This is a genomic window from Pseudomonas sp. NFPP04, from assembly GCF_900113815.1.
Taxonomy (GTDB): domain Bacteria; phylum Pseudomonadota; class Gammaproteobacteria; order Pseudomonadales; family Pseudomonadaceae; genus Aquipseudomonas; species Aquipseudomonas extremorientalis.
The window spans coordinates 1-57,160 of record NZ_FOQS01000009.1; the positions used below are offsets into that span (position 1 = coordinate 1).

The following is a 57,160-nucleotide window of genomic DNA, read 5'->3' on the forward strand; positions in this document are numbered from 1 at the left end:
CTGGATTACAGCCTTAAACGTTGGGCTGCGTTGAGCCGTTATCTGAACGACGGCACGGTGCCCATAGACAATAACCACCTCGAAAATCAGATACGGCCATGGGCGCTAGGGCGAAAGAACTGGTTGTTTGCTGGCTCACTACGCAGTGGCCAACGCGCTGCTGCGCTAATGAGTTTGATCCAGTCGGCCAAGCTCAACGGCCACGATGCATATGCTTATCTGAAGGACGTTCTTACTCGCCTGCCGACGCAGCGGGCGAGTGAGATTGGGGATTTGTTGCCGCATCGATGGCAACCGACTTAGCTGCGCAAGACGGGATGCGTGGACGCTTACTTTCTTGCGGCCAAAGGTCAAGCGAGAAGGCTTAACTGATCGGCATTAGGCTTAAGGCCCCCTTGTTGTTATCAATCAGGGCCGGCACTAGCAGCATTAGAGCTAATAAAAGAAATGTAAGCGTCTGCCGAAGTCACCTTGCATGACTCAGGCAGATACCCACTGATGCGGCAGCAGTTGGTCAATCTCACTCGCCCGCTGTGTCGGTAGCCGCGTCAGCACATCTTTGAGATAAGCATACGGATCATGCCCATTCATACGCGCCGATTGGATCAGAGTCATGATCGCCGCCGCCCGCTTACCGCTGCGCAACGAGCCGGCGAACAACCAGTTGGAGCGCCCAAGAGCCCATGGCCTGATCTGGTTTTCGACGGCATTGTTATCTATAGGCACAGCACCGTCTTCCAAGTAGCGCGTCAGCGCTACCCAGCGTTTAAGGCTGTAATCCAAGGCTTTGGCTGTTGCTGATCCGTTGGGCACAAGATCGCGATGAGTCAGCATCCACTCGTGCAGTGCTTTCGCCAACGGCGCTGCTTTTTCTTGCCGTATTCGGCGGCGATCCTCGTCACTCATCTCACGTGCCTGGCGCTCAACTTCGTACAGGCCGCCAATCGAGTGCAGTGCCTGTTCGGCCAGTTGGCTTTTATTCGCCGCGTGCAGATCGAAAAACTTGCGGCGCGCATGAGCCATGCAGCCAATTTCGGTCATGCCCTTCTCGAACCGGCTTTGTAGCCAGCAAAGTCATCGCACACCAGCTTGCCATTCCAGGAACCCAGAAAGTTACGCGCATGCTCACCGGCGCGACTCGGGCTGAAGTCATAGACGACTGCCTTAAGTGCCGAAAACGGTGTAGTGCAGTAAGCCCAAACGTAGGCTCGATGGGTTTTCTTTTCACCGGGCGCAAGCATCTGCACCGGCGTCTCGTCGGCGTGGACAACTCGTTGCGCTAGAACCGCTTCTCGCAAAGCATCAACCAGTGCTTGAAGCTGTACACCGGTCTGTCCGACCCATTGGGCCAGTGTTGAGCGCGGGATCGCTAAACCGGCGCGTCCAAAGATTTTCTCCTGCCGATACAGCGGCAAGTGATCAGCGAACTTCGCCACCATCACATGAGCCAGCAAACCTGCGGTCGGAATCCCCTTGTCGATCACTTGAGCTGGAACTGGCGCCTGGATCAGTGTTTCGCACTGACGGCAGGCCCATTTTCCACGCACATGCTGTTCGACGATGAACACGCCCGGTGTGTAATCCAACTTCTCGCTCACATCTTCGCCGATGCGCTGAAGCTGGCGGCCGCAAGAGCACTGCGTGTTTTCCTGTTCGTGATGAATCACGGTACGTGGAAACTGCGCTGGCAGCGGTGCACGCTTGGGTTTTTGACGTGTTTGCTCTGGCGCCGGGGCCGGCAAGAGTGCGCTCAATTCGGCGTCGATAGCCTCAAGATCAGTATTGAGCAAGTCGTCGAGCAAGTGGCCTTGCTCCGGGCTGATCTGCTCACTGCGCTTGGCAAACCGGTGTCGCTTGAGGACGGCGATTTCATGAGTCAGCTGTTCGATGAGGGTCTGATCGTGATGGATCTTCCTACCCATGGTGTCGACCTTCGACATCAACTGCGCTGCTAACGCACGCAGTTGGTCGGGGGTCATTTGGTCGAGGTCGGGTAAGGAAGTCATGCCCTGGATTTTACCAAAGCAGATCGCTGGCGACAGCTCGCCAAGACGCGAATTACATTTTAAAGCAGCGTGATGGTGCCTCCAGCGCCGACACGCTGCCAAGGTAGGCCAAGCACCAGGGCCTGAAGTTGTTCGGCGTCCAGTTCCATTTCGCAACCTTGTCGAATACCTGGCCAGTGAAACTTACCCTGGTTCAACCGTCGTGCGGCCAGCCAGACACCAATTCCATCATGCACCAGGACTTTCATGCGGGTAGCACGGCGATTGGCGAACAGATAAGCGCAGTGCGGCTTCGCCGCACCGAACACCGCAATCACCCTGGCCAGAGCGGTCTCGGTGCCAGCACGCATATCCATGGGCTCGGTGGCGAGCCAGATGCTGTCGATGCGGATCATAGGGCAAGTCCACGGACAAACTGAGCGCAGCCCTCAGGGTCGGAAGCAGGCCATTTCACGGTGATGGTTTGCTCGCCAAATGGCAGTTCAATAACCGCCGACGCTTGAGCCTTTGGCTTGGGATTTACCGGTGCGACGTTCACGGGAACAAACGCAGGCAGCACGACTGCCTGCTGATCACGAAAAAGCGGTAACCAACGGCGCACGACATTAGCGTTGATGCCGTGACTCATCGCGATGGCCGCCACGGAAACACCGGGCTGTTGGCATTCGTGAACCACTTGGGCTTTAAAGGATTTTGAGTAGGACTTACGTTCACGCATGGCGATCCTGATATTAAGGGTAATTGCGTCCGCTTAAATTACGCGGACACAATCGACCTTAATGCTGGGGTTCGGTAGGTGTGTTTGCCGGCCCCTTACAAAGAAATAGCGCACGTTCTTATTGTTTTTGGCGTTTTGCGAAGGTGTGCGGCGAAACATCAGCGACGATGCTTGAGTCGATAACACTCAAAACTGTCAATGTTGACAGGTGTGCGAAGGATGCTGGAGGTGCCTAATAGAAATGGCCTTGCACCTGTTAGCAAGACGGACAAGTTATCTAAACTTCCGGAGTCAACCGAGATGGCAAGTTTAAAGAAACCCAAGAGTACAAAGGCACCCAACGCAGCTAAAAACTCCAAAACGGCTGTTCGCTCGGTTTTGACAGAGCCCCGATCCACGCGCCGAGCCCCGCGAGCAGGGACACTTGCGCCAATAACGGTGCTGAATGCGGAGGATGATGTACCCGGTGGCCAGTCCAATCTGATGAATATCGAGAAGCTTTACCTGGAAGGATTGAAGTTCGAGATCCCCAAATGGACCATAGGGGGTGGCGCTCCGGGAGCGCGTCACCAACTGGAGGTCAGGCTCAATAATGTGCTCATCATGCCACGTGAAGACCTCGGCACGAACCTGAACGATCCCAGCCTGCAGTGGCCTCGTCCTTACACGCTCACTCAAGCCCAAGTGGGTGATCACGGTGTCAAAAGTCTGACCTATGAGGTGTTTTTTAATCCGGCGACTAACAGTTCGAGGGAGCCGGTGAACGTTACAATTGACCGATACGACACACACGCCAGGATCCGGCCTTCGAAAGCGACGCTTCCGCCCTGGGTAGTCGATGGCAAAGTGACGGTTGAGTTGCTCGCGGTGCCGGGTAACACATTCATTGCAACCTGCAGCGGTCGGCTTGATCCTCAAGTGGGCGATAGCGTGCGTGTCTACTGGCATTACACGGATTCGACGCCGATTGCCACTCTCACCAATTTGCCCGTCAATCATTTACCGGTAGACGTTACCGTGCCCCTCGCGGACATAATGACCAAGTCCTCAGGCGTCTATCAGATGGCGTATACCTACCTCGACCGCGCCGGCAATGAAACGACCTTTCCCCCGTACCTCACGGATGTAACGCTTTCCCTTGAGCCCAACCCTTCAAACCTGCAAGACCCTGTCGTGCCCGAAGCGCCGCTGGATCGGGAAGATGCTCAGCTCAATCGCGCCTATGTTCAAATCACGGGCTACGACAACTATGAAATTGGCGATCAACTCGTTGTCAGCTTTAACGGGCAGCTGCTCTATTTAACCGTGAACAACCTAAATTTCCCTAAAGACGTTCCAATAACATGGGCCGCTTTGTCGTCTGGAGGCGTGACTGCCCCCTATGTTGCCGCGGTTTTTTACTATGTCGTTCGAAACGGTACTCCCTCTCCGAACTCCACCACGATCGACGTTTCAGTGGACCTTACAGCACCGGGCCTGATACCCGATCCGGGCGGTCCTGGGCCGGTCAACCCTAACCTTGGCCTGCTCACACTCACCTCGGCAGGCGGCCTGACCAACAAAATTGGCCCGGGTGATACGGGTGATGCCACGGTCACTTTTGATGTGTATACCGGCGCAACGGCGGGTGATCGCATTCAGATCTACCTGAAGGGCATCCCCCTGTTGACACCGCCTTATACCGTCACGTTGCCGGATGAGACGGCTACACAGTTCAGTATTACGGTTCCCGCCTCAGGCATTGCCTTGGTCGGTAATGGAGAGCACGACGCCCATTACAGCCTCAATAACGGAACCAACAATAACGTCACCGACTCATTGCCAACCGAGATCGATGTGCAAGCATTCGTGATTGAAGATCTGGCACTGCTTGAATACCCAGATTCGATAGATTCCGGTATCGGCGACGACACCCGCTTCATGAATTGCGCACATGGCGTTGCGTCAGGTATCAAAACCAAAATCATCAGCCCGGGCAAGTTGAAGAAAGATGACAAAGTAAGCGTGGTGTGGGTGATCTATGGGCCTAATGACTACTACTCGAACGTCAAAGTAAACGAATACGAGTTCCCTCCCGTGACGGTCACCATCGATCACTTTGCCGGGCACCCTGGCGAAGAGTTTACGGTGCCTTTCGCCACCTATATCTCCCCAGTCACCGAGGGGCGTGTCGAGGCTTACTACAAAGTGGTCGGAGCGGGTGGCACTCCGGGAGAGTCCGATCCTTCCATTTTGTACATCACCCGTAAGCTCCTGGGCGGTGGTACTTGTGGCTGACGAGCTGTTCTGAATGTACTGAGTCGTTCCCAATAACCCTTGAGGTCAATGCCTCAGGGGTTATTGGTTTTGCCCTGACGGTTCGCGTCAACGCTTTGCCCATCCTTCATTAAGGAAAGTCCTACAAGGCCCTAGATTCGGCCTACATGAAGTTCCTCCTCGGGTACGTAACCTCGGCGCCTCTGAAAGCCTGAGTCGATGAGTCCTGTAATCGATTGGCTTGTTCAGTCATCCGACTAGAGGTTCTACCCTATGAATACCCATGTACTTTTCAAGCGTTCGCGCTTGTCTGCCGCAATCAAAATCCTGGCGATCGCGCCTTTTTCACTGGTGGCAACTCACGTGTCCGCCGTGGACCTTGGAGCAGGTCAGAAGCTTGTCATTGATGCAGGCAGCGACTTTGATCGCTACACCTTGAAAGACGGTGCACAACTGATTTCCAACGGGGCGGCGATTCTCAGCGTCGCTTCGCAGAATTCGACCTTTGAGATGAATGGCGGCGAGGTCGTAGCGGGTTCCGAACACGGAGTCCAATTGTACGGCAGCCAGGCAACCATTCGTGATGCTCACATTTCCAGCGCCAGCGGTATTGGGATGATCGTGGGCGAGCACGCTGCCGCAGGCAGTCACGCCCAAGTGTCCAACAGCCGGATAGAAGGTGCCACCTATGGCGTCAACCTGGGGCGGGAAAGTACGCTGCAGATGACGAGTACCGATGTTCTTGGTGGCGAATTCGGTATTTTGGCCATCGACGGCAACCTGGCCGCCCAGGGCGGCAGTATCACTGGCGGCACCAATGGTCTCTATGTGTACCGCACTGCCGATGGCACGACACCCGCCAGCTTTCACCTTGAAGGTACCCGGGTAGTTGGGGAAACCGGTGCCGCCATCGTGGTGGATTCACCGGGGGTTGGTACTACGCCTATCACCATCGCCAATGGCACCACGCTGGAGGGTGGCAACGGCAACATGTTGGAGGTGATCAACGGTGGCGCAGCTGACGTACTGGTCAACAACAGCAACCTGGCCGGCAATATCCAGGTAGGCAGCGGCAGTGCTCTGGACCTGAATCTGGATTTCGCCGCCATGAAAGGCGACATCATCAACAACGGTGGCACCGCCAATGTGGGCCTGAACAACGGTGCGGTCCTGACCGGTCGCCTGGAAAACGTCGACAAGCTGTCGGTCAACAGCGACGCCACCTGGGTGTTGGTGGATGGCCAGGATGAACTCAAGGAACTGTCGATGAATGGCGGTAACGTCAAGTTCGGCGATTCGGGTGCGTTTTACCAACTGAACGTGACGAACCTGAATGGCACCGGCGGTACCTTCATCATGAAGGCGGATTTCTCGACGTTGACCGGCGATTTTCTCAATGTCACCGGTACTTCCTCCGGCGCGCACCAGTTGTTGATCGCCAGCACCGGTGCTGACCCGTTGTCCGATGATCGTTTGCATGTCGTGCGCACTGCCGATGGCGGTGCGAGCTTCAGCCTGGTCGGTGGTCGGGTGGACGTCGGTACCTATTCCTACGGACTGGTCAGTGACAACCGCGACCACGATTGGTACCTGGACCCGGACAATAAAGTCATCAGCCCGAGCACCCACTCCGTACTGGCCCTGGCCAACGCGGCGCCGAGCGTGCTCTACGGTGAAATGACCAACCTGCGTACCCGCATGGGTGAGTTGCGTCACAGCGATGGTAAGTCGAGCGGCATGTGGAGCCGAACGTACGGCAACAAGTTTGAAGTGAACAACCGCGATAAAGGTGTGCAGTACAACCAGGCACAGCGTGGTTTCACCCTGGGTGCCGACGTACCGTTGTCCGGTGGCGATGGCCAATGGCTGGCAGGCTTCCTGGCCGGTCACAGCACCTCAGACCTGGACCTGAACCGTGGCAGCAAAGCCACCGTCAACAGCTACTACGCCGGTGGATACGCCACGTGGCTGGACGCTGAGAGCGGCTTCTACTTCGACGGCGTGCTCAAGTTCAACCGCTTGCACAACGAGTCCAACGTGGCGATGAGCGACGGCAGGAAAGCCAAGGGCAACTACACGCAAAACGCAGTGACTGCTTCGGCAGAGGTGGGCCGCCACATCAAGCTGGACGACGGCTTCTTCGTGGAACCTTACGGCCAGTTGGCCACGGCGATCATCCAGCGCCAGAGCTACGAGCTGGATAACGGCCTGCAAGCCAAGGGCGCGCGTACCGCTTCGGTGGTGGGCAAGGCCGGTGTGACCGCCGGGCGTGACATCCAACTGGACGGAGGCAGTGTGCTGCAGCCGTACTTGCGGACTGCCGTTGCCCATGAGTTCAACCAGAGCAACAAGGTGTCGGTGAACGGCAACAGCTTCAACAACGACCTGTCGGGTACCCGGGTTGAAATAGCAGCTGGACTGGCCATGGCCGTGTCGAAGAACTGGAAGGTCCATGCCGATGTAGAGCGCAGCATGGGCAAGAGCGTTGACCAGCCGTGGGGGGTGAATGTGGGGGTGCGATATGACTTCTAAGAGTGCCTAAACTCACCACCTGTAAAGAAGCCCCGTATCTTTTGATACGGGGCTTTATTTATTAGCGGTGTCCCGTCCTGGGCGGGCTATTATTGTGGAGTACAAGCATATAGGAGGTCAGAGGTCGACCAACGCAATGGTACTCGATCGGTAGTTTGAGACTAGCAGATGCTTTCCGTTGGGCGTCACTTGTAAAAATTGGGGGCCGTTGAAGCCGCTTAGCGTGTTCACAAGTTTCGGTTGGTCTTCTGAGGTGTCGAAGATGTGTACTTTATCAGTGCCGTTCTCTGTTAAATAAAGTAGCGCCTCAAAAGGGTGAGTGGCTACTCCTACAGCGTAGTTAAAGCCTTGATTTGTATTTATTATCTTGTTGAGCAGGCGATCAAAGGTGCCCACGCTAGAACCCGACACGTAGAAGCCTTTATTGTCGGTGTTAGAGAAGGCAATGTCGCTGACAGGAGAGGGGAAAGGTGCACTGGAAATGAATGCGTCTGAGCTTGTATCGAGTCGACGTACCCCCCAATTGCCGAGCCAACTGTAAATGACATTTTCGGGCGATATCCAGAGCCGGCTACTTGCCTCCCCCGTGCCCGTAGGAATGTATTTTTCAACGTTGCCGGTTTGCGTATTGATTTTTGCAATTTCATAAAGTGAACCACCACTATCATTAAAGTACTGGGTTGAAGTGTAAGCATAAGTGCCTGTACCCTTGATTCCGGTAATGCCATATGGCATTTTGTAGTGTAGCAAAGTTTGTTTAAGCAAAGCGTAGGAGGCGGTGTCGTAAGCGGCAACAAGATTAGAGGCTGACGTGTAGCCTGTTATTACTGTTATTAAAAGCTTAGTGTCGTCATTGTTTAAGGAGATTGCAAAGCTTTTCGGCGTTTGTATTGTATGTACGACCAGTGCTTTTTCTATGTCAATAACACTCACTGTTTTTGACTGGCGATTGTTTACAAACGCAGTTTTGCTGTCTTTAGTTATCACAATCTCGTGCTCACCGGCCCCCACAATGATGTGTTTTGACACCACAGGCTGGCGATTAATCCTGTAAGCAACCGACTTCAGCTTGATCGCACTGTTTTCAATCCCCGCTTCGTCCAGTGAAACGCTCGCGTCGACGGTCACAGTAGCGCCATTGGCTAGCCCTTTCAAATAGGAGTCATGTATCAAGTCATGCGTACGCTGTGCCGTAAACTCGGCGGCGCTCACCTTGATGCCTGGGCGCAGGAACAAGTCAGTAGAACTTTTCAGGCGAATGAAAACCGCTTGTTGCCGATTGAAGAAGGGCCACGCCTTGACCTCCACAGAGTTCGACTGGCTGGTATCGATCACGCCCCCGAGTGCTTCCGGTACGCTGACCAGATCAAGGGTTTGCGCAGACAGCGCATCCACGTTAACGGTGAGTGGAGGCGACTTGAAAACCTCGCCGTTACGCAGCACTTCAACATACGCCGTGAAGGAGTCACCCACATAAGCCGCGACAAAGTTACTGAGCAAGGCAAACGTGATGTAGTCATGCCCCGCATCTGGAACACCAGGCTTCGCTGGTATAGAGGGCATACCCAGGCCTGGCTTGCCCTGTATCACCAGTGTCACAAGGTCTGTGGCCAGCATCGGGTATTTGATCCTGAACGTGACCGTACGAGGGGAAGGCGTCCAGACGTGCAGCGGGTTAAGTTGTGTGAGGCAAGGTGACACGTAGGTGCCTTCGAGCAGACTCGGGCATTCGGTGAGTTTTAATTTCGCGCCTACATTGACGATCAATGGCAGGGATTTGAGCGGAGTATCGGTAGGCAGTGTCCTGACTTCCCAGTGAATTGCCATGGTGCTGTCTTTGTTTGCCAGCACAATAGCGCGTGGAATCGTGAACGTCAGCGCAGAGCCAAACCAGATGGACGTCACTTCCAGCCACGCGGTGGTGAAACTGCCACCGGGTTTGCTGCCAGTGGCAACAACTCGCACCTCGTCGTTCAGGGCAATGCTTGAATGTGGATGGACAAGCGCCTTCAGGTTGCCTTTGCTGAAGAGTTCGTCAAACACATGTCCAGGCCTTAAATCGTCTGATGTAGGAGGGGGTAGTGTCACCGTAATGTCACCCACGGAGACGGTCACCGATTTCGAGGGGCGGGAGGTGTCGTTATTGACTACGTAATACGCCTTGAAAGTGGAACCCTCCAGAAGGGCGAATACGCTTTGGTAGTCCAGAAAGAAATCGATTGCTCCAGTACCTGCGCTGTCAGTGTATTTCGCATACACAGGGGTGCCGTCGAGCGCCGTGCCTTCGATGATCAGGTCGAGCTTGTCACTGGGATTCTGTCCGAAGAAGCGCACAGTAATTTCTACTGGATCGGTACCTAGCGGCAGGACTCCGCCCTCGAGCCCGTGGACGATGGGGGCTGGCCGACTGTTGTCGACTGGTGTGCCTCGCATGCTGTAAATGACGGCATTGGAGGGAGTATTCACTTCGCCCTCCCGTACCCGTTCGTAAGTAATCAACAAGCGGCCGCCCGCCAGCTTTTTGGCAAACTCCAATGGCAGGGGAACGTAAATGCGCAGTGCGTTGGGCTGTGGCACGTCAGCCATTTCGGTATGTTTGAGGGTCTCACCTGTTGCGGTCAGCCCGAGGTAGGTGACAAATGCCTTGTCGTACGAAAGCCAACCGTAAATTCTGATGGGTATTTCAACTCTCAAGTCCTTCGATTGTACATCTGTATCAATGAAGTCTTCGTCTGAATCCCCATCGTAATCGGCTTCAAGTACATGTGCCGCAGGCAGCAACGGGCCGGTGCTCCCGTTCACGTTGTTTTGTATGAGCCGTGGAACTGAAAAGCCGTTGGATTGATTGCCTGCCTTATCCCTTACAAACCATTCAAAAATGTTTACACCGAGCGTTACCTGCAGCCAAGTACCGTAGTTGATCGTGATAACGATAGGCGCATTGCTGGAGGCTTCAAAGCTGGTGACTTTATGGGTGACGAGCACACCGCCGATACTCACGAAGATCACATCACCTTCTTTGCGGTCGTGCACCGGATCCACCAGCGGATTCACCGGGTATCTATCAATGAATATTTTGATGCCGTTTTGAGCGGCGGCCTGGGTGATGATGCCGAAGGCTTCGATGTTGGAGTCTACGAAGCGGATACGCCCCAGGTTTTCATTGATGAGGGGGGTACTGACCTGTGGGTCAACGCCTCCAGGTTCTTTTTGGTCTACCCAGATGTTCAAGGCTGTGGTCTCGTCCGTGACGCCGCTCAAGCGTTTGACGAAGCCTTGCAATTTGTTGTAAGCCTGGTCGATAAACCGAACGGACTGAATCGTCAGGGTAATGTCCTTGCCGAGGACTGCATCATCAGCGGAGACGGTGTAGTGAGCGACCGTTTCACCATTGAGCTCAACCCAGACAAAGTCGTTCTCGGCCTGTTCGAACCAGGCATAGAGGATGTAGATGACGCCGAGTGCGCTGACCGTCAAGGCGGCTTTGTTGAGGGCGCCGTCGGTGCCAGGTATGGGGGTGAGGTTGGGAATATAGGGGATCAGATCCGCGAATGGCAGCTGAGTTGAAGGTAACCTTTGCGCCCCGGGAGGGCAGCCGCCCATCGGGCGGCGGTCAGGTAGGCGTCCTACAGGTGTTTTGTTGGGTTTTTTGCGCGGTACCGTTGCCACGCAGCCGTGGGGCAAGGCGGGGGGAGGGTTATGATCCTCTCCTGTAGGCAGGCAGTGATAGGGGAGGGACGACGGGGGATTTTGATCATAGGTCATGACGGGATACCTGTCTGGTTTTCAATCAAGGGTGCGACGCGTGATCCACTGTTGAATGAAGTCGCTGCCTCGATTCAACGCTCCCTCTCCCTCGGTGCCTAGCTGTGAGAAATGACAGTGCCGACCAGCGGTATTCTCGGCTCACAGCACCACCACCGACACCGTGTTATTACGCGCATTGGCCACATAGGCATAGGTGCCGTCCGGTGACACCACCACGTCTCGTGGCTGGCTGAACCCCGCATAGGTGCCGATCACGTTCTGGGCTCGCGTATCCATGAGGGTCAGCAAGTCGGCGCCGCTTTGTGTGATGTAGGCGCGCTCCAGTCTTGGGTGAAAGGCTACCCCATATGGTCGTTGCAGACCGCTCAAGGTCTGGCTGATTTGCAGCGTTGCGGTATTGCCGATCAATACTGTGCCTCGGTCGGGCTGGGTGATATAGATGCGTTGTAGCAGGGGGCTGTGGGCGATTTGCTGGGGATGCGAGACGGTGTTCACTTGGCTGAGCTGGGCGTTGTTTGCCAGGTTGATGGCCCGCCAGTCAAACGCGCCGGCGATATGCGCGCGGGTGCCATCCGGGCTGATGGCGATGGCGCTGGGCCGGGTGGTTGTCACGCGGCTTACCACGTCGTGGTTGGTCGTATCGAAAATCACCATCTCTGAGGCGCCGTTGTCCGCTACATACAGGCGTGTGCCCGTCTTGTTCAGCGTGAGCCCGTGCGCCGTGGTGAAGCCTGTGAGTGTGTGAATCGTCGAGTAGTCCTGCGTGCTGATCACGCGAACCGGTGTATTGGCTGCACTGCTGTTATCCGATACGTACAGGCGGCTGCCGTTGGGGTGCAGGGCCAGCCAGAGCGGTGAGCCCATGTTCGTAATCGTGTGGATGACCCGGTAGTTCTGTGTATCGATCACCGCCACGGATTTGGGTGTGGTGGCTTGGGTCACGTAAAGTCGCGTGCCGTCGGCACTGAGTGCCAGGTTTGTGGGCGTTCCGGCTGCGCGGATATTGGCCATGACCCCCTTGGTATTTTCGATGCGGTAGCTGACGGTTCCCAGCTTGACCGCGAAATCTTTATGCGCGCTGCCATTGAGTGAAACGCGGGTCTCCACTGTCAGCGTACTGCGGTTAGGGAGCGAGCGCAGATAGGCCGCGGGCAAGCTATGTTCCACGCGCTTGGCCGCGAACTCTGGCGCACTCAGTGGCGTGCCCTCCCGTAAAGGCAGGTTGGCGACGCCATTGATGTCTATCCACACCGGTTGCCCGCTGCGCATGAAGGGCCACTCCAGCACCCGCACGCTGTGGGCTTTGCTGACATCAATCGCACCCACCAGCGCCTGCGGCACGCTGACCCGGTCGAGGTGTTGAGCCGGCAGTGTTTCTACCGTGAGGCTCAAGATTTGCGATGAAGTGCTCGCACCGCCTCGAGTGACGATATAGGACACGCTGGCCTGCCGACCGAGGTTGGCGGCAATCACTTGGTTGGACAGTGAGAAGTCGACATGACCGAGCGCTGGGTCGGCAGGTTTTGGCGCGATCACCGGCGTGCCCAGGCCGAAGGTCCCCTTGAATATCGGCTGGATATCGTCTCCCGGCAACATCGGGTAGCGTACGCGCAGGGTGGCTATCGGTGCCAAGGGCGGTAGCACATGCAGGGGGTTTAACGTTGCTGTCGCGGGGCCGGTGACAGTGCTTTGCAGGATCAATGGCACGTCCAGTTGCAAAACGCTCCCGACCTTCATCACCAGCGGTTGTGAATACAGCGTGCGCAGCCCGGGCCGTTCGACGATGTAGTAGATCCGGGCAGAACGGTTGAGGTTGGCAAGTACGTAGATGCGCGGGACTACAAACATCAAATCCTCGCCGGGCCAGACGTCGGTGATCAGCCGCCGCATGGGGGGGGCACTGCCGCCCAGTGCGCTGCCTTCGAAGTACAGCACCACCGTTGCGCCCCGTACAAATGCCGCGTGCCACCTGACAGTGACATTGGCATTGGCGCGGAAGATCTCTGGGTCAAAGGTCGGGTCGGGTTCCGGCGCCTGGAGCACCTGGACCTTGGGCAACGCCACCATCGGCTCGCCGACAAGTAGGTTCAGGTCCTTTGAGGGTGGACGCTGTCCGGGCAGGTTAATGTAGTAATAGAGGCGCAGCGTGCCGCTTTCCAACTGGCGAATGTCACCGTCCTGACCGTTGGCAAGATCGAAACTGATGTCCCCTGTGCCCGCTGGCAGGCGATGTTCCTGATAATACCCGTGGCCGTTGGCATACTTGCCGTCCAATACCAGGGTTACGCAATCGTCAGGGTGCTGGCCCATGTAAGAGCGGATTATCACTCTGACGGGATCGGTCAGTGGGTTGAGGACGCCATCGTTGGCTGCCGGCACTTGAGGCGCGTCCAGCCCGCTATCAACCGGCGTACCCGTTACCTGGATGAAGGCGTTCTCCGAAGGTACGCCAGGTTGACCGGGGCGAAGGCGCTCATAACTGAGTTGAATCAAGGCGCCTATCAGTAAACTCAAGTCTGCGTTTGGCCATGCAATATCGAGGTACTGGATAGCGGTTGAACTAACCGGGGCGCTGTAGATTTGTTCCACTTCCACCCCGGTCAGGGTGCGCCCCCTGAGGCTGGCCCGAAGCGTGTCGCCGCTGGCCCAGCCTTTACCGGCAATGGGGAATCGCAAGGTTGCGCTCTTACCTGCGAGCTTGTCCGCATCCAGTGTGCCGCTGGGCGCCTCGACGATATGCCCTGAGTCCAGTAGTTTTTCGTTTGGATTAAGAAGTACCTCGAGCATTTGTGTCGGCGAGCGGCCGGGCGCGTAGTTACCCGCTTCGTCCAGTACGTCATAAGCGCAGGCATGGCGGCCGCTGCCAATCTTCAGCCAGGTGCCGTAATTCACCGTCAGCGTGATCGGGTTGCGATGGCTGGCCTGGCCTTCGGTGACAGGGTGCTCGACGATTTCACTGCCGATGATCAGCCGGATTCGATCGCGCACTGCGCGGTGGGTATTGGCGGGCAAGGTGGTGTCGAGCGGGTAAAAACCGATGCTGACCGCAACACCACGCTGGGCTGTCGTCGAATCAATGAAAGTCTGGGCGGGTTGTGGGCGCGGCAGGCGCTCGTTGACCCAGGGCGGTGCCACGATGGGTTCGTTACCGGTCGGTGCCACCCGGTCGACCTTGAGGTTCAGGCGCTGGGTTTCCTCGCGGCTTGAATCCAGGTGTGTGACAACAATGTAAACAGGCCCTACCGTTCCATCCGGCAGGCGTGCCAAGGGGGTGCGCAAGACAATCGCTTTCTCCTCACGGGCTTCCTGTGCCGTGACCGTATGGGTATCGACTGGTATGTCGGGGTTGGCGCAGATCAGCGCGATGAAGTCGCCTTCGGCCTGGCTGGCATAGCTTCTCAAGATGCAAATAAGTCCGTCGTTGCCATGGGACTCGAGCAAGGCTTTGTTGACGCCGCCGCTAAAGCCGACCACCGGGACTTTTAACCCGGGAATATACGGTGCCAGTTGAGCAACGCAAGGGCGGGCATTTCGTACTGGGCGCATGATGATTATCTCGGGCTAGAGGGCGCGAGATGAGTTAGAGCACGTAGGAGGGGAGCGCAACAACTGTGAGATTTGACAGTTCAGACCAGCGGCCGTCGCGCGTTGTCAGCCACGCTCGCCTCGGTCAGGGTTGACGGTTCCAATGTCGAAACAACGGTTCTGCCAGAAACAACACAAACAACAACCGCATCACCTGCATCGCCGTCACCAACGGTACCGACAGTTGCAGGGTCTCGGCCGTGAGACTCATCTCGGCAATGCCACCGGGCATCATGCCCAGGGTCAGCGAGCGTAAATCCAAGTGAGTCACTGCACTCAGCCCCACCGCCGCCAACGTCGCCAGCGCCATGGTCAACGCCGTGCCAATCAAGGTGCGCCCCATGAACGACGGCGCCCGACGAAAGAACTGCCGGTTGAAGTGGCAACCCAGGCCACTACCGATCAACCACTGGCCAATCTGGCTGCCGCCATCGGGCAGGCCGATATGCAGGTCCCAGACCACGCTGGCTGTGGCACTCACCAGCAACGGCCCGAACAACCAAGGGTTGGGCTGGCGCAAGCGCTGCCAACCCCAGGCGACCAAGGCGCCCAGCGGAAACAGCGCCAGCAGCCACGGCCAGCTCACCGGCGCCGGATGAAACTGCGGTGTACCGCCTTCCAGCAAGTACTTGAAAATCGCCGGCACACACAACACCACCATCAGCACCCGCAGACTCTGCCCCGCCGCAACACGGCTGAGCACCGCACCATTACGCGCGCCGAGGTTGACCATCTCACCGGAACCGCCCGGCATGCTCGAGAAGAACGCCGTGGCGCGGTCTTCACCGCTGCGGCGCATCAGCCACACACCCACCACGCTCGACAGGCTGGTGACCAGCGCGCCGAAGAAGATCAGCCCGAAGTGGCTCATCACCTGTTCGATCACCACCGGGGTGAAGTGCAGGCCGATGCCGATGCCCACCACCCATTGGCCGCATTTGCGCCCGCCGGGGATCTCCGCCAGCTGCCACGGCGTGAGGCAGCGCACCAGGATGATCGCCAGCAGCGAACCGACCATGTACGGCAAAGGCCAGCCAACCAGGCTGGCCAGGTAACCGCCGGCCAGGCCGACCAGCGGTGTCCCCCACCAATGTCTGAAGGTGACCTCAGACATCGGCCACGGCACGACGCTGCAGGGCACGTTTGCGGTAGATGCGCAGCAACGGGAAAGCCAGCATCAGCGCGGTCAGTACCCACACACCAAAGGTGATCGGGCTCGACCACAGGATCTGCAAGTCACCGTTGGAGATCGACAGCGCACGGCGCAGGTTCTGCTCCATCAGGCCGCCAAGGATAAAGCCCAGCAGCACCGGCGATAGCGGGAAGTCGAGCTTGCGCAGGATGTAGCCGAAGATGCCGATACCGACCATCAGGAACAGGTCGAAGGTGGTGGCGTGCACCGCGTATACCCCGATGGCGGTGATGATTGCGATCACCGGTACCAGCGCCCAGTTCGGCACGGCGAGGATGCGCGTGAAGATGCGGATCATCGGGATGTTGAGGATCACCAGCATGATGTTGGCGATGAACAACGAGGCGATCAGGCCCCAGACGATATCCGGTTGCTGTTGGAACAGCAGCGGACCCGGAGTGATGTTGTACAGCGACAGCGCGCCGATCATCACCGCCGTCGTGCCCGAGCCGGGAACGCCGAGGGTCAGCATCGGCACCAGGGCACCGCAGGCGGACGCGCCAATCGCGGTTTCCGGAGCGGCGAGGCCGCGCATGTCGCCCTGGCCGAATTTACCGCTGGCACCGGCCAGGCGTTTTTCGGTCATGTAGGCAACGGCCGAGGCCAAGGTAGCGCCGGCACCCGGCAATACGCCCATGATGAAGCCGAGCAGGCCGCAGCGGATATTCACCACGAAGACCGCGCCCGCTTCTTTCAGGTTGAACATCATGCGCCCGGTGGCTTTGACTGCCTCCTGCCCACGGTGGGTTTTCTCCAGCAGCAACAGGATCTCGCTGATGGAGAACAGGCCCAGTACCAGCACGACGAACTGGATGCCGTCGGTGAGGTGGATGTTGTCGCCGGTGAAGCGATACACACCGCTGTTGGCGTCGATGCCGACCGCCGACAGGAACAGGCCGATCAGTGCTGCCACAAAAGTCTTCAGCGGTTTGTCGCCAGCCATGCCGCCGAGACAGACAATTGCGAACACCATCAGTACGAAATATTCCGCCGGGCCGAAGGCAATCGCCCATTTGGCCAGCAACGGCGCAAACAGCACCATGCCACAGGTGGCGATAAACGCGCCGATGAACGAACTCCAGGCCGACAGCGACAGCGCCACACCGGCGAGGCCTTTGCGGGCCATGGGGTAGCCGTCGAGAGTGGTCATCACGGTGGACGCTTCGCCCGGGATGTTCAGCAGGATCGAGCTGATGCGCCCACCGTATTCGCAGCCCAGGTACACGGCTGCCAGCAGGATCAGCGCCGATTCAGGCGGCAGGCCCAGGGCGAAGGCGATGGGGATCAACAGCGCCACGCCGTTGATCGGGCCCAGGCCAGGCAACAGGCCGACCACGGTGCCGATCAGGGTGCCGCACAACGCGGTCACCAGGTTGTAAGGGGACAGTGCAACGCCGAAGCCCTGGCCCAGGTAGCCGAAAGTATCCATGTCAGTTCTCCAGTACGTCGAGCAGGCCGAGGGGCAGCGGTACATCCATGGCTTTGTCGAACAGCAGGTACAAGCCGATGGCCATCAACGTGACGATCACCACGCTGGGCAACCAGCGACCACCGTACAAGCGCGCCATGGGAATGCCGATCAGCATGCTGCTGAGGATGAAGCCCAGGGGTTCGAAGGTGCCGGCGAACACGATCAACAGCGCGACGCACACGCCGATCTTGATCAGGGTTTCGCGGTCCAGCGCGGGTTCTTCTTCGGTGTGTTTGGTCGGCTGTGGACGAAACAGCATGTAGATCAGTGCCAGGCTCATCAGCCCGAGCATCAGCAGCGGGTAGGCGCGCGGCCCCACCGGCTCGTAGGAAAACGACGCCTGGTACGGCCAGGCCATCAGCGCGAGGCCGGCGCAGGCCAGCAGCAGCGCGGCGGCGAAAATGCGTTGTAAGAGCATGTGGAACTCCTGGGCCACGCCGCTTGGCTAAAGGGCGTGGCCGCACAAAAGAGGGGCGATTACTGGATCAGGCCGAACTCTTTGGCCAGCACTTTGTAGTCAGCCACCTGTTTCTTCACGTAGGTGTCCAGTTCCGGCCCGGTCATGGCGAACGGGAACAGCTCGCGTTGGTCACGCAGCTTGGCGAACTCCTCGGAGGCCAGCAGTTTGTCGAACGCCTCTTTCCACCAGGCGTAGTCGGCATCGCTGACTTTTGGCCCGAGGTAGAAGCCACGCACCACTGGCCAGACGATGTCGTAGCCTTGCTCTTTGGCGGTCGGAATGTTCTTCATTTCCGGCTCGTCCAGGCGCTGTTCGGAGAACACCGCCAGCAGGCGCATGTCGCCGCTCAGGATGTGCGGCATGGAGTCGGAAATGTCGGTACTGCCCACCTGGATATGGCCGCCGAGCAGGGCGGTGGCAATTTCACCGCCGCCTTCAAGGGCGACATAACGCAGTTCGCGCGGGTTGATTCCGGCAGCCTTGGCGATCAGCGCGGTTTGCATCCAGTCCTGGCTGCCGACGGTGCCACCGGAACCGATCACCACGCTGCCCGGATCTTTCTTCAAGGCTTTGACGAGGTCGTCGAGGGTTTTGTAGGGCGAATCGGCTTTCACCGCGATAGCCCCGTAGCTGGTGCCGACCGCCGCGAGCCAGCGCACGGCGCTTTCATCGAAGCGGCCGAACTTGCCCTGGGCCAGGTTCAACAGCGAACCGCTGGACCAGGCCACCAGCGTGCCGGCATCCGCAGGACGCTGGGCGACCACGGCGTTGTAGGCCACCGCGCCCACCCCACCGGGCATGTAGGTCACGCGCATCGGCTTGCTCAGCAGCTTCTCGTTGACCAGCGCGCTTTGCGCCAGTTTGCAGGTCAGGTCAAAACCACCACCCGGCGAGGCCGGGGCGATGCACTCTGGGCGCTTGGGTTCGTCAGCGGCCAGCAGTTGGCCGGCGAACAGCATGCAGCCGGCGGCGAGGGCCAGTTTACGCAGTGAAAGGGTCATGGTTATCTCCGTCGTTGTTGTTATGAATGGCTTACCAGGCACTACTTACCAAAGTGCAACGCTGTAGCTGACCAGCAGACGCACTTCGTCCGCATCACGGGCCGAGTAGTTGGAGCGGTACGTGGCGTTGCGCAGGCGCACGGCCACGTCCTTGAACGTGCCGGCTTGCACCACATACTTGATCTCGGTGTTGCGCTCCCACTCCTTGCCGGTCTCGCCGTTCTTGAGCTTGATGTTGTCACCTGAGAGGTAACGGCTCATGAAGCTCAGGCCGGGAATGCCCAGCTTGGCGAAGTCGTAGTCGTAGCGCGCCTGCCAGGAACGCTCTTGGGCGCCGGCAAAGTCGTTGATCTGCACGAAGTTGATCAGGTACGGGTCGCTGCCATCCACATAGGGGAAGGCGCTGTCACCGGACATGTGCTGGTAGCCGGCGCTGAGCTTGTGGCCGTTGAGGGCATAGCTGAACAGGCCGTTGAGGGAGGTGTTGTCGATCTTGCCGCCACGGGCGGCGCCAGTGTCATCGCTGATGGCCAAACGCAGGTCGGTGCCGAACGTACCGGGACCCATCGGGCGCGCAGCCACCAGGCCGAGGAAGTGCTGGCGGTACACATCGTCGAGTTGGGCGAAGTGGTAGCTGCCGGTGATCTTGTCGGCGAACTTGTAGTCGGCCCCGCCAAAATTGAAATGCTTGCCGGTGGCGCCGCTGACGAAGCGGCTGTTCTTGTTGTTGAGGGCAATGTCCTCGTAATTGGTGTCGTCACGGTCCTTGGCTTTGTCCAGGCGCCCGCCGGTGAACACCAGGTTCTTGAACTCCCTGGAGGTGATCAGGCCGCCGTTGAAGGTTTGCGGCAGGATGCGCCCGTCGTTGGGCTTGAGGATCGGCAGCTCGGGGATCAGCGAACCGATCTTCAGCTCGGTGGCCGAGATCTTCACTTTGCCGGTCAGGCCCAGCTTGGAATATTCGTCGGCGGCGCGGCCATCGTCATGGGTGGGCAGCAGGCCGGTGCCGGTGCGGTCGGGGCTGGAGTCGAGCTTGACCCCGAGCATGCCCAGCGCATCCACGCCGAAGCCTACGGTGCCGTCGGTGTAGCCCGATTGCAGGTTGAGCATGAAGCCCTGGGCCCACTCGTCGCGCTTGGATTGCTGCGCGCTGGTGCCATCGCGAAAGTCGCGGTTGAAGTACATGTTGCGGGTTTCCAGGGTCGCGCTACTGTCTTCGAAGAAGGCAGCCTGGCTAAGCGGCGAAAAGCCGGCAAGGGTAGCAGCACTGGCGAGGGCGGTCTGGGTCAGGCGAGAAAAACGAACAGGCGAGGAGGCCTGGGGCTGTGTCGACAGCATCGTTGTGTACTCCGTTATTGTTCTTATTTTTGGCGAAAACGCTTCGAGGCGTTTTTCGGGCGCTGCGGATAAGGCAGCTTGGCGGGCATAGACCACCGAGGCTGGATGCTAAAGGGCGAAGCTTTCACTAACCTTTCAGTCGGCTTTCAATGTTTTCGGGCTTCACAGGCCGGTCGGCGCCTGTAAACTGCCCGCCAAAGCGTGGCACCGACCACCCCTGAATGAGGTAGCAATCCATGCGTGTCTTGCTGGTTGAAGACCATCTGCAACTCGCCGAAAGTGTTGCGCAAGCGCTCAAGAGCACGGGTCTGACCGTTGACGTGCTGCACGATGGCGTGGCGGCGGACCTGGCCCTGAGCAGCGAGGAGTACGCGGCGGCGATCCTCGATGTGGGGCTGCCGCGCATGGATGGTTTCGAGGTGCTCGCACGTCTGCGTGCCCGTGGGAAAAATTTGCCGGTGCTGATGCTGACGGCACGCAGTGATGTGAAAGACCGCGTGCACGGCCTCAATCTTGGGGCGGACGACTACCTCGCCAAACCGTTCGAACTCACGGAGTTGGAAGCGCGGGTCAAGGCGCTGCTGCGGCGTAGCGTGCTGGGCGGAGAGCGTCAGCAGGCCTGCGGCGTGCTGGTGTACGACCTCGACACCCGGCGCTTTACCGTAGGGGGTGAACTGATGACACTCACCTCCCGCGAGCAAGCCGTACTCGAAGCGCTGATTGCCCGCCCGGGCCGGGTGATGAGCAAGGAACAACTGGCTTCCCAGGTGTTCGGCCTGGACGAGGAGGCCAGCCCCGATGCCATCGAAATCTATGTGCATCGCCTGCGCAAGAAACTCGATGGCCAGCCCATCGCCATCGTGACCTTCCGTGGCCTCGGTTACCTGTTGGAAGCCCGCGATGCATAAGCCCAGCAGCCTGCGCTGGCGCTTGCTGTGGAACCTGGCGCTGTTGCTGGTGCTGTTGATGCTGGCCAGTGGCATGAGCGCCTACTGGAACGGTCGCGAGGCCGCCGATACCGCCTACGACCGCACGCTGCTGGCCTCTGCGCGTACCATCGCCGCCGGCTTGACCCAGGTGGATGGCACCCTGAGCGCCAACGTGCCCTACGTGGCCCTGGACACCTTTGCCTATGACAGTGCCGGGCGCATTTACTACCAGGTCAACGACATCGACCAGAAGCTGATCTCCGGCTACGAAAACCTTCCCGGTCCACCGCCGGGTACGCCACGCACCGATGACTATCCGGCATTGGCGCGCTTCTACGACGCCATCTACCAGGGCCAGCAGGTACGCGTGGTGAGCCTGCTCAAGGCCGTTTCCGAACCGAACATGAACGGCATGGCCGAAATCCGCGTTGCCGAGACCGATGAAGCGCGCGTGAGCATGGCCCGCAGCCTCATGGCCGATACCCTGCTGCGCCTGGGCATGCTCGCCGTCGGCGCACTGTTGCTGGTGTGGTTTGCCGTGAGTGCGGCGTTGCGGCCGCTCGAGCGCCTGCGTACGGCAGTGGAGGAGCGTCAGCCTGACGACCTGCGGCCGTTGCCCCTGGTGGAAGTGCAGCATGAGTTCGGCCCATTGGTGCGTTCCCTCAACCATTTCACCGAACGCCTGCGCGGCCAGTTCGAACGCCAGGCGCAGTTCATTGCCGATGCGGCCCATGAACTGCGCACGCCACTGGCAGCCCTCAAGGCCCGGCTGGAGCTGGGCTTGCGCGCCGAGGACCCCGCCACCTGGCGCAGTACCCTCGAAGCCGCCGCCCAGGGCACTGACCGTCTGACCCACCTGGCCAATCAACTGTTGTCCCTGGCGCGCATCGAAAATGGGGCGCGTGCCATTGCCGAAGGCGGCGCGCAGTTGCTCGACCTCAGCCAACTGGCCCGTGAGTTGGGCATGGCCATGGCACCGCTGGCCCATGCACGCGGTGTGGCATTGGCGCTGGAAGCCGACGAGCCGGTGTGGCTGCGCGGCGAGCCTACCCTGTTGAACGAGTTGTTGAGCAACCTGGTGGACAACGCCCTGGCCCACACGCCACCGGGCGGCAATGTGATCCTGCGGGTGACGGCGCCGGCGGTGCTGGAAGTGGAAGATGACGGGCCGGGCATCCCGCTGGATGAACGGGACCGGGTGTTCGAGCGTTTCTACCGGCGCAGCCAGCAGGGCATGGGCTCAGGCCTGGGGCTGGCGATCGTCGGCGAAATCTGCCGGGCGCACCTGGCCCAGATCAGCCTGCACGATGGCGAGCACGCCGGCTTGAAGGTGCGCGTGAGTTTTATCGCGGGTTGATCAATAGAACATCGAGCGCGCTTCATCCAGCTCGGCGCGCAAGGCGTCGCTGTAAGGGTCGACCCGTAGTTTCTTGATCGCCGGCAAGGTGGAGACCGCAACGTTTGCCAATGGATGATCGGTGCCGCGATGGCAATACAGCACGGCGACCTGTACCAGGTCGATGTAGTCGAGGCGGGCTGAATCGCGCTCCAGGTCCAGGTATTGGCCCGGCAGTTTCGCCAGCATTTCCGGAAAGTCCCAGCCGCCCAGCAGTTTGTCGCCCAGCAGCGGGTGGATGCTCTCGATGACGTGGTTGAGGCTGACCGGGTCGGCGAGCAGCTCATAGTGGTCTTCGGCGTACGTCAGGATCGGCAGCACACCGATCTGGTGCACCAGGCCGCCAAGGGCCGCCTGGTCCGGCTTGAGTTGGGAATGGCTGCGACACAGGGCATAACTCACACCCGCGACCTCCAGGCTGCGGCGCCACACATCACGCATCTTTTGTTCGACCACGTCGGAGCGCGCGTGGAAGATCTGCTCCATGACCAGGCCGATCGCCAGGTTGCTGCTGTAGTTGGTACCCAGCCGGGTGATGGCGGTGTGCAGGTCGGTGACTTCCTGGGTCGCGCGCAGCAACGGGCTGTTGACCACTTTGATCAGGCGTGCCGACAGTGCGGTGTCGCGACCGATTACTTTGCTCAAGTGGCTGATGCTGATCTCCGGGTCTTCGGCGGCCTGACGAATATTCAGGGCCACTTCCGGCAATGTCGGCAGAACCAGGTCATCGTTATCGATGGCCCTCACCAAAGCCTGTTGGACTTTTTCCGCCAGCTTGTTCATTCATGCTCTCTAGGGTGTTGCAACAAAGGTACGGCGATCAGCGCTGGATCTCTCGATCGCGGTCGAGCGTGTAAGGCAGGTCGAGCAGTTGCAAGCGGGGACCCTCCAGCGCGCCCAGGTGCACATCTTCACTATCGGCAGCTTCGGCTTGCAATACGGCCAGAAGTTCAACGGTCTGGTCAGCTTTTGCGGCGATTACCACTTCGCCGATCGAGCTGTTATGGCTGGGAGAAAACAACGGAGTGCCTGGCGCGGGCATTTCAGACGTATCGAGACTCAGGCGGTACAGGCGACGTTTGAGTTTGCCCAGGTACTGCATGCGCGCGACGATTTCCTGGCCGGTGTAGCAGCCTTTCTTGAAGCTGACGCCGCCCACGGCCTGCAGGTTGAGCATCTGTGGAATGAACAGTTCGCGGGTCTGGGGCATGACCTGGCCGATGCCGGCGCGGATCTGTCCCAGCAGCCATTCATTCAGATCGGTTTGTTCAAGGGTTGCAGCCAATTGACTGCGTACGGCGTCGCCTTGCTCGGCAGGTACCCAAAGTTCAGCGCGGCCAGGGGAGACGCGGATGGCGATCAACGTATCGTTGCGCACGACGCTGTCGGTCTCGGCAGGCAGCTCAAGGCCAAGACCCGTCAGGGCCGGGTCGGCATTCATCAGGCCGAAGCGCACCCAGGCGGCGCTTTCATCGGTGAGTTTGGACTTGGAAAACACGGCGTATTTTTTCAGGTCCGCCAGTTGCGGCTCCAGCAGCTCGCTGGCCATGGCCAGCAACACGCCGTCACCTTGCAGCAGGATGCGGAAGCTCGACTGCATGCGCCCTTTTTGCGTGCAGCGCGCGCCGAGGCTGGCCTGGGTGTCGCTCAGGTAATTGAGGTTGCAGGTCAGTTGGCCCTGAAGGAATTTGGCAGCGTCGGAACCGCGGACGGCGAGAACGCCTTCGTGGGACAGGGGGCAGAAGAAAGCAGAGTCGGCCATGGGTCATCGCAGGTCAAAAAAAGTCATGGGTGCATCATAGAGGGGCGCCCGGCAAATGGATAGTTTCCGTATGGGGCGACCAAAGCCGACTGTTCCGGTGCCGTCGGGTCTGTATACTTGCCGCCTATTTGAGGAGCGCTCCATGGTCGAAGATGTAGAAATCAATCGCCTCTACTGGCACAGCCGTCGCGGCATGCTGGAGTTGGATGTGTTGCTGGTACCTTTCACCAAAGAGGTCTACGCGACGCTCAATCAAGTGGATCGCGACCTCTATGTGCGGCTGCTGACGTGCGAAGACCAGGACATGTTCGGCTGGTTCATGGAGCGCGCCGAGTCGCAAGACCCGGAGCTGCAGCGCATGGTCCGCATGATCCTGGATCGTGTCCAGCCCAAGTAATAGCTTTGAATGCCGCTGGCAGGCCTCGCGGCTGTTGCTGGCGGCGTACCTGCTTGCCCAGCTGTTTGCGCTGGGCGCCTTGATGTTTATGCAACTTCCTTTTTCGAGCCTGGGCATGCTGGTGTGCCTGGCGCACGCCGCCTGGGTTTTGCCGCGTTCTATCTTGCTGACTCACCGTTCGTCGATTCGTGGCCTGCGACGCGATGAAGATGGTTGGCAGCTATGGAGCGCCGCACGGGGCTGGCACGCCGTGCAATTGCGTCCCGACAGCCTGGCGTTGCCGTTGATCGTGGTGCTGCGTTATCGGGTGCAGGGCGAATGGCGGGTACGTTCAGCCTGTGTGCCCAGGGACGCGCAGGCCGCCGATGTGCATCGGCGCCTGCGTGTGCGCCTGAAGTTCAGCCGCCGTAGGTGGTTGGCACCAGGATAGTGTCGCGGGCCTCGGGCAGCATCTGCGGGTAGTCGAGGGTGTAATGCAGGCCCCGGCTCTCCTTGCGTTCCATGGCCGAGCGGATCATCAGTTCGGCGACCTGGGCCAGGTTGCGCAGCTCGATCAGGTCGCGGCTGACTTTGTAGTTGCTGTAGAACTCATCGATCTCGTCCAGCAGCAGCCGCACCCGGTGCTGCGCCCGTTGCAGGCGCTTGTTGGTGCGCACGATCCCCACGTAGTCCCACATGAAACGGCGCAGCTCGTCCCAGTTGTGCGCGATGATCACATCTTCGTCCGAGTCGGTCACCTGGCTGGCGTCCCAGCGGGGCAGGGCGGCGGGCACCGGAATGCGCGGCAGTTGTTCAAGGATGTCCGCCGCTGCAGAGCGCGCATAGACGAAGCATTCGAGCAGCGAGTTGCTGGCCATGCGGTTGGCACCGTGCAGGCCGGTGAAGCTGGTTTCGCCAATCGCATAAAGGCCGGGTACGTCGGTACGTCCGTGCTGGTCGACCATCACGCCGCCGCAAGTGTAGTGCGCGGCCGGTACTACGGGGATTGGGCCTTTGGTGATGTCGATATTGAAGGCCAGGCAGCGCTCGTAGACGGTGGGGAAGTGGATCTTGATGAAGGCTTCGGGCTTGTGGCTGATGTCGAGATACACGCAGTCGATGCCCAGGCGCTTCATTTCATGGTCGATCGCGCGGGCGACGATATCGCGCGGGGCCAGCTCGGCACGGGGGTCGAAACGCTGCATGAAACGCTCGCCATTGGGCAGTTTCAGGTGAGCGCCTTCGCCACGCAGCGCTTCGGTGATCAGGAAACTCTTGGCCTGTGGGTGATACAGGCAGGTGGGGTGGAACTGGTTGAATTCCAGGTTGGCCACCCGGCAGCCGGAGCGCCAGGCCATGGCGATGCCATCACCGCAGGCGCCATCGGGGTTGCTGGTATAGAGGTAGACTTTGGCCGCGCCACCGGAGGCGAGGATGGTGAAGCGTGCGCCGTAGGTGTCCACCTCGCCGCTGCCGCGATTGAGCACGTAGGCGCCGAGGCAGCGCTCGCCGTCCAGGCCCAGGCGTTTTTCGGTGATCAGGTCGACGGCGACGCGTTGCTCCAGCAATTCGATGTTGGGGCGTTGGCGGGCCTGGTCGAGGAGTGTCCTGAAAATAGCCGCGCCGGTGGCATCGGCGGCATGGATGATGCGGCGGTGACTGTGGCCGCCCTCGCGGGTCAGGTGGAACTCGAAACCACCGTCGTCGCTGCCTGCGTGTTCATCGCGGGTAAAGGGGACGCCCTGGTCTATCAGCCATTGGATGGCCTCGCGGCTGTGCTCGACGGTGAAACGCACCGCTTCTTCATTGCACAGGCCGCCGCCAGCGTTGAGGGTGTCTTCGACGTGGGATTGCACGGTGTCGGTGTCGTCCAGCACCGCGGCGACACCGCCCTGGGCCCAGAACGTAGAGCCGTTGGCCAGGTCGCCTTTGCTCAGAACCGCAATGCGCAGGTGGCTGGGAAGGGTCAGCGCAAGGCTCAAGCCGGCCGCGCCGCTGCCGATCACCAGGACATCGTGTTGAAACTGTTGGCTCATTTGAAGGATTCCGCAAAAAGCGATCCGAAGAGGTGGCGCAAACAGGACGCCTGGATCGGCGAATCAAAGGGTCACACGGGCTACTAGTATATAGAGGGGTGGAGCGGCACAATAGCCGGGCATTCGTGGCAATGTGAGATTACGGTGCACGGCTCGGGTAAAATCAGCTGGTTATTGAGGCGGGAACTTTTTGCATGGCCCCCGACTCAATAGCAGGTTGCCCGAAAGCTGGGAAAACGTTGAGTTTATTGGCCCGTCGGGAGCATTGGACGCGTCAGAAAACCGACGACAAGATTATTCGCGCAGTCGGCGTTGCCCGTGCTGCGTTTTTCGTGTGTGCCAAATCAGTGCGTGCCGGAAACTTGCTTGAAGGGGGAGAACTTTTGCGAAAAGACCGAGTCTATGTTTGCAAGCCTGATCGTTTAGTTATGCAAGCCTCCTTCAAGTACTACGAGGAGTGTTCATGCTAACCCAGGAAGAGGATCAGCAGCTGGTCGAGCGCGTTCAACGCGGCGACAAGCGAGCTTTTGATCTGCTAGTGCTGAAATACCAGCACAAAATTCTCGGGTTGATCGTGCGGTTTGTGCACGACACCCATGAAGCGCAGGACGTTGCACAGGAAGCCTTTATCAAGGCGTACCGTGCACTTGGTAACTTTCGCGGTGATAGTGCGTTTTACACGTGGCTATACCGAATCGCCATCAACACGGCGAAGAACTATCTGGTGTCTCGCGGACGCCGCCCACCGGATAGCGATGTAAGTTCAGAAGATGCGGAATTTTACGATGGTGATCACGGCCTCAAGGATCTCGAGTCGCCGGAGCGTGCATTGCTGCGCGACGAGATCGAAGGCACCGTTCATCGCACAATTCAGCAACTGCCAGAAGATTTGCGTACGGCGTTAACTTTACGTGAATTCGATGGTCTGAGTTACGAAGACATTGCGAGCGTCATGCAGTGTCCGGTGGGGACTGTAAGGTCGCGGATTTTCCGGGCCCGGGAAGCCATCGATAAAGCCTTGCAACCGTTGTTGCAAGAGAACTAAAGACAGCGGCGACAGCCAAGAGAGGAACCGCCATGAGTCGTGATGCCCTGCAGGAATCGCTGTCCGCAGTGATGGATAACGAAGCGGATGAACTGGAACTTCGTCGAGTGCTCAACGCATTTGATGACGCCGAAACCCGTGATACCTGGTCTCGTTACCAAGTCGCTCGGGCGGTGATGCACAAGGATCTTCTAATCCCTCGTCTGGATATTGCTGCGGCCGTTTCTGCTGCACTGGCTGATGAAGCCGTTCCGGCAAAGGCTGCTCGTGGTCCATGGCGTAGCCTGGGTCGCCTGGCGGTTGCTGCCTCGGTGACTGTCGCCGTGCTGGCGGGTGTTCGCCTGTACAACCAGGACGAGATCGCCGGTGCCGAACTGGCTCAGCAGACCCAGCAGCCGGTAATGGCGGGTCCGCAGGTCAAAGGCCCAGCGGTGTTGGCCGGCTACAAGGAAAGCGCTGACACCACCGGCCCGATGGCCAACGGTGTACTGCAAGGGCAATCCGGTTGGCAAGACCAGCGTCTTCCAGGCTACCTGCGCCAACACGCACAGGAATCGGCTCTGAAGGGCACTGAAAGCGCTCTGCCTTATGCTCGTGCAGCAAGCCTGGAAAACCGCTAATCCGTAAGGAGCTCTATGCGAGCCATACCGCTCCTTACGCTTTTGCTCAGTGGTTGGTTTGCACTCCCCGCCCACGCCGATGAAGCCCAAGACTGGCTGACTCGACTTGGGCGTGCAGAGCAACAGCAAAGCTTTCAAGGTACGTTCGTCTACGAACGCAACGGCAGTTTTTCTACCCATGACATCTGGCATCGTGTCCAGGACGGTCAGGTCCGTGAGCGGCTCTTGCAGCTCGATGGTTCTGCCCAGGAAGTCGTGCGGTTGAATGGCCGGACGCAATGCGTCAGCGGCACTCTTGTCGCAGGCCTTGGCAATTCGCGTGATGCACCATCACGTGCGCTTGATCCGCAAAAACTCAATCAATTCTACGAACTGGCCGTCATTGGCAAGTCCCGCGTGGCCGGTCGAAATGCGGTCATCGTATCGATCACGCCGCGTGACCAGTACCGTTATGGCTTTGAACTGCACCTGGATCGGGAAACCGCGCTGCCGCTCAAGTCCCTGTTGCTCAATGATCAAGGGCAATTGCTGGAGCGCTTCCAGTTCACGCGGTTGAATACTTCCGTCGTGCCTGATGACCGGGAACTGCAACCCAGCAACGACTGCACACCTATCGCCGTCGTTAATAGCAAAGCGCCCGAGGTGCAATCCACCGAGACTTGGCATATGGAATGGTTGCCACCGGGTTTTCAATTGACCAACACCAGTGCCCGCAAAGATACCCAAACCAAGGCGACCGTCGACAGCCTGATGTATGAAGACGGGCTGGCGCGGTTCTCGGTATTCCTGGAGCCGATCAGCGATGCAAGCATGACGGAGACCCGCACTCAGTTGGGCCCTACAGTCGCGGTATCGCGTCGGCTGAATACGGTAGACGGTGAGATGATGGTAACGGTGGTGGGTGAAATACCCATCGGCACCGCAGAGCGTATCGCCCTGTCGGTGCGCGGTGAAAAAAAGCCAGCTGCCCAACCGTGAGTCGTTAATCCTATGTTCATCCTGACGTTTCACTGTATTCCCATGCCAGGTTGGCTGCCGAGAGCATGAAATGTCTGGATCAGCATTTTCACTTGCAAAAATCCCCCATGTTTTTTATAGGTCAGGGCTTGTCGGCTCTGGCCTTGTTTTATTCGCGGAACAAAGATGTCGGTCGCGGTTTCCGGCGTTTCTTGAACCCTGTCGCTCAACCCTGCTCGTCGTAACGGGAGCTGTATGTCGATACCACGTTTGAAGTCTTACCTATCCATAGTCGCCACGGTGTTGGTGCTGGGTCAGGCCCTGCCTGCGCAAGCAGTCGAGCTGCCTGACTTCACCCAATTGGTCGAGCAAGCCTCACCTGCCGTGGTGAACATCAGTACCACGCAGAAACTGCCGGATCGCAAAGTCTCCAACCAGCAGATGCCGGACCTGGAAGGCCTGCCGCCGATGCTGCGCGAGTTCTTCGAGCGCGGCATGCCGCAACAGCGCGCACCCCGTGGTGGCGGTGGTCAGCGCGAGGCCCAGTCCCTGGGCTCGGGTTTCATCATTTCGTCGGACGGCTACATCCTTACCAACAACCACGTGATTGCCGACGCTGACGAGATTCTCGTGCGCCTGGCCGATCGCAGTGAGCTGAAAGCCAAGCTCGTCGGTACCGACCCACGTTCCGACGTGGCCTTGCTGAAGATCGACGGCAAGGACCTGCCTGTGCTCAAGCTGGGCAAATCCCAGGACCTGAAAGCCGGCCAGTGGGTGGTCGCCATCGGCTCGCCGTTTGGTTTTGACCATACCGTGACCCAAGGCATCGTCAGCGCCATCGGCCGCAGCCTGCCGAACGAAAACTACGTACCGTTCATCCAGACCGACGTGCCGATCAACCCGGGTAACTCCGGTGGTCCGCTGTTCAACCTGGCGGGCGAAGTGGTCGGCATCAACTCGCAGATCTACACCCGTTCCGGTGGCTTCATGGGGGTGTCGTTCGCGATTCCGATCGACGTGGCCATGGACGTTTCCAACCAACTGAAAAGCGGTGGCAAGGTCAGCCGCGGCTGGTTGGGCGTAGTGATCCAGGAAGTGAATAAAGACCTGGCTGAGTCCTTCGGCCTCGACAAGCCGGCCGGCGCACTGGTTGCACAGATCCAGGACGACGGCCCGGCTGCCAAAGGCGGCCTGCAAGTTGGCGATGTGATCCTGAGCATGAACGGCCAGCCAATCGTCATGTCGGCCGACCTGCCGCATCTCGTAGGTGCGCTCAAGGCGGGTAGCAAAGCCAAGCTGGAAGTGATCCGCGAAGGCAAGCGCCAGACTGTTGAGCTGACCGTGGGCGCAATCCCTGAAGAAGGCGCCACCCTGGATGCCCTGGGCAATACCAAGCCGGGCGCCGAGCGCAGCAGCAACCGCCTGGGCATCGCCGTGGCCGAGCTGACCGCTGAGCAGAAAAAGAGCTTTGACCTCAAGAGCGGCGTCGTGATCAAGGAAGTGCAGGATGGCCCGGCGTCTCTGATCGGCCTACAGCCGGGTGACGTCATCACCCACCTGAACAACCAGGCGATCGAGACCACCAAGCAGTTCACCGACATCGCCAAGGCGTTGCCAAAGAACCGCTCGGTGTCGATGCGTGTGTTGCGTCAGGGCCGCGCCAGCTTCATTACCTTCAAACTGGCTGAGTAAGTCGGTAATAACAAAAAGCCCCGCCTTCGTTTAACGAGGGCGGGGCTTTTTTGTGCCTGATCGGTTTAGCTCATCATCCCTTTGACCAGGCGTTCCTGTTCGATCAACTCACGCTGGCGTGCATCGATGCGCGACGACAGCGGGAAGTTGCTGCCGGCGCGACGCTTGGCAAAATCCAATTGCTGGATGGCCTGCTGGAAATCACCGACCAGCGCAAAGTACTCGGCGCGGGCCTGATGCAAACCGATGATGTTGCCCGACAAACCGCGTGTCTCAGCGACCTGGTACCACACGTCCGGGTCATCCGGGCGAGACTTGAGCAAACCGTCCAGTGCCTTTTCTGCATCCGCCGTGCGGTTCTGCTTGAGCAGCAGGTCCACGCGCACCTGATTCAACGGATAGTTGCCTGGGTACTGGGTGAGCATCCGATCCGTGCGTTGCTGGGCATCCGGCAGGCGGCTGTTGTCGATGTCCAGCTGGATCTGCGCCAGGTTGTAGGTGATGTCGTTGGGCGCCTTGGCCAGTAGCGGCGAGAGGTTTTCCCGAGCCTGCTTGAATTGAGAGCCTTTGATCTGGGCGATAGCCAAGCCGTAGCGCGCCACATCGTTCTTCGGGTTTTCGTCCAGCTGCGCCTGGAAGCGCTTGGCGGCGAGGCCAGGGGTGTCTTCGTATTGCAATTGCACCCGCGCGCGGATGAGCTGATAACGCAGGCTGTCTTCCTTGCCGCCAGGCTTGGATTGCTCGGCGCGGTTGCGGGTGTCGGCGATCCGCGATTCGGTGACCGGGTGCGTCAACAGGAACTCCGGCGGTTTGGCGTCGAAGCGGTATTGGCGCATCAGGCGTTCGAACATGGTCGGCATGGAGCGCGGGTCATATCCGGCTTTTTCCAGGTTGAGGATGCCGATACGGTCTGCCTCTTGTTCGTTCTGGCGAGAGAACCGACGTTGTTCCTGGATCGCCGCGGCCTGGGTGCCGGCAATCGCGGCAATGCCTGCATCGCCTGCACCCGCCGCAGCAGCAATGATGCCGCCGAGCAGGGCGGCCATCATCGGAATCTGCATGCGCTGTTGCGCTTCAACGCCACGGGCGAAGTGGCGTTGGGACAAATGCGCCAGTTCGTGAGCCAGTACCGAGGCATATTCCCCTTCGGTCTGGGCGTTGAGGAACAGGCCGCCGTTGACCCCGACGATGCCACCCGGTGCGGCAAAAGCGTTCAGTTGCGGGCTGTTGATCAGGATGAATTCCAGCCGCCGGTCATTGACCTGGCTGGTCTCCACCAGCTTGTACACGCTGGTTTCGACGTAGTCCTTGAGCTGCGGGTCGTTGAGTTGCGAGACCTGGCCCCGCAGGTAGGCCAGCCACGCGCGGCCCAGTTGGTATTCCTGTTGCGGCGAGACAATGGCAGAACTGGCGTCGCCAAGTGACGGCAGGTCGTCGGCGAAGCCTGGGGAGGCCAGCAGGCAAGCCAGCGTCAGCAGGGTGGGGCGCAAAAAAGTCATGCACAGAGCCTTTCGACAAAGAGCTTACTGTAGCCGGACACTGAGCTTCGGACCAGATATTCTAAGCACTCTCAACGCTTGCCCGGAGTAAACCATGACCAACGCTGTAGCCTTTGATGCCGAACTCGATGCCAGCGGCCTCAATTGCCCGCTGCCTTTGCTCAAGGCCAAGCTGGAACTCAACCGTCTGAGCAGTGGCGCAGTGCTCAAGGTGATCGCTACGGACGCCGGCTCCCAGCGTGATTTCCGTACGTTTGCCAAGCTGGCCGGCCACACGCTGCTGCATGAAGAAGACGCCGCCGGTGTGTACCGTTACTGGTTGCGCAAGGCCTGAATCGTTTGCCCTATCACCCGAGGTTGATTGATGTTCAAAGTGTTACGAGACTGGATCCAGCGCTACTTCTCCGATGAGGAGGCGGTGGTGCTGGCAGTCCTGCTGTTTCTGGCCTTTACGGCCGTACTCACCTTGGGCGGCATGCTGGCGCCGGTATTGGCGGGGATGGTGCTGGCTTACCTGATGCAGGGCCTGGTCACTACGCTAGAGCGCCTGCACCTGCCGGGTGGGGCGGCGGTAGGGCTGGTGTTCGCCTTGTTCATGAGCTTGTTGGTGCTGTTTATCGTGGTGGTATTGCCGTTGCTATGGCATCAGTTGATCACCCTGTTCAATGAACTGCCCGGCATGCTCGCCAAGTGGCAGTCGCTGTTGCTGTTGTTGCCGGAGCGCTACCCGCATTTGGTGTCGGACGAACAGGTGCTGCAAGCCATCGAAGTGGCGCGCGGCGAGATCGGAAAGTTCGGGCAATGGGCGCTGACCTTTTCTCTGTCCAGCCTGCCGCTGCTGGTCAACATCATGATCTACCTGGTGCTGGTGCCGATCCTGGTGTTCTTCTTCCTCAAGGACCGCGCCATGATCGGTCGCTGGGTGCGAGGCTACCTGCCGCGCGAGCGCGCGCTGATCACCCGGGTGGCGGAGGAAATGAACCGGCAGATCGCCAACTACATTCGCGGCAAGGTCATCGAGATCATTATCTGCGGGGGCGTGACCTACATCGCCTTCATCGCCCTGGACCTGAACTACGCAGCCTTGTTGGCCTTGCTGGTGGGGATTTCGGTGGTGGTGCCCTACGTCGGCGCCGTGGTGGTGACGGTGCCCGTGACCTTGATCGCCTTGTTCCAGTGGGGCTGGAGCGACCAGTTCATCTACCTGATGGCGGTTTACGGGATTATCCAGACCCTGGATGGCAATGTGCTGGTGCCGCTGTTGTTCTCAGAGGCAGTCAACCTGCACCCGGTGGCGATCATCTGCGCGGTGCTGTTGTTCGGTGGGTTATGGGGATTCTGGGGCGTGTTTTTTGCGATCCCGCTGGCAACGCTGTTCAAGGCGGTGCTGGACGCGTGGCCGCGGCAGGAGCCTGTCGTGGCGCCGCTTCTGTAGTGAGCGGGACAAGCCCGCTCATACAAAAGTCTGCTGCGTCTCAGGCTTTGTTCAAGGCCTGCGCCGCCGCCAGCACGGCATCCACATGGCCCGGCACCTTCACACCACGCCATTCCTGGCGCAGCACGCCATCCTTGTCGATCAGGAAGGTGCTGCGATCCACGCCGAGGTATTCCTTGCCGTACAGCTTCTTCAACTTGATCACATCAAACAGCTGGCAAACCGCTTCATCCTTGTCACTGATCAGCTCGAAGGGAAACTCCTGTTTGCCCTTGAAGTTCTCGTGGGACTTCACGCTGTCACGCGACACGCCAAACACCTCGGTATTGGCCGCCTTGAACGCTGCGTACTGATCACGAAAGCCCTGGCCTTCGGTGGTGCAGCCCGGCGTGCTGTCCTTCGGGTAGAAGTAGATCACCACTTGCCTGCCCTTGAGGGCGGCGAGGCTGAAGGTCTGGCCGCTGGTGGCCTGGGCTTCGAAATCGGCTACGGGTTTGTCGATGACTACCGCCATGAAAACTTCCTTACATTGGGTTCTGTGGGCGCCATGGCTCGATCAAGGCGTCGAGGTTCAAGGCATCGGCGAAATCCAGGAACTGGTCGCGCAACCAGCTGATCTGCACGCCGGCCGGCAGGGTCACGGTAAACGTGGCGTTCAGCATGGTGCCGCCGGTTTGCGGGGCCTGGTAGGTGTCGCAGGTCAGGTTCTCCAGCTCGACGTTGTGGTCGATGAAGAACTGGCACAGCTCATTGACGATGTCCGAGCGGTAGGCGGAGCTGACGTAAGCCACATACGGCAGGGCCTGGGGACGATTCTCCAGGGCTGCGCTGCGCACCACGTTGACGGTGAAGTCATGCTTCTTGGCCAGGCCTGGCAGGCCGGTCTCCAGGCGCGCCAGGGCATCCCAGGTGCCGGAGATCTGCAGGACCAGCGCGCTGCACTCGCCGTGGCGGGTCAGGCGGGAGGTCACGACGGCGCAGCGGTTTTCATGGCTGGCGCGGCACAGGACGTTGGTCAGCTCCATGGGGTTGGCGCCGAGGGCACTGATAACAAGGAATTGTTCGCGAACTGTGGGGGTGGACATGCAGCCTTCCTAAAACGATGAGCGGTCGATACCGTGTGGGCTGTATCGATCAAAGGATGAAGGGTAGCGAAAACCGTCGCCAAGGGATAGGAGGTGGCGTTTTCATTGCGTGATCAGTCCGATTTCAGCGTGCTTCAGGGCATGCTTTCGTCCAATGATGGCATTGCCCGTCGTTTAGTTGCGGCAGAACGCATCCTCAGGCGGTACTTCGCTTGTGCAAGCATCTTGGCGCCAGTACCATTACGGCTCTCTTTTTCCGGCAGGAGCGGTTGCATGATTGCGGGCAGTATGGTGGCACTGGTCACACCCATGGATGCACAAGGTCATCTCGACTGGGACAGCCTGGGCAAACTGGTGGACTTCCACCTGCAAGAAGGCACCAATGCCATCGTGGCGGTCGGCACCACCGGTGAATCGGCTACCCTCGACGTGGAAGAACATATCCAGGTCATCGAATTCGTGGTCAAGCGTGTTGCCGGCCGTATTGCCGTGATCGCCGGTACGGGCGCCAACTCGACGCGTGAAGCCATCGAGCTGACCAAAAACGCCAAGAAGGCCGGCGCCGACGCCTGCCTGCTGGTGACCCCGTACTACAACAAGCCGACCCAGGAAGGCCTGTACCAGCATTTCCGCGCCATTGCCGAAGCGGTCGATATCCCGCAGATCCTCTATAACGTACCGGGTCGCACCGCGTGCGACATGAAGGCCGAGACCGTGATCCGCCTGTCGACCGTGCCGAACATCATCGGTATCAAGGAAGCCACCGGTGACCTGCAGCGCGCCAAGGACATCCTGGCCGGCGTGAGCAGCGATTTCCTGGTGTATTCCGGTGACGACGCCACCGCTGTCGAGCTGATCCTGCTGGGCGGCAAGGGCAACATCTCCGTGACCGCCAACGTGGCCCCCCGCGCCATGAGCGAAATGTGTGCCGCCGCCATCGCAGGCGACGCCGTGACCGCCCGCGCGATCCACGAGAAGCTGATGCCGCTCAACAAGACACTGTTTATCGAATCCAACCCTATTCCCGTGAAATGGGCACTGACTGAAATGGGCATGATGCCGGGCGGTATACGTCTGCCGCTCACCCGTCTCAGCGAAGCCTGTCACGAACCGCTGCGACAGGCCCTGCGCCAGTCCGGCGTCCTGGTTTAATTGAGGAAGCACTACGCATGAAGCGATTGGCCGGACTTTCCGCACTTGCCTTGATTATCTCCAGCACCAGTGGCTGCGGTTGGATCTGGGGCCCGGAAGGCTACTTCCGTGACCGCGGCAGCGATTACCTGGAAGCACAACCCACCAAACCGATGGAATTGCCGCCGGGCGTCAACGTCGCCAAGCGCCTTGACCCGTTGCTGCCGATCCCGCGCAACGTCGCCGACGACACCACCAAGGGTGAATACGTGGTGCCGCGTCCACAGCCGATCTCGGCGGTGGCGGATGCCAGCGACTACAGCCTGCAGAAGAGCGGCGACTCGCGCTGGATCGTGGCACAACGCCCACCTGCCGAAGTCTGGCCGGTGGCCGTGCAGTTCTTCCAGGACAACGGTTTCCGCCTGGACGAGCAGCGCCCGCAGACCGGTGAGTTCACCACCGCATGGCAGCAGGGCAGCGAGCTGTCCGCCACCATGGCCAAGCGCTTGCAGGCCGGTGGCGTAGCCGCCGACAGCGAAGCCCGCGTGCGTGTGCGCATCGAGCCAGGCGTACAGCGCAATACCAGTGAGGTCTACGTGGTCAGCGCCGAGCGCCCGGCCGGCAGCACCGCCAACGTTGACTTCACCAACCGCTCGGTTAACACCGGTGTCGACTCGGCGCTGGTCGACGAGATGCTGGCCAGCATGAGCCGTATCTCCGAGAAGGGTGGTTCGGTTTCCCTGCTCGCCGCCCGTGATTACGACACCCCGAGCCGCGTCAGCCTCACCGAAGACGGCAGCGGCAACGTGGTGCTGAACCTGGGTGAAGACCTCGACCGTGCATGGGCCAGTGTTGGCCGCGCGTTGGAGCAGGGCCCTTGGCGCGTTGAAGACATCAACCGCAGCCTGGGCCTGTACTACATCAACGTGGCGGAAAAGGCCGAGCGTAAAGACGACGAGCCTGGTTTCTTCGGCAAACTGTTCGGCAGCAAGCCGACCAAGGAAGAGATCGAGACCCGCGCCGAGCGTTACCAGGTTCGTTTGAGCAAGGTGGGCGACAGCGTGCAGGTCACCGTCGAGAAGAACATCAATACCGTTGCGCCAGCTGAAACAGCGCGCAAAGTGTTGGGCGTGATTCAGGACAACCTGGGCTGATCCGATGCGTTTTGCCGTTCTCGGCAGCGGTAGCCAAGGGAACGGCACGCTGGTCGCACATGACGACACGTATGTGCTGGTGGATTGTGGTTTCTCGTTAAAAGAAACCGAGCGGCGCCTGCTGCGTCTGGGGGTTCACCCCGCGCAGCTGAGCGCGATTCTGGTAACCCACGAACATGCCGACCACGTGCATGGCGTGGGTTTGCTGTCTCGGCGCTACAATCTCCCGGTGTACCTCAGTCGCGGCACCTTGCGCGGGATGCGCAAACCCATTGAACCCGCAGGTTTCCTGGCCGGTGGCGAGCAGTTGCAAATCGGCGCCTTGAGCATCGACGTGATTGCCGTGGCGCATGACGCCCAGGAGCCGACGCAGTATGTCTTCAGTGACGGTGAGCGGCGCTTCGGCGTACTGACCGACCTGGGCTCCTACTGCGCCAAGGTGCTGGACGGCTACCGGAATCTCGATGCCTTGATGATCGAGTCCAACCATTGCCGAGACCTGCTGGCCCGTGGTCATTACCCCTACTTCCTCAAGCAGCGGGTGGGCGGCGAACTGGGACATTTGAACAACCACCAGGCGGCGTACCTGGTGTATGAGTTGGGCTGGCAAGACTTGCAACACCTGGTCCTGGCCCACCTGAGCAGCAAGAACAACCTGCCGCAGCTGGCCCGGCAATGTTTTGTCGACACCCTCGGGTGCGACCCGGACTGGCTGCAACTGGCCGATCAAGATTCAGGGCTCGACTGGCGACACATCGCCTAGCCCACCATTTAGCAAGCGGAGCCCATCATGGAAAAACGTGAAGAACTCTACCGCGGCAAAGCCAAGTCGGTGTACAAGACCGACGACGCCAACCGCCTGATCCTGCTGTTTCGCAACGACACCTCGGCGTTCGACGGCAAACGCATCGAACAACTTGATCGCAAAGGCATGGTGAACAACAAGTTCAACGCCTTCATCATGCAGAAGCTCGAAGCGGCCGGCATCCCGACCCAATTCGACAAACTGCTGGGCGACAACGAGTGCCTGGTCAAGAAGCTCGACATGATCCCGGTTGAATGCGTCGTGCGTAACTACGCCGCCGGCAGCCTGGTCAAGCGCCTGGGCGTGGAAGAGGGCCTCAAGCTCAACCCGTACACCTTCGAACTGTTCCTGAAGGACGACGCCAAGGGCGACCCGTTCATCAACGAATCCCACGTCGTGGCATTCGGCTGGGGTACCGCTGAGCAACTGGCGCGCATGAAGGAGCTGTCCCTCAAGGTCAACGACGTGCTGAGCAAGCTGTTCGACGACGCCGGCCTGCTGCTGGTGGACTTCAAGCTCGAGTTCGGCGTGTTCCACGACGGCTCCATCGTCCTGGGCGACGAATTCAGTCCGGACGGCTGCCGCCTGTGGGACAAGGACACCAAGAAGAAGATGGACAAAGACCGCTTCCGCCAGGGCCTCGGTGACGTGATCGAAGCCTACGAAGAAGTCGCCAATCGTCTCGGCGTACCGCTTTAATCGACGCAAGCATCTGATAGCACGGAAAAAAATCGCTTCGGCGCTTTGCATCCACGAATCATGCTGTTATGATGCGCGCCGTTGGAGAGATGCCAGAGTGGCCGAATGGGACGGATTCGAAATCCGTTGTACCTTCACCGGTACCTAGGGTTCGAATCCCTATCTCTCCGCCATTACATAGAAAAAGCCCCGTAGCCGAATAAGCTACGGGGTTTTTTCGTTTTGGAATGTAATCGTTCCTTCGCTGTAGCCAGCAAGCCTTCAAGCGTGACCCTGCTTCTTGCCCCTGGGCTTTGACGGCGGCTTTTTATCCGTCTCCTTCACCGTCTCCCTAGGCCTCTTCTTTGCCTCAGCCTCTGTCACGTACTCCCCTGTGACCGCATCACGATATCTAGCTGGCATATAACCTCCTTGGCAGTCTGTCGCCACGGCGGCGACTTTTTCAGGCTAGCCCAGGGGCCCGGGGGCACAAGATTCATTGTGCGAATTCTCATTACCAGGCTTTTCCATCGCTGTGACGGTCGTTGCGACATTGAAAATAAAAAAGCCTGCTGGGCTTAAGGCTCAGCAGGCTTTTTGGGTGGGCACTCTTCGCTCAGGCGGGTTGGGCCGCCAGGCTATTGCTTACATTCCGCCCCAGCACCAGCACGGTCATAAAACCGACGCCGACCAAGGCCGTGGCCAGGCTCAACAACACCGAGCTGCCCATCTGGTCGACGATCCGCCCGCCAAAGAACGAACCCAGGGCAATGATCACCTGGAACAAGGCGACGAACAGCGGCATGCCGCGTTCGACATCCTTGGGCGCGACCACGAACATCCAGATACTTGCACAGGCCGGGAAGGCGCCGAAGGCAAAGCCCCACAGGCCGATCAGCATCGCTGCGCCGGTCATGCCGGTGGCGAAGTAAGGGAAAAGGGCGGTGCTGGTGCCGATCATCAGTGCAACCAGCATCAAGGTGTGGCGTACGCTGCGGTTGGCGGCAAAACCGGCAAAAATATTTCCGAATACCCCAGCCACGCCAAAGAGCAGCAACAGTGAACCAATCGTTGGGCCGTCGAAACCGGAGCTGTATTTAAAGAACGGTGCGACATAGGTGTACGCAGCAAAGTGTGCCAACCCGATCAGCAATACCGCGATCAACCCGACCCGAGCCCGTGGGTTGATGAACAAGGCGGGCAGGTCGCGCACGAGAATGGCTTTCTCCGGGTCCAGCCGGGGCAGCAGGAGGACCTGCGCCAACAACACCGGGATACCCACCAGCGCGGTGACCAGGAACGTCATGCGCCAACCCATCAAGCCACTGAGCCAGGTACCGACCGGCACGCCCAGTACGGTGGCCAGGGTCACGCCCATCATGATGATCGAGGTGGCCTTGGCGACGTCCACACCCTTGGGCGCCAGGCGGCCGCTGAGGGCGATGGCCGTCGCCCAGAAGCCGCCGATACTGATGCCCAGCAAGACGCGGCCGAACAGCAGCAGGCTGAAGTCACTGGCGAACGCCACGACCATGTTGGCAATGATCATGATCAGCGTCAGGCCGATCAGCAGGTAGCGGCGGTCCATGGCGCCAATGATCACCGACAGCAATGGGGCGGCGAGGGCCGCCATGATGCCGGGCAGGGTCACCATCAGACCGGCGTGGCCGGCACTGATGCCGAGGTCGGCAGCGACGTCGTTGAGCACGCCCACCGGGAGAAACTCACTGGTGACCAGGGCGAAGGCACCGACGGCGACCGAGAGAATCGCCAGCCACTGCTGTTTGACGCTCTGTTGATTATGTTCGGGGAGGCCGCTGGGGGCTTGGCTGGCACTTGGCATGGTGTTGGGTTCCAGGGTGAATGTCGCCTGAAGCCAGGCGCGGGGGAGGGAAATTGGAGGCGATTATAGGAACCGGTACTGAAAATCGGGCAGGCGCTCGTTTCGATAGTAATCATCAGTGCTATCGATGCGACGCTCTGGCACGCACTGCATTACGAGGCAGCAGTCCGTGCGCAGGTGGGGCGTTGGCCGTACGGGGGAGGAAAGAGTGAAAGGCGTGCCGCGAACGCGGTTCATGGCACGCCGTAGGCTGCACTAATGCGTACTGGGTTCTTCCTCAACGCGAATGTTGAATGCCTCCAGCACACCGTCGCTTCTTCTTCTCAACTCGTAGGTCACGGTTTGCCCTTCGCGTAGCAACTGGCCTCCCCTGGCGAAGGACGGGCTGTGGAAGAAGATATCCTGGTCATCGTAGGTCGCTGTCTCGCTGCTGGTGGTGATTGCAGTCCGCGGAGCTTTACAGGGCATGGCCGTTCTCCTTTTTCAGTGCAACATAGCGACTTCAGTGAGGGCCTCAAACGTTGATCCGAAGGGGATCAGACCTGCACGGCCACTTCATCCGCCTGCATGCCCTTCTGACCTTGCACGGCTACGAAAGTGACTTTCTGCCCCTCTTTCAATTCTTTGTATCCATCCCCCTGAATCGCTCTGAAATGAACGAAAAGGTCAGGCCCGCTCTCCGGAGTAATGAACCCATACCCTTTTTCGCTGTTGAACCACTTCACCGTACCGTTTTGTCTTCCGCTCATTCTTCGTATCCTCGCAAACCCATGTCTCCCGCTGTACGCCGACACATTGCCGGTAGCGGTATGCCTAAGCAAAGTCCCGAAGCGGCCACCCGTCAACGCGTCGCAAGACCAGCGGTACTGTCATTCCTGACAGGTTCGCGGCTCGATCAATTGAGTGATACTGCGCAGTTTTACGGTGAAAATTTCTGAGGCCCGGGCACGCGTGCGTTCCAGCACCGGATCGCTGCCGCCTTCCGCCAGCAGATAGGCTTCCTGCCCTGTTAGGTGTCCCGGTCTATCGGCGCCTAGCCCTGCTCCCCTACGCCCTGTCTGATCTTTTCCAGCAGCTCATCGATATGAAAAGGCTTGGTGATCAGGTCCATGCGTTCGCCCAGGAAGTTCTGGCGGTTGGCCGCATTCTCGGCGTAGCCGGTCATGAACAGGATCGGCAGGTTGGGGTTCAGGGCTCGCGCGTGGTCGGCCAGCTCCCGGCCAGTCATGTACGGCAAGCCGACATCCGTCAGCAGCAGGTCGATGCCCGCATTGGCTTTCAGGATGACGATGGCTTCGTCACCATCGGCCGCCAGGCTGCAGCGGTAGCCGGCATCCGCCAGTACCTCGGCGACAAAACTGCGGACCGAGGGCATGTCTTCCACGATCAGTATGTGTTCGCCCTTGCTGTTGCCCGGCACCGCCACGGTCTTGGTGGCAAAGGTGGCGGGGCCGTCGGCGGCGGGGAGCATGAGGGTCACCTCGGTGCCCTGGCGGGTCACGCTGCGAATCTGTGCATCACCGCCGGACTGGCGGGCAAAGCCATAGATGGTCGACAGACCCAGGCCGGTGCCCTGGCCGACGGGTTTGGTGGTGAAGAAGGGGTCGAACACCTTATCGATCACGCTGTGCTCGATGCCCACACCGTTGTCCCGTACCGACAGTGCAACGTACGGGCCATCTTGCAGCTTGAGGTTGCCGTTGGAATACGACGGGTAAGTCGTCACCCAGATAATCCCGCCCTGGGGCAGTGCATCCCGCGCGTTGATCACCAGGTTCAGTACCGCACTTTCCAGTTGGATCGGGTCCACCATCGCCACGGCGGGGTTGGTGGTCAGCTCCAGTTTCAGGGCAATGTGTTCGCCGATGGTGCGCACCAGCAACTCTTCCAGCGAGCGGATATGTGCGTTGATATCGGTCGGCCGGGTGTCCAGCGGCTGCTGGCGGGCGAAGGCGAGCAGACGGTTGGTCAGGCCGGCGGCGCTCAGGGCTGAACTGAGCGCCGCGTCGGCATAACCCAGGACCTTGTCGGTGCGCTGGCTTTCGATGCGCTTCTTGATCAGTTCCAGGCTGGTGATGATGCCCGTCAGCAGGTTGTTGAAGTCGTGGGCGATACCGCCGGTGAGCTTGCCCAGGGCATCCATTTTTTGGGCCTGGAGCAGTTGCGCTTCCGTACGTGCCAACTGGGTGGCGGCGTTGGCCAGCTCGGCCTGTTGGTGGCGTTCACGATGGCGGTGTTCGGTCACGTCCTCGACAAACACCAGGCTCAATTCGGCGCGGTCATAGGGCGAAATCTGCCATTCGGTTTCGCGCAGTTGCCCATCGACTTTCATCTGCAGCGTGCCCTTCCAGCGTTCACCCGCCGCGAGGCGCAGGCACAGCTCCTGGATGACGCTGTATTGATCGCTGGCGAAGCATTCGAGCAGGGCGTCCGGGTTGAGGTTGTCGTGGATCAGTTGGGCGAAGGCGTGGTTGCACTCGTGAACCTTCAACTGCGCGTCCATCACCGCAATCGGTGCGCTGATATTGAAGAAGATTTCCCGGAAGCGCGCCTCGCTTTCGCGCAGTGCGTATTCGGTGTCGCGTACCCGCAGCAAGGTGCGCAGGGTCGCCAGGAGCACCTCGGGGTCTACCGGGTGGATCAGGTAGGCATCGGCGCCTGCGTCCAGGCCGGTGATGATGTCGCCGGTCTCGATGGACGCCGCCGAAACGTGCACCACCGGCAGCAAGGCCGTGGCCGGGTTGGCACGCAAACCACGCACGATGTCGAAGCCGCTCATGTCCGGCAGGTTGACGTCCAGGATCAGTGCGTCGATCTTGCCCCTCGCGATCAGGTCGAGCCCTTCCTGGCCCGTGCCGGCTTCCAGTACCAGGTAATGATGGCGCTCCAGGCGTCGGCGCAGGGCATAGCGCGTGGCAGCGTTGTCGTCGACGATCAGCAGTTGTATGTCACGTTTCATCGACGGTCTCGCTGGCGATGGAAAAGGGAATGACCACAAAAAACAGCGAGCCCACACCGGGTGTGCTTTCCACGCCCACCCGGCCACCGAGCAGTTCGGCGAAACGCTTGCACAAGGACAGGCCCAGGCCGGTGCCGCGCAGGCGCTTTTGCAACGGCGAATCGATCTGGGAAAAGTCTTCGAACAGATTGCTGTGCAATTCACCCGGTATACCCAGGCCGGTGTCCTGCACCGCAAAGCGTATCTCGTGTTCATTCTCCATGCGCGCCGACACCCGCACTTCGCCCTGCGCGGTGAACTTCAGCGCGTTGGAGATAAAGTTGCGCAGGATCTGCGCCAGTTTCTTGTCATCGGTGTAGAGCTTGGGCAAGCCGGAGGGCTCTTCGAAGATCAGGTCCACCGAGGACGCATCGACAATCGGCCGGAACATGCCGCGCAACGCCGAGAACAGGTCGAACATATCGAACCAGGCCGGGGAAATGCTGATACGTCCGGCCTCGATCTTCGCCAGGTCCAACAGGTCATCGACCATCTCGCGCAGTTCGCGGGCCGAGTTGCGAATGAAGCCGACCTGGGTGTGCTGTTCCTCGCTCAACGGGCCATCCAGCTCATCGGCCAGCAGGCTGGTGATGCTCAGGATCGAGCCCAGCGGCGTGCGGAACTCATGGCTCATGTAGGACAGGAAGCGGCTCTTGAGGTCCGACGCCTGGCGCAGTTGGTCGGCCTGGGTGTCCAGTTCGGCATACAGCGCCAGCACGCCCTGGTTGGTTTCGTCCAGCTCGGCACGCAGGGCGTCCGCCTCCAGGCGAAGGCGTTGTATTTCAGCGGCGAGCGCGGCAGGGGTGTCAGCCATCAATGGCCTCCAGGGCAATCACGAAGACCGTGACGTCATCCCGGCCGCGACAGAAGTCACGGTGCAGGACGGCGGCGATCAGGGCAGGGTGGCGGTGGACGAGCCCGGGGTAGTCCGACAGGTTCCAGCGTGACTGCAGGCCGTCGCTGTAGAGGATCAGCAACTGGCCGCCCACTTGAGCGTAGTCGAAGGCATGTGCCTTGCGAAACTGCACGCCGACGATCCCGGGATGGGAGGCCAGGCCACGGGACTTTTCCGGCCCGATCAGGCTGGCGCCAATATTGCCCACGCCGGTAAACCTCAGGTTATCGGCCTGGGCATCGTATTGGGCCACGGCGAGGGCGCCACCGCGGGTGCCGTTCATGGCAATGTGCAGATCGTTCATCAGCACCGTCGAATCCAGGAAGGCATTCTGGGCAAATACCACCTCACCTGCCCGGGCGGCTTGCTCGGCATATTCGCCATGGCCCAGTCCATCGGCCACCATCACACTGAAACCACCGGGTTCGATTGCCAGGTGCCAGGCATCGCCGCAATGCGGATCATCATGCAGTGAGTGCTGGCTGACCCCGTAGCGAATGTCCTTTGCCACTGAGCCGCGTGGATACAGCCTGGCCAGGATCGCCGTTCCGCGTGGATTGGCGTAGGCATCGAATACCTGGGCCAGGCGCGAAATCGCACCCAGGCCAATCCCTTGGGTGCCCCCGGTAGAGTAACCGTCCACCAGGCAGCTATTCAGGTCGAAGCCTTGGCCACGGTCGATGGCGACCAGTTCGAGGCCGCCATTACCGGTGGTGCGCAGGTGCAGTTGGCCATGTTCGGCATGCTTGAGGACATTGCTGGCCAGTTCGGTGGCCACCAGGGCCACGCGCCCGGCATCGGTGTCGTCGAAGCCCAACTGCTCGGCGAGTTGCTGCGCCGTGCGGCGGGCGTGGCCGACCTGGCTGGTGTCTTCAATCAGCAGCACATGCGTCAAGGCACTGGGAATGTTCAGGCCCATCGGGTGATCGTCACGCGGGTGCCCTGGCCTGGCGCGGTCTCCAGTTCAAATTCATCCACCAGGCGCTTGGCCCCGGTGAGCCCCAGGCCCAGGCCGCTGCCGGAGGTCCAGCCGTCGGTCATTGCCAGTTTCAGGTCGGGAATGCCCGGGCCTTCATCGCGAAAGGTCAGGCGCAGGCCGGGTCGGTGGTCTTTTTCGACCACCGCCCAGTCCATGTAGCCACCCTTGCCATAGACCACTGTGTTGCGCGCCAACTCGCTGACCGCCGTGACCAGCTTGGTCAGGTCGATCAGGCGCATGCCGCAGTCCTGGGCCAGTTTGCGTACGAGTTGTCGAGCCAGCACGACGTCCTGTTCGATCAGCACCGGGTGGGTGCCATTGCTGGCTTGGGTCATGAGTGTTCTACCCGGTCGCGCAGCAGTTTCATGCCGCGCTCGACATTCAACGCCGTCGCCACGCCAGGCAGGGTCATGCCCAGTTCCACCAGCGTAATGGCTACGGCGGGCTGCATGCCGACCAATACCGTCTGGGCATCCATGATGCGCGACAGCCCGGAGATGGTGCCGATCATGCGTCCGATGAACGAGTCGACCATGTCCAGCGCCGAGATATCGATCAGCACACCGCGGGCGGAGGTACGGCTGATGCGCTCGGACAGGTCGTCCTGCAGGGTCAGCGCGAGTTGGTCGTGCATGTCCACCTGGATGGTCACGAGCAGGAACTCGCCCATCTGCAAAATAGGGATGCGTTCCATGCTTAAACGGCCTTGGTGACGGTAACGCCTAAGCGTTTGAGGGAGAGTGCCAGCGCATCGGCCAGGTTGGCCTTGGTGACCACGCCTTGCAGGTCGAGACCCAGGTGCACGATGGTCTGCGCGATTTGCGGGCGTACGCCACTGATGATGCAGTCGGCACCCATCAAGCGGATGGCCGTGACGGTTTTGAGCAGGTGCTGGGCGACCAGGGTGTCGACGGTCGGTACGCCGGTAATGTCGATGATCGCGATTTCCGCGCCGGTGTCGACGATGCGTTGCAGCAGCGATTCCATCACCACCTGGGTGCGTTGCGAATCCAGGGTGCCGATCATCGGCAGGGCCAGGACGCCTTCCCACAACTTCACCACCGGCGTGGACAGCTCCAGCAACTCTTCCTGTTGGCGCTTGATCACCGACTCGCGGGATTTCTGGAAGGTGCGGATGGTGTGCATGCCCAGGGCGTCGAGCAGCTCGGAGACTGTCAGCAGTTGTTCGGCCAATTGTGCCGGTTGGTCGGCATATTCACGCTGCAACAGCGTGAACAGCGGGCCCTTGAGGGCAAAAATGAAGCTGGCGGTCTGCTGCGAGTCCTGGCCGGCGAGGGCGCGGCTGTGGGAGAGCTTTTCCAGGAATAGGCGGGTTTGTGCCCAGTTTTCATGATCGATGTGCTGCGAACCGCCATTTTGCAGGGCTTCAGTCAGCAGAACCAGGAACTCGGCGGTCTGTGTTTGCACGTCGTCAGGCTTGATATTGCGCGTGGCCCCCGAGGCTTCGAGACGGGCTTTCCATTGGTCAAGGAGAGAGCTGTGATTAGCTTGCAGGGCCTGGATTGTGTTCGTTTGCAGAGTTGCCACGGTAACCTCCTTGAATGCCATTGATGCGGTGCGCGCAATCTATACTAAATTGAGCTGTTTGGAATTGTTTCAAGCGGATTCGTTCAGGGGTGCCGTCACTTTAAAAGTGCCCTGGGGGACTATAGTTTGGACCTCCTGTTTGGCCAGTGACGCGGGTCATTTAACGGCCTGCCGGTCACCCACATATGGCGACGCTGCGACTCGCGTACGATAATGCCCGCCACTTCGACCACATTGGCCCTCCCGTGATCATCAACTTCGACCTCAATGACCTCCAGGCCTTCCGCGCCGTGGTAGACAAGGGCAGTTTCCGTGGCGCCGCCGAGGCCATCCGCATCTCGCAACCGGCCCTCAGCCGGCGCATCGAAAAGCTCGAAACCGCCCTTGATGTGAAGCTGTTCGAACGCACTACCCGACGGGTCAGCCTGACCATGGTTGGCCGTACGTTTTTGCCACAAGTCGAACGCATGCTTGACGACCTCGACGTGGCGCTGATGGGCATCAGCAACGTCGCGTCCACGCGCATGGGCAATGTCACTGTCGCCTGCGTGCCGTCCACCGCGTACTACTTCATGCCCCACGTGATCTCCGAATTCCGCAAGCTGTACCCGAAGATCCGCTTGCGGGTGCTGGATACCAGTGCCGGCGAGGTGTGCAGTGCGGTGGAGAGTGGCGAAGCGGATTTCGGCTTGAGTTTCAGCGGCAGCCTGGCCGAGGAAGTGGAATTCGAACTGTTGTTGCAGGAGCGCTACGTGCTGGCCTGTCGCCGCGATCACCCGCTGGCCCAACGCGACAGCGTGAGCTGGGCCGAGGCCTGCGAACATGATTACATCACCCTGGACAAGACCTCTGGCAACCGCCTCCTGCTTGACCAGGCCTTGCGCGGCATACGGGTGAAAAAACCGAGTGTCTGCGAGACGCACCACGTGACTACCATGATCGGCCTGGTGGAGGCGGGATTGGGCGTGGCGATGGTGCCATCGATTGCGATGCCGGCCCTGGAGCACCCGATCCTGGTCGGCGTGCCGCTGGTGGAACCGCAGGTGATGCGCAACGTGGGCTTGATAAAACGCCGCGGGCGGACATTGCCGCCAGCGGCGCTGGAGTTGGAGCGGTTATTGCGGGAGATGCCGTTTCGCTCAGCGTGACACCGAGTCCAGGCCGGTGGATTGCACCACCGGTTGCGCCTGGGGTGAGGCCAGGAATTGCAACAACGCCTTGGCCTGCTCCGGGTGTTGCGCGTTGACCGGAATGCCGGCGGCAAAGCGCGTCACCGATTGCACATCTTCCGGGATCTTGCCGACGAAGGTCACACCTGGCACCGGCAACAATTCCGCCACCTGTTGCAGGCCGACTTCGTAGTCACCCTTGGCCACCTGTTCGGCCACCGGCTGGCGTTCGATCATGGTGCCTTTGGCGGGCATGCCGAGCTTCTTGAACAACTCTTTCTCGACGTATACACCGCTGGCGCTGTCCGAATAGGCGACCGACTTGGCTTTGCTCAGGGTGGCTTTCAATTCGGCATCGGTGCCGATGGCCGGTTTGACGGCGCCGGCTTTTACCACCAGGCCGATGCGCGAGTCTGCCAGTTCCACGCGGGAGGCCGGGTCGACCTTGCCTTGCTTGATCAAGTCATCCAGGGCGTAGCCGACCATGATCACCACGTCAGCGGGTTCGCCTCGGGCCAGGCGGTTGGGAATCGCTTCCGGCGCCTTGCCCATCGACGGGCCGAGGATAGTGTCGAGGGTATCGCCGCTTTGCTTGGCATATTGCGGGCCAAGCAGTTTATAGGCGGCAGTGAAGCCACCCGATGTCATTACCTTCAACTGCTCGGCCTGGGCCGACAATGCCAGTGCGCCCAGGGCCAGGGCCGTCAGGGTCTTGAGCAGAGCCTTCATTGTGCGGCCCCCTGCATCACTTGCCCACGGGCGTTGGCACGACGATACAGCGCGAGGGTCGAGCACAGCGCGCATGCTGCGGCGAACATCATCCAGTAGGCCGGCGAGGCCTTGTCTTCGGTGATGTGGATGAACCAGGTGGAGATCGCCGGGGTGAAACCGCCGAAGATCGCGGTGGCCAGGCTATAGGCCAGGGAGAAGCCCGCCACGCGCACTTCCACCGGCATGATTTCGGTGAGGGCCGGGATCATCGCGCCGTTGTACATGCCATAGAGGAAGGAGAACCACAGCAGGGTTTCCAGCATATGGGCGAAGCTTGGCGCGTTCACCACGTAGGACAGCGCTGGGTAAGCCGTGAGAACGGTCAGTACGGTCATCGCGATCAGCACCGGCTTGCGACCGAAACGATCGCTCAAGGTGCCGCCGATCGGCAGCCAGACAAAGTTCGAAACGGCTACCAGCAAGGTCACCAGCAGCGCATCGGACGTGCTCAATTGCAGCACGGTCTTGCCGAAAGTCGGCGCATACACGGTGATCAGGTAGAACGCGGTAGTGGTCATGGCCACCATCAGCATGCCGCCGATGACCACGGTCCAGTTTTTCACCAGGGTCGCCATCACTTCGCGCATGGTCGGGCGATGCTTGCGGTTGGCGAACTCTTCGGTTTCCTGCAGGTTGCGGCGCAGGATGAAAATGAACGGGATGATCACGCAGCCGAGGGCGAACGGGATGCGCCAGCCCCAATCGGCCACCACGGCCGGCTCCATCCACACGTTCAGGCCATAACCCAGTGCGGCGGCGACCACGATGGAGATCTGCTGGCTGCCGGATTGCCAGCTGGTGTAGAAGCCTTTGCGGCCTGGCGTGGCCATTTCGGACAGGTACACCGACACACCGCCCAGTTCCGCACCGGCCGAGAAGCCTTGCAGTAAACGACCGAGCAGCACCAGCAGCGGTGCCCACAAACCGATGGTGTGATAACCGGGCACCAGCACGATCAGCAGGGTGCCGCTGGCCATGATCGACAAGGTCACGATCAGCCCTTTGCGGCGACCGACGTCATCGATATAGGCACCCAGGATGACCGCGCCCAACGGACGCATCAGAAACCCTGCGCCGAATACGGCGAAGGTCATCATTAATGACGCAAACTCATTAGCGGCGGGGAAGAAGGCGGCAGCGATGTAGGTGGCGTAGAAACCGAACAGAAAAAAGTCGAACTGTTCGAGGAAGTTGCCCGAAGTAACGCGAAATACCGCCCCCACTTTCGAACGGGTAGAGTCGGGCCGGGTAGGGCTAGTCATGGTTTTATGTCTCCAGCGTTCTTTTTGAATGTGCTTGTTTCGCTTAAGACCTGGAATAGTGGCTGACACATTTAGAAATGTTAAGTGACAATTTTGGATAGATTGATGTTCGTTGGCTATCAATCGGTAATGCAGTCGGAAATGCGTTCGCTGTCTATGCTGAAGATGTGACCAATTCTTACGGATGGGAGGTGGCAATGACGGATCAACAGAAACGGCGGGACGAGCCGGAACGTGAGCAGCCCCAGCGGCGGGAGGAAGAAAAACCGCAGACCTGGAAACATCCCGATGATGGCACCGAGCTTTCAGAGCGGGATCAGGAGCGTCCGCTAAAACCCTGATATCAGGTTAAATGCGCTGCAAATGTGGGAGTGGGCAATCCCACTCCCACAGTTGTATGTGCAACTCCCAAAATCAGGAAACTATTTGACATATTTGATTTGTGATCACATATTGAGGCCATAAGAACGACAACACAGGTTTTGCCTCATGACAGATGGTCCGCTCCTCCTGCCCACCCTGCGCCAGGTGTCCCGCGATACCTTGCAAGACCAGGTCTACCGCCAGATCCGCGAAGCGCTGATGAGTGGCCGTTTCCAGCCTGGCCAGAAACTCACCATCCGCGGCCTTGCCGAAGCCCTCGGTTCCAGCCCGATGCCGGTGCGCGAAGCCCTGCAACGCCTCAGCGCCGAAAACGCCTTTGAAGTCACCGAGACCTCTCGTCTGCGCGTGCGCTTGATGACGGTCGAACGCCTGCGTGAAATTCGTGATGCACGGGTCGCCCTCGAAGGGCTGCTGGCGGAAAAAGCCGTGCTGCGCCTGCAGAAGGCCGACCTCGACGAAATCACCGACCTCTGCCAGCAAATGCAGCACGCCGCCGACGAAGTCGACGTGTCGCGCTACCTGTGGACCAACTTTGCGTTTCACCGGCGGATCTACGCCGTGGCCCAGGCCGAGTTGACCATGGCCGCCGTGGAAAACTTCTGGCTGCACATGGGCCCGTGCTTTGCGCTGGTCGCCCCGGATAAAGCTCACCTGCAACGCTCGATGGAGGCGCACACGCGCATCGTCGAAGCCCTGGCGGCCCGCGATGGCGCCGGTGCACGCGCAGCGGTGACCGATGACATCATGCAGGCCGCCGATTCCCTGGCGCGCCTGCTCGTCAAGAACGACCGTTCGCGGCCGTCTGCTTCAGGAGGTAAACGTGCATGAGTGTCTTACAGCGGCTGCAGCCCTATCCTGGGTTACGTGTGTTGATTTCCGGCGGGGCTGCCGGCATTGGTGAAGTGCTGGCGGCGGCGTATCTGGAAGCCGGTGCCCAGGTGCATGTGTGTGACGTCAGCGAGCCGGCCCTGGCCGCGTTTCGCGACAAGTACCCGGGCACCGTCGCCACCCGCGCCGACGTCAGCGATGCCGTGCAGATCGAGGCGGTATTCAAGGTGCAGCGCGAGCACTTCGGCGGTCTCGATGTGCTGGTCAACAACGCCGGGATCGCCGGGCCTACCGGCGGCATCGATGCGATCAGCGACGCCGAGTGGCAGGCCACCATCAACATCAATCTCACCGCGCAATACCGCTTTGCCCACCATGCGGTGCCGATGCTCAAGGCGTCGTCCCACGGCCACCTGCTGCATATCGCCTCGGTGGCGGGGCGCCTGGGCTACGCGTGGCGCACGCCGTACGCGGCGACCAAATGGGCGATTGTCGGCCTGATGAAATCCCTGGCCTCGGAGCTGGGCGAGAGCGATATCCGCGTCAACGCCTTGCTGCCCGGCATTGTCGAAGGCCCACGCATGGACGGCGTGATTCGTGCCCGTGCCGAGCAGGTCGGCGTGCCCGAAGCCGAGATGCGCCAGGAATACCTCAACAAAATTTCCCTCAAACGCATGGTCACCGCCGAAGACGTGGCTGCCATGGCGTTGTTCCTCTGTTCGCCCGCCGCACGCAACGTGACCGGCCAGGCGATCAGCGTCGACGGTAACGTCGAGTACCTGTAAGCCACGCAAGAACACAGCGCGCTGCACCCAGGATTTTTTTCATAAGAATAAAAGTCGGAGAGTCGTCATGCCCAAAAATCGTCCTGTCATCATCACCTGCGCCGTTACCGGTGCGATTCATACGCCGTCGATGTCGCCGCATTTGCCGATCACTGCGCAGGAAATCGCCGATGCCGCCATCGGTGCCGCCGAAGCCGGCGCCGCGATTGTCCACCTGCATGCCCGCGATCCCAACGATGGCCGCCCAAGCCAGGACCCGGCGCTGTTCGCCGAATTCCTGCCGCAGATCAAGGCCGCCAGCGACGTGGTAATCAACATCACCACCGGCGGCGCGCCGACCATGGGCGTGGAAGAACGCCTGCAACCGGTGATGCAGTTCAAGCCGGAACTGGCCTCGCTGAACATGGGCTCGATGAACTTCGGCCTGTATGAAATGCTCAACCGCTTCACCGACTTCAAGCACGACTGGGAGCGGCCGTACCTGGAAGAAAGTGACGACCGGATCTTCCGCAACACCTTCCGTGACATCACCCATATCCTCAATTCCTGTGCCGAGAACCGCACGCGGTTCGAGATCGAGTGCTACGACATCGGCCACCTGTACACCGCCGCGCATTTCCTGGAACGCGGCCTGCTCAAGCCGCCGTTGTTTATCCAGTCAGTGTTCGGCTTGCGTGGTGGCATCGGCGGGCACCCCGAAGACCTGGCGCATATGCGGCGTACTGCCGACCGCCTGTTTGGCGACGACTATGTGTGGTCGATCCTCGGCGCCGGGCGTGGGCAGATTCCGCTGGCGACCATGGGCCTGTCCATGGGCAGCAATGCGCGTGTCGGTCTGGAGGATTCGCTGTGGGACGGCCCGGGCAAATTGGCCGCGTCCAACGCCGACCAGGTGCGACGTATCCGTACGGTGATCGAGGCGCTCGGCCATCGCGTCGCCACGCCGGATGAAGCGCGGGAAATCCTCGGGCTCAAGGGGCGCGATCAGGTCAATTTCTAACCCGACCAACTGCCGCGTCACGGCGCGGCCTGCATCCCGCACAACAACAATAAGGGGATCACACCATGCGTATCGAAGTGCTCGTCGACGTCAAGACCACCCTGGGCGAAGGCCCGGTGTGGGACGTCGAACAACAACGCCTGTATTGGATCGACAGCGCCGACGGCCGCATCCTGCGCTGCACCGACGACGGCCGCGAACTGCGTGCCTGGGAGGTCGGCCAGAAAATCGGCTCCATGGCCCTGCGCCATAACGGTGAGTCGGCGATTGTCGCCCTACAAAACGGCGTACACACCCTCGACCTCAACAGCGGTGAGCTCAACCTGGTCATCGACCCGGAACCGCACCTGCCGGATAACCGCCTCAACGACGGCAAGGTCGACCGCCAGGGCCGCTTCATCTTCGGCTCCATGGACACCTTGGAGGACAACGCCAGCGCCAGGCTTTACCGCCTGGACGCCGACCTGAGTCTGCACACCCTGGACGAAGGCATCATCGTGTCCAACGGCCCGTGCTGGAGCCCGTCCGGTGACACCTTCTATTTCTGCGACACCTGGTCCGGCGAGATCTGGGCCTACGACTATGACCTGGCCACCGGCAATGTGAGCAACCGCCGCACCTTCGCCAGGGTCGACACCTCGGGCGGCGGCGCTGCCGACGGCTGCACGGTGGATGCCGAGGGCTGCCTGTGGCAAGCCTTGGTCTACGCCGGGAAACTGGTGCGCTACACCCCCGACGGTCACGTCGACCGCATCATCCAGATGCCGGTGAAAAAGGTCACCAGCCTGACCTTTGGCGGGCCGAACCTGGACACCCTGTTTGTGACTTCCATGGCCAAGCCGCCGCTGCCGCGTTTTCCGGCGGACGGCCAGCAGCGCGGAGCGCTGTTCGCCATTACCGGGTTGGGCGTGCAAGGAATAGCCGAGCGACGGTTCGCCAGCTAGCGCGTGTGTGTGACAAGGCATATTCCTTCGCAACCTTGTGTCAGTGCGCGCCCTCGCGCGCCTGGAGAGGCCCATGGCAACTATCAAAAAAGCGTCGCTGCGCAGCATTCACCGGCATTCCTGGGTGTCGCTGCTGGTCTGTTGGATGATCTGGATTCTCAACGCCTACGACCGTGAGATCGTGTTGCGCCTGGGGCCGACCATCTCCAAGCACTTCGATTTATCCGCCGACCAATGGGGCACCGTGGCCACGGTGGTCATGCTGGCCCTGGCGTTGCTGGATATACCCGGCTCCATGTGGAGCGACCGCTACGGCGGCGGCTGGAAACGTGCACGTTTCCAGGTGCCGCTGGTGCTGGGCTACACGGCGATCTCGTTTCTGTCCGGCTTCAAGGCCCTGAGCGGCAACCTCGCCACTTTCATTGCCCTGCGCGTCGGGGTCAACCTCGGCGCCGGCTGGGGTGAGCCGGTGGGGGTGAGCAACACCGCCGAATGGTGGCCGGTGGAGCGGCGCGGCTTCGCCCTGGGTGCGCACCATACGGGCTATCCGATTGGTGCGATGCTCAGCGGTATCGTCGCCAGTTTCGTCATCACCGTGTTTGGCGAGGACAACTGGCGCTACGTGTTCTTCTTCGCCTTCGTGGTGGCGTTGCCGCTGATGATTTTCTGGGCGCGTTATTCCACCGCCGAACGCATCACCGCGTTGTACGTCGACATCGCCGCCAAGGGCATGACGCCACCGGACAACGCGCCGGCCAGTTCGGTGAAGGGCGAGGCCTGGCGCACTTTCGTCGCCACCTTGCGCAACCGCAATATCGCCCTCACGGCGGGCAATACGATGCTCACCCAGGTGGTGTACATGGGCGTCAACATCGTGTTGCCGGCCTACCTCTACAACATCGCCGGACTGTCACTGGCCGAGTCGGCGGGGATGAGCGTGGTGTTCACCCTCACCGGCATCCTCGGGCAACTGGTGTGGCCGTCGCTGTCGGACATCATCGGCCGACGCACCACCCTGATCATCTGCGGGGTGTGGATGGCGGCGAGTGTCGGCGCGTTCTACTTCGCCAACACCCTGACCCTGATCATCGTCGTGCAACTGCTGTTCGGCCTGGTGGCCAACGCGGTGTGGCCGATCTACTACGCGGTGGCCTGCGACTCGGCCGAGCCGTCGGCGACGTCCACCGCCAACGGCATCATCACCACCGCGATGTTTATCGGCGGCGGCCTGGCGCCGGTGCTGATGGGCAGCCTGATCGCCATGGGCGGCGGCTGGACCACGCTGCACGGCTACACCGTGTGTTTCTTCGTGATGGCCGGCTGTGCCCTCGGCGGCGCGCTGCTGCAACTGTTTTCCCATCGCCCCCAGGCGTTGGCGCTGCAACTCGACTCCTAGAACAACACCGATGCGCCCCCCAGCCCGCCTGGCGGGGCGCCAAGAGGAACTGCCGATGACTACCGCCACCGCCGCCCGCACACCGCAGGCGTTGAACAAACTGATGTTCGTCAAGCTGATGCCCTTGCTGATCATCGCCTACATCCTGAGCTTCCTGGACCGCACCAACATCGCCCTGGCCAAGCATCACCTGGACGTCGACCTGGGCATTTCAGCCGCCGCCTATGGCTTGGGCGCGGGGTTGTTTTTCCTGACGTATGCGCTGTCGGAAATCCCCAGCAACCTGATCATGCACAAGGTCGGCGCGCGATTCTGGATCGCGCGGATCATGGTGACCTGGGGCCTGATCTCGGCGGCCATGGCCTTTGTGCAGGGCGAAACCTCGTTCTACGTGTTGCGCCTGTTGCTGGGCATCGCCGAAGCGGGGCTGTTTCCTGGGGTCATGCTGTACCTGACCTACTGGTTCAACCGTGAGCAACGGGCGCGGGCCACCGGGTATTTCCTGCTCGGCGTGTGCTTTGCCAACATCATCGGTGGCCCGGTGGGTGCGGCCCTGATGCGCATGGACGGCCTGCTCGGCTGGCACGGCTGGCAGTGGATGTTCCTGCTCGAAGGCTTGCCAGCCGTGGCGTTTGCCTGGGTGGTCTGGCGCAAACTGCCGGATCGTCCGAGCAAGGCGCCGTGGCTGTCGGCCGAGGAAGCGCGCGGTATCGAGCAGCGCATTGCCCGGGAAGTCGAGGAGGGCGCGGGCGAGGACGGTCACTCGTTGAAAAACTGGCTGACCCCGCAGATCCTGCTGGCGATTTTCGTGTACTTCTGTCACCAGATCACCCTCTACACCGTGATCTTTTTCCTGCCGAGCATCATCAGCAAGTATGGCGAACTGAGCACCATGAACGTCGGCCTGCTGACTTCATTACCGTGGATCGCGGCGGCACTCGGGGCATTGTTTATTCCGCGTTTTGCCACCACACCCGGCCGCTGCCGTCGCTTGCTGGTCACCGGCCTGCTGACCATGGCGTTGGGCCTGGGCATTGCCTCGGTGTCGGGGCCGGTGTTCAGCCTGCTGGGTTTTTGCCTGTCGGCGGTGATGTTCTTTGTGGTGCAGTCGATCATCTTCCTGTACCCGGCTTCGCGCCTCAAGGGCGTTGCGCTGGCCGGCGGGCTGGGATTTGTCAACGCCTGCGGGCTGTTGGGCGGCTTTGTCGGGCCGTCGGTGATGGGCGCGATCGAGATGAGCACCGGCAATGCAATGAACGGCTTGAAAGTCATTGCGCTGGTGCTGGTGGTGGCGGCCGTGGCGGCCCTGCGCTTGCGCATGGGGCACGAACCTGAGCGTGGTGCGCAGGCCAGCGAAGCGTCCTACACGTAGACGCCGGCTACGGGGCTTTCTAAACTGCGGCTTGTCTTGGGAAAAGGGCAGGCGCCGAT

At 60.2% G+C, this 57,160-nt stretch carries 53 protein-coding genes, 1 tRNA gene and 1 pseudogene (1 of these 55 cut by a window edge); 27 read left to right on the forward strand and 28 right to left on the reverse strand.

The genetic code is table 11. The annotated features are described in order from the left end of the window. Positions 1-303 (forward strand): IS66 family transposase (locus BM017_RS18980; RefSeq protein WP_139216845.1); only part of this gene is annotated, 303 nt, incomplete at its 5' end. A 177-nt stretch (positions 304-480) separates the two neighbouring features. On the opposite strand, the pseudogene BM017_RS18985 reads toward BM017_RS18980, so the two are convergent. The 3 genes and pseudogenes from BM017_RS18985 to BM017_RS18995 form a co-directional block, all read right to left on the reverse strand. Then, positions 481-2,006, reverse strand: a pseudogene (locus tag BM017_RS18985) (IS66 family transposase). Between the two features lie 59 nt (positions 2,007-2,065). Beyond that, positions 2,066-2,401 carry an IS66 family insertion sequence element accessory protein TnpB gene (gene tnpB, locus BM017_RS29395; protein WP_139212834.1) on the reverse strand — a complete coding sequence of 112 codons (336 nt, stop codon included), beginning with the start codon at positions 2,399-2,401 and terminating at the stop codon, positions 2,066-2,068. Further along, positions 2,398-2,724 carry an IS66-like element accessory protein TnpA gene (locus BM017_RS18995; RefSeq protein WP_092247174.1) on the reverse strand — a complete coding sequence of 109 codons (327 nt, stop codon included), beginning with the start codon at positions 2,722-2,724 and terminating at the stop codon, positions 2,398-2,400. The genes tnpB and BM017_RS18995 overlap by 4 nt, the downstream gene beginning before the upstream one ends. Positions 2,725-2,943: 219 nt before the next feature. On the opposite strand from BM017_RS18995, the gene BM017_RS19000 reads away from it, so the two are divergent. Next, on the forward strand, positions 2,944-5,001 hold the full coding sequence (locus BM017_RS19000) for a hypothetical protein (protein WP_139212833.1): 2,058 nt from the start codon (positions 2,944-2,946) through the stop codon (positions 4,999-5,001). A 252-nt stretch (positions 5,002-5,253) separates the two neighbouring features. After that, a complete protein-coding gene (locus BM017_RS19005) occupies positions 5,254-7,512 on the forward strand; it encodes an autotransporter outer membrane beta-barrel domain-containing protein (RefSeq protein WP_092247180.1) in 2,259 nt (752 codons plus the stop codon). A gap of 117 nt (positions 7,513-7,629) precedes the next feature. Here the strand turns inward: BM017_RS19005 and BM017_RS19010 are convergent, their stop codons facing one another. The 7 genes from BM017_RS19010 to BM017_RS19040 form a co-directional block, all read right to left on the reverse strand. Continuing rightward, a complete protein-coding gene (locus BM017_RS19010; RefSeq protein ID WP_170856099.1) occupies positions 7,630-11,277 on the reverse strand; it encodes a YncE family protein in 3,648 nt (1,215 codons plus the stop codon). A 141-nt stretch (positions 11,278-11,418) separates the two neighbouring features. Then, complete coding sequence (locus BM017_RS19015; RefSeq protein ID WP_092247186.1) at positions 11,419-14,826, reverse strand: YncE family protein; 3,408 nt, start codon at positions 14,824-14,826, stop codon at positions 11,419-11,421. Positions 14,827-14,950: 124 nt separating this feature from the next. Then, complete coding sequence (locus BM017_RS19020; protein WP_092247189.1) at positions 14,951-15,979, reverse strand: AbrB family transcriptional regulator; 1,029 nt, start codon at positions 15,977-15,979, stop codon at positions 14,951-14,953. Then, a complete protein-coding gene (locus BM017_RS19025) occupies positions 15,972-17,486 on the reverse strand; it encodes a tripartite tricarboxylate transporter permease (RefSeq protein ID WP_092247192.1) in 1,515 nt (504 codons plus the stop codon). The genes BM017_RS19020 and BM017_RS19025 overlap by 8 nt, the downstream gene beginning before the upstream one ends. Before the next feature lies 1 nt (position 17,487). Further along, positions 17,488-17,946 (reverse strand): tripartite tricarboxylate transporter TctB family protein, encoded by a 459-nt coding sequence (locus BM017_RS19030; protein WP_071488927.1) that lies wholly within the window; start codon positions 17,944-17,946, stop codon positions 17,488-17,490. A gap of 59 nt (positions 17,947-18,005) precedes the next feature. After that, a complete protein-coding gene (locus BM017_RS19035) occupies positions 18,006-18,995 on the reverse strand; it encodes a Bug family tripartite tricarboxylate transporter substrate binding protein (RefSeq protein WP_170856104.1) in 990 nt (329 codons plus the stop codon). A 39-nt stretch (positions 18,996-19,034) separates the two neighbouring features. Further along, positions 19,035-20,327 (reverse strand): OprD family porin, encoded by a 1,293-nt coding sequence (locus BM017_RS19040; protein WP_092247198.1) that lies wholly within the window; start codon positions 20,325-20,327, stop codon positions 19,035-19,037. A gap of 236 nt (positions 20,328-20,563) precedes the next feature. On the opposite strand from BM017_RS19040, the gene BM017_RS19045 reads away from it, so the two are divergent. Then, complete coding sequence (locus BM017_RS19045; RefSeq protein ID WP_010212220.1) at positions 20,564-21,235, forward strand: response regulator; 672 nt, start codon at positions 20,564-20,566, stop codon at positions 21,233-21,235. After that, entirely contained in the window at positions 21,228-22,613 is a 1,386-nt protein-coding gene (locus BM017_RS19050) for a sensor histidine kinase (protein ID WP_071488929.1), read from the forward strand. The genes BM017_RS19045 and BM017_RS19050 overlap by 8 nt, the downstream gene beginning before the upstream one ends. On the opposite strand, the gene BM017_RS19055 is transcribed toward BM017_RS19050, so the two are convergent. Then, on the reverse strand, positions 22,614-23,435 hold the full coding sequence (locus BM017_RS19055) for an HDOD domain-containing protein (protein ID WP_092247201.1): 822 nt from the start codon (positions 23,433-23,435) through the stop codon (positions 22,614-22,616). 37 nt (positions 23,436-23,472) lie between these two features. Continuing rightward, a complete protein-coding gene (locus BM017_RS19060) occupies positions 23,473-24,414 on the reverse strand; it encodes a CAF17-like 4Fe-4S cluster assembly/insertion protein YgfZ (RefSeq protein WP_092247204.1) in 942 nt (313 codons plus the stop codon). Between the two features lie 142 nt (positions 24,415-24,556). Between BM017_RS19060 and BM017_RS19065 the strand changes: the two genes are divergently transcribed. Continuing rightward, the gene (locus BM017_RS19065) at positions 24,557-24,811 is read left to right on the forward strand and encodes an FAD assembly factor SdhE (RefSeq protein ID WP_071488932.1); all 255 of its coding nucleotides are present in this window, start codon (positions 24,557-24,559) and stop codon (positions 24,809-24,811) included. After that, a complete protein-coding gene (locus BM017_RS19070) occupies positions 24,795-25,241 on the forward strand; it encodes a protein YgfX (RefSeq protein WP_071488933.1) in 447 nt (148 codons plus the stop codon). The genes BM017_RS19065 and BM017_RS19070 overlap by 17 nt, the downstream gene beginning before the upstream one ends. On the opposite strand, the gene nadB is transcribed toward BM017_RS19070, so the two are convergent. Next, complete coding sequence (gene nadB / locus BM017_RS19075; protein WP_092247207.1) at positions 25,210-26,826, reverse strand: L-aspartate oxidase; 1,617 nt, start codon at positions 26,824-26,826, stop codon at positions 25,210-25,212. The two genes, BM017_RS19070 and nadB, sit on opposite strands and share 32 nt — an antisense overlap. Before the next feature lie 463 nt (positions 26,827-27,289). Between nadB and rpoE the strand changes: the two genes are divergently transcribed. The 3 genes from rpoE to BM017_RS19090 are packed head-to-tail and all read left to right on the forward strand — an operon-like array spanning position 27,290 to position 29,469. Continuing rightward, entirely contained in the window at positions 27,290-27,871 is a 582-nt protein-coding gene (rpoE, locus tag BM017_RS19080; protein ID WP_003172477.1) for an RNA polymerase sigma factor RpoE/AlgU, read from the forward strand. 32 nt (positions 27,872-27,903) lie between these two features. Further along, complete coding sequence (locus BM017_RS19085; protein ID WP_071488935.1) at positions 27,904-28,491, forward strand: sigma-E factor negative regulatory protein; 588 nt, start codon at positions 27,904-27,906, stop codon at positions 28,489-28,491. Between the two features lie 15 nt (positions 28,492-28,506). After that, the gene (locus tag BM017_RS19090; protein WP_092247210.1) at positions 28,507-29,469 is read left to right on the forward strand and encodes a MucB/RseB C-terminal domain-containing protein; all 963 of its coding nucleotides are present in this window, start codon (positions 28,507-28,509) and stop codon (positions 29,467-29,469) included. Positions 29,470-29,498: 29 nt separating this feature from the next. Here BM017_RS19090 and BM017_RS28910 read toward each other — a convergent pair whose 3' ends face one another. Continuing rightward, entirely contained in the window at positions 29,499-29,678 is a 180-nt protein-coding gene (locus BM017_RS28910; protein WP_102592614.1) for a hypothetical protein, read from the reverse strand. A gap of 25 nt (positions 29,679-29,703) precedes the next feature. On the opposite strand from BM017_RS28910, the gene BM017_RS19095 reads away from it, so the two are divergent. Then, positions 29,704-31,140: a DegQ family serine endoprotease gene (locus BM017_RS19095; RefSeq protein ID WP_092247213.1), complete on the forward strand. Its 1,437-nt coding sequence runs from the start codon at positions 29,704-29,706 to the stop codon at positions 31,138-31,140. Between the two features lie 65 nt (positions 31,141-31,205). On the opposite strand, the gene BM017_RS19100 is transcribed toward BM017_RS19095, so the two are convergent. Then, the gene (locus BM017_RS19100; RefSeq protein WP_092247216.1) at positions 31,206-32,639 is read right to left on the reverse strand and encodes a M48 family metalloprotease; all 1,434 of its coding nucleotides are present in this window, start codon (positions 32,637-32,639) and stop codon (positions 31,206-31,208) included. Between the two features lie 94 nt (positions 32,640-32,733). Between BM017_RS19100 and BM017_RS19105 the strand changes: the two genes are divergently transcribed. Both BM017_RS19105 and BM017_RS19110 read left to right on the forward strand, forming a co-directional pair. After that, positions 32,734-32,973 carry a sulfurtransferase TusA family protein gene (locus tag BM017_RS19105; RefSeq protein ID WP_092247220.1) on the forward strand — a complete coding sequence of 80 codons (240 nt, stop codon included), beginning with the start codon at positions 32,734-32,736 and terminating at the stop codon, positions 32,971-32,973. 30 nt (positions 32,974-33,003) lie between these two features. Next, positions 33,004-34,074, forward strand: coding sequence for an AI-2E family transporter (locus BM017_RS19110; protein ID WP_092247223.1), 1,071 nt, complete (start codon positions 33,004-33,006; stop codon positions 34,072-34,074). A 40-nt stretch (positions 34,075-34,114) separates the two neighbouring features. On the opposite strand, the gene BM017_RS19115 is transcribed toward BM017_RS19110, so the two are convergent. After that, the gene (locus tag BM017_RS19115; protein WP_071488941.1) at positions 34,115-34,588 is read right to left on the reverse strand and encodes a peroxiredoxin; all 474 of its coding nucleotides are present in this window, start codon (positions 34,586-34,588) and stop codon (positions 34,115-34,117) included. Positions 34,589-34,598: 10 nt separating this feature from the next. Then, positions 34,599-35,159: a glycine cleavage system transcriptional repressor gene (locus BM017_RS19120; protein ID WP_003172487.1), complete on the reverse strand. Its 561-nt coding sequence runs from the start codon at positions 35,157-35,159 to the stop codon at positions 34,599-34,601. 273 nt (positions 35,160-35,432) lie between these two features. On the opposite strand from BM017_RS19120, the gene dapA reads away from it, so the two are divergent. From dapA to BM017_RS19145, 5 genes are all read left to right on the forward strand, one after another. Beyond that, positions 35,433-36,311 (forward strand): 4-hydroxy-tetrahydrodipicolinate synthase, encoded by an 879-nt coding sequence (dapA, locus tag BM017_RS19125; protein WP_092247226.1) that lies wholly within the window; start codon positions 35,433-35,435, stop codon positions 36,309-36,311. Between the two features lie 17 nt (positions 36,312-36,328). Continuing rightward, a complete protein-coding gene (gene bamC / locus BM017_RS19130) occupies positions 36,329-37,444 on the forward strand; it encodes an outer membrane protein assembly factor BamC (protein WP_058425138.1) in 1,116 nt (371 codons plus the stop codon). 4 nt (positions 37,445-37,448) lie between these two features. Continuing rightward, positions 37,449-38,207 carry an MBL fold metallo-hydrolase gene (locus BM017_RS19135; protein ID WP_012722776.1) on the forward strand — a complete coding sequence of 253 codons (759 nt, stop codon included), beginning with the start codon at positions 37,449-37,451 and terminating at the stop codon, positions 38,205-38,207. A gap of 27 nt (positions 38,208-38,234) precedes the next feature. Then, the gene (gene purC / locus BM017_RS19140) at positions 38,235-38,948 is read left to right on the forward strand and encodes a phosphoribosylaminoimidazolesuccinocarboxamide synthase (protein WP_010212191.1); all 714 of its coding nucleotides are present in this window, start codon (positions 38,235-38,237) and stop codon (positions 38,946-38,948) included. 83 nt (positions 38,949-39,031) lie between these two features. Then, positions 39,032-39,121: transfer RNA gene (locus BM017_RS19145), tRNA-Ser, on the forward strand. 422 nt (positions 39,122-39,543) lie between these two features. Here the strand turns inward: BM017_RS19145 and BM017_RS19155 are convergent. The 9 genes from BM017_RS19155 to BM017_RS19195 all read right to left on the reverse strand — a co-directional run bounded on the left by BM017_RS19155 (position 39,544) and on the right by BM017_RS19195 (position 47,190). Then, on the reverse strand, positions 39,544-40,770 hold the full coding sequence (locus tag BM017_RS19155; RefSeq protein WP_071488945.1) for an MFS transporter: 1,227 nt from the start codon (positions 40,768-40,770) through the stop codon (positions 39,544-39,546). 255 nt (positions 40,771-41,025) lie between these two features. After that, positions 41,026-41,238 carry a cold-shock protein gene (locus BM017_RS19160; RefSeq protein WP_092247232.1) on the reverse strand — a complete coding sequence of 71 codons (213 nt, stop codon included), beginning with the start codon at positions 41,236-41,238 and terminating at the stop codon, positions 41,026-41,028. A gap of 68 nt (positions 41,239-41,306) precedes the next feature. Then, positions 41,307-41,519, reverse strand: coding sequence for a cold-shock protein (locus tag BM017_RS19165; protein ID WP_092247236.1), 213 nt, complete (start codon positions 41,517-41,519; stop codon positions 41,307-41,309). Between the two features lie 284 nt (positions 41,520-41,803). Then, positions 41,804-43,729 carry a response regulator gene (locus BM017_RS19170; RefSeq protein WP_092247239.1) on the reverse strand — a complete coding sequence of 642 codons (1,926 nt, stop codon included), beginning with the start codon at positions 43,727-43,729 and terminating at the stop codon, positions 41,804-41,806. Then, positions 43,719-44,582, reverse strand: a complete 864-nt coding sequence (locus BM017_RS19175; RefSeq protein WP_092247242.1) for a sensor histidine kinase — start codon at positions 44,580-44,582, stop codon at positions 43,719-43,721. Before BM017_RS19175 ends, BM017_RS19170 begins: the two co-directional genes overlap by 11 nt. Next, on the reverse strand, positions 44,575-45,582 hold the full coding sequence (locus tag BM017_RS19180; RefSeq protein ID WP_092247245.1) for an ATP-binding protein: 1,008 nt from the start codon (positions 45,580-45,582) through the stop codon (positions 44,575-44,577). Before BM017_RS19180 ends, BM017_RS19175 begins: the two co-directional genes overlap by 8 nt. Beyond that, complete coding sequence (locus tag BM017_RS19185; protein WP_071488948.1) at positions 45,573-45,977, reverse strand: ATP-binding protein; 405 nt, start codon at positions 45,975-45,977, stop codon at positions 45,573-45,575. Before BM017_RS19185 ends, BM017_RS19180 begins: the two co-directional genes overlap by 10 nt. Continuing rightward, entirely contained in the window at positions 45,974-46,336 is a 363-nt protein-coding gene (locus tag BM017_RS19190) for an STAS domain-containing protein (RefSeq protein ID WP_017254285.1), read from the reverse strand. Before BM017_RS19190 ends, BM017_RS19185 begins: the two co-directional genes overlap by 4 nt. A gap of 2 nt (positions 46,337-46,338) precedes the next feature. Then, positions 46,339-47,190 carry an STAS domain-containing protein gene (locus BM017_RS19195; protein ID WP_092247247.1) on the reverse strand — a complete coding sequence of 284 codons (852 nt, stop codon included), beginning with the start codon at positions 47,188-47,190 and terminating at the stop codon, positions 46,339-46,341. Positions 47,191-47,435: 245 nt separating this feature from the next. On the opposite strand from BM017_RS19195, the gene BM017_RS19200 reads away from it, so the two are divergent. Continuing rightward, a complete protein-coding gene (locus BM017_RS19200) occupies positions 47,436-48,338 on the forward strand; it encodes a LysR family transcriptional regulator (protein ID WP_092247636.1) in 903 nt (300 codons plus the stop codon). Here the strand turns inward: BM017_RS19200 and BM017_RS19205 are convergent. Together BM017_RS19205 and BM017_RS19210 are read right to left on the reverse strand one after the other, a co-directional pair. Further along, entirely contained in the window at positions 48,330-49,088 is a 759-nt protein-coding gene (locus tag BM017_RS19205; protein ID WP_092247250.1) for a substrate-binding domain-containing protein, read from the reverse strand. The genes BM017_RS19200 and BM017_RS19205 overlap by 9 nt on opposite strands. After that, on the reverse strand, positions 49,085-50,392 hold the full coding sequence (locus BM017_RS19210; protein WP_071488951.1) for an MFS transporter: 1,308 nt from the start codon (positions 50,390-50,392) through the stop codon (positions 49,085-49,087). The genes BM017_RS19205 and BM017_RS19210 overlap by 4 nt, the downstream gene beginning before the upstream one ends. Positions 50,393-50,589: 197 nt before the next feature. Here BM017_RS19210 and BM017_RS29160 point away from each other — a divergent pair, with 197 nt between their 5' ends. The 8 genes from BM017_RS29160 to BM017_RS19245 form a co-directional block, all read left to right on the forward strand. Then, on the forward strand, positions 50,590-50,733 hold the full coding sequence (locus BM017_RS29160) for a hypothetical protein (protein ID WP_165447906.1): 144 nt from the start codon (positions 50,590-50,592) through the stop codon (positions 50,731-50,733). Positions 50,734-50,881: 148 nt separating this feature from the next. After that, a complete protein-coding gene (locus tag BM017_RS19215) occupies positions 50,882-51,604 on the forward strand; it encodes a GntR family transcriptional regulator (RefSeq protein WP_092247252.1) in 723 nt (240 codons plus the stop codon). Further along, on the forward strand, positions 51,601-52,389 hold the full coding sequence (locus BM017_RS19220; protein ID WP_071488952.1) for an SDR family oxidoreductase: 789 nt from the start codon (positions 51,601-51,603) through the stop codon (positions 52,387-52,389). The genes BM017_RS19215 and BM017_RS19220 overlap by 4 nt, the downstream gene beginning before the upstream one ends. Before the next feature lie 67 nt (positions 52,390-52,456). Next, positions 52,457-53,389, forward strand: a complete 933-nt coding sequence (locus BM017_RS19225; protein WP_071488953.1) for a 3,5-dioxohexanoate:acetyl-CoA acetone transferase — start codon at positions 52,457-52,459, stop codon at positions 53,387-53,389. 65 nt (positions 53,390-53,454) lie between these two features. Next, positions 53,455-54,333: an SMP-30/gluconolactonase/LRE family protein gene (locus tag BM017_RS19230; protein ID WP_092247255.1), complete on the forward strand. Its 879-nt coding sequence runs from the start codon at positions 53,455-53,457 to the stop codon at positions 54,331-54,333. Between the two features lie 73 nt (positions 54,334-54,406). Further along, positions 54,407-55,729: an MFS transporter gene (locus BM017_RS19235; RefSeq protein WP_092247258.1), complete on the forward strand. Its 1,323-nt coding sequence runs from the start codon at positions 54,407-54,409 to the stop codon at positions 55,727-55,729. A 55-nt stretch (positions 55,730-55,784) separates the two neighbouring features. Beyond that, entirely contained in the window at positions 55,785-57,101 is a 1,317-nt protein-coding gene (locus BM017_RS19240) for an MFS transporter (protein WP_092247639.1), read from the forward strand. Between the two features lie 57 nt (positions 57,102-57,158). Further along, on the forward strand, positions 57,159-57,160 hold a 2-nt sliver of the coding sequence (locus BM017_RS19245; RefSeq protein WP_071488956.1) for a LysR substrate-binding domain-containing protein. 922 nt of this gene lie beyond the right edge of the window; just 2 of its 924 coding nucleotides fall inside the window; its start codon straddles the right edge of the window (only 2 of its three bases are visible, at positions 57,159-57,160); the stop codon falls past the right edge of the window.

Bases quoted from the DNA above. Each gene is read 5' to 3' on its own strand.
- tnpB (WP_139212834.1), bottom strand. From the start codon at position 2,401: ATGATCCGCATCGACAGCATCTGGCTCGCCACCGAGCCCATGGATATG.
- BM017_RS18995 (WP_092247174.1), bottom strand. From the start codon at position 2,724: ATGCGTGAACGTAAGTCCTACTCAAAATCCTTTAAAGCCCAAGTGGTT.
- BM017_RS19000 (WP_139212833.1), top strand. From the start codon at position 2,944: ATGCTGGAGGTGCCTAATAGAAATGGCCTTGCACCTGTTAGCAAGACG.
- BM017_RS19005 (WP_092247180.1), top strand. From the start codon at position 5,254: ATGAATACCCATGTACTTTTCAAGCGTTCGCGCTTGTCTGCCGCAATC.
- BM017_RS19010 (WP_170856099.1), bottom strand. From the start codon at position 11,277: ATGACCTATGATCAAAATCCCCCGTCGTCCCTCCCCTATCACTGCCTG.
- BM017_RS19015 (WP_092247186.1), bottom strand. From the start codon at position 14,826: ATGCGCCCAGTACGAAATGCCCGCCCTTGCGTTGCTCAACTGGCACCG.
- BM017_RS19020 (WP_092247189.1), bottom strand. From the start codon at position 15,979: ATGTCTGAGGTCACCTTCAGACATTGGTGGGGGACACCGCTGGTCGGC.
- BM017_RS19025 (WP_092247192.1), bottom strand. From the start codon at position 17,486: ATGGATACTTTCGGCTACCTGGGCCAGGGCTTCGGCGTTGCACTGTCC.
- BM017_RS19030 (WP_071488927.1), bottom strand. From the start codon at position 17,946: ATGCTCTTACAACGCATTTTCGCCGCCGCGCTGCTGCTGGCCTGCGCC.
- BM017_RS19040 (WP_092247198.1), bottom strand. From the start codon at position 20,327: ATGCTGTCGACACAGCCCCAGGCCTCCTCGCCTGTTCGTTTTTCTCGC.
- BM017_RS19045 (WP_010212220.1), top strand. From the start codon at position 20,564: ATGCGTGTCTTGCTGGTTGAAGACCATCTGCAACTCGCCGAAAGTGTT.
- BM017_RS19050 (WP_071488929.1), top strand. From the start codon at position 21,228: ATGCATAAGCCCAGCAGCCTGCGCTGGCGCTTGCTGTGGAACCTGGCG.
- BM017_RS19055 (WP_092247201.1), bottom strand. From the start codon at position 23,435: ATGAACAAGCTGGCGGAAAAAGTCCAACAGGCTTTGGTGAGGGCCATC.
- BM017_RS19060 (WP_092247204.1), bottom strand. From the start codon at position 24,414: ATGGCCGACTCTGCTTTCTTCTGCCCCCTGTCCCACGAAGGCGTTCTC.
- BM017_RS19065 (WP_071488932.1), top strand. From the start codon at position 24,557: ATGGTCGAAGATGTAGAAATCAATCGCCTCTACTGGCACAGCCGTCGC.
- nadB (WP_092247207.1), bottom strand. From the start codon at position 26,826: ATGAGCCAACAGTTTCAACACGATGTCCTGGTGATCGGCAGCGGCGCG.
- rpoE (WP_003172477.1), top strand. From the start codon at position 27,290: ATGCTAACCCAGGAAGAGGATCAGCAGCTGGTCGAGCGCGTTCAACGC.
- BM017_RS19085 (WP_071488935.1), top strand. From the start codon at position 27,904: ATGAGTCGTGATGCCCTGCAGGAATCGCTGTCCGCAGTGATGGATAAC.
- BM017_RS19090 (WP_092247210.1), top strand. From the start codon at position 28,507: ATGCGAGCCATACCGCTCCTTACGCTTTTGCTCAGTGGTTGGTTTGCA.
- BM017_RS19095 (WP_092247213.1), top strand. From the start codon at position 29,704: ATGTCGATACCACGTTTGAAGTCTTACCTATCCATAGTCGCCACGGTG.
- BM017_RS19100 (WP_092247216.1), bottom strand. From the start codon at position 32,639: ATGACTTTTTTGCGCCCCACCCTGCTGACGCTGGCTTGCCTGCTGGCC.
- BM017_RS19105 (WP_092247220.1), top strand. From the start codon at position 32,734: ATGACCAACGCTGTAGCCTTTGATGCCGAACTCGATGCCAGCGGCCTC.
- BM017_RS19110 (WP_092247223.1), top strand. From the start codon at position 33,004: ATGTTCAAAGTGTTACGAGACTGGATCCAGCGCTACTTCTCCGATGAG.
- BM017_RS19115 (WP_071488941.1), bottom strand. From the start codon at position 34,588: ATGGCGGTAGTCATCGACAAACCCGTAGCCGATTTCGAAGCCCAGGCC.
- BM017_RS19120 (WP_003172487.1), bottom strand. From the start codon at position 35,159: ATGTCCACCCCCACAGTTCGCGAACAATTCCTTGTTATCAGTGCCCTC.
- dapA (WP_092247226.1), top strand. From the start codon at position 35,433: ATGATTGCGGGCAGTATGGTGGCACTGGTCACACCCATGGATGCACAA.
- bamC (WP_058425138.1), top strand. From the start codon at position 36,329: ATGAAGCGATTGGCCGGACTTTCCGCACTTGCCTTGATTATCTCCAGC.
- BM017_RS19135 (WP_012722776.1), top strand. From the start codon at position 37,449: ATGCGTTTTGCCGTTCTCGGCAGCGGTAGCCAAGGGAACGGCACGCTG.
- purC (WP_010212191.1), top strand. From the start codon at position 38,235: ATGGAAAAACGTGAAGAACTCTACCGCGGCAAAGCCAAGTCGGTGTAC.
- BM017_RS19155 (WP_071488945.1), bottom strand. From the start codon at position 40,770: ATGCCAAGTGCCAGCCAAGCCCCCAGCGGCCTCCCCGAACATAATCAA.
- BM017_RS19160 (WP_092247232.1), bottom strand. From the start codon at position 41,238: ATGCCCTGTAAAGCTCCGCGGACTGCAATCACCACCAGCAGCGAGACA.
- BM017_RS19165 (WP_092247236.1), bottom strand. From the start codon at position 41,519: ATGAGCGGAAGACAAAACGGTACGGTGAAGTGGTTCAACAGCGAAAAA.
- BM017_RS19170 (WP_092247239.1), bottom strand. From the start codon at position 43,729: ATGAAACGTGACATACAACTGCTGATCGTCGACGACAACGCTGCCACG.
- BM017_RS19175 (WP_092247242.1), bottom strand. From the start codon at position 44,582: ATGGCTGACACCCCTGCCGCGCTCGCCGCTGAAATACAACGCCTTCGC.
- BM017_RS19180 (WP_092247245.1), bottom strand. From the start codon at position 45,582: ATGGGCCTGAACATTCCCAGTGCCTTGACGCATGTGCTGCTGATTGAA.
- BM017_RS19185 (WP_071488948.1), bottom strand. From the start codon at position 45,977: ATGACCCAAGCCAGCAATGGCACCCACCCGGTGCTGATCGAACAGGAC.
- BM017_RS19190 (WP_017254285.1), bottom strand. From the start codon at position 46,336: ATGGAACGCATCCCTATTTTGCAGATGGGCGAGTTCCTGCTCGTGACC.
- BM017_RS19205 (WP_092247250.1), bottom strand. From the start codon at position 49,088: ATGAAGGCTCTGCTCAAGACCCTGACGGCCCTGGCCCTGGGCGCACTG.
- BM017_RS19210 (WP_071488951.1), bottom strand. From the start codon at position 50,392: ATGACTAGCCCTACCCGGCCCGACTCTACCCGTTCGAAAGTGGGGGCG.
- BM017_RS29160 (WP_165447906.1), top strand. From the start codon at position 50,590: ATGACGGATCAACAGAAACGGCGGGACGAGCCGGAACGTGAGCAGCCC.
- BM017_RS19215 (WP_092247252.1), top strand. From the start codon at position 50,882: ATGACAGATGGTCCGCTCCTCCTGCCCACCCTGCGCCAGGTGTCCCGC.
- BM017_RS19220 (WP_071488952.1), top strand. From the start codon at position 51,601: ATGAGTGTCTTACAGCGGCTGCAGCCCTATCCTGGGTTACGTGTGTTG.
- BM017_RS19225 (WP_071488953.1), top strand. From the start codon at position 52,457: ATGCCCAAAAATCGTCCTGTCATCATCACCTGCGCCGTTACCGGTGCG.
- BM017_RS19230 (WP_092247255.1), top strand. From the start codon at position 53,455: ATGCGTATCGAAGTGCTCGTCGACGTCAAGACCACCCTGGGCGAAGGC.
- BM017_RS19235 (WP_092247258.1), top strand. From the start codon at position 54,407: ATGGCAACTATCAAAAAAGCGTCGCTGCGCAGCATTCACCGGCATTCC.
- BM017_RS19240 (WP_092247639.1), top strand. From the start codon at position 55,785: ATGACTACCGCCACCGCCGCCCGCACACCGCAGGCGTTGAACAAACTG.